Annotated in this window: 58 protein-coding genes (2 of these 58 only partly in view); 38 read left to right on the forward strand and 20 right to left on the reverse strand. The window is 63.7% G+C overall.

Annotated elements, in window-relative coordinates:
- Together secF and E8F20_RS23135 are read left to right on the forward strand one after the other, a co-directional pair.
- Positions 1-65 carry the final stretch of a protein translocase subunit SecF gene (gene secF / locus E8F20_RS23130; protein ID WP_137821274.1) on the forward strand. The gene continues 850 nt to the left of window position 1, outside the view, so 65 of the gene's 915 nt are visible here — the last part of the coding sequence; its start codon lies off the left edge, out of view; the stop codon is at positions 63-65.
- A gap of 179 nt (positions 66-244) precedes the next feature.
- Complete coding sequence (locus E8F20_RS23135; protein ID WP_280285831.1) at positions 245-829, forward strand: glycine zipper 2TM domain-containing protein; 585 nt, start codon at positions 245-247, stop codon at positions 827-829.
- Positions 830-891: 62 nt separating this feature from the next.
- Here E8F20_RS23135 and suhB read toward each other — a convergent pair whose 3' ends face one another.
- Complete coding sequence (suhB, locus tag E8F20_RS23140) at positions 892-1707, reverse strand: inositol-phosphate phosphatase (RefSeq protein ID WP_028628663.1); 816 nt, start codon at positions 1705-1707, stop codon at positions 892-894.
- A gap of 153 nt (positions 1708-1860) precedes the next feature.
- On the opposite strand from suhB, the gene trmJ reads away from it, so the two are divergent.
- The 22 genes from trmJ (at position 1861) to E8F20_RS23250 (ending at position 20991) form a co-directional block, all read left to right on the forward strand.
- Complete coding sequence (gene trmJ, locus E8F20_RS23145; RefSeq protein WP_028628662.1) at positions 1861-2634, forward strand: tRNA (cytosine(32)/uridine(32)-2'-O)-methyltransferase TrmJ; 774 nt, start codon at positions 1861-1863, stop codon at positions 2632-2634.
- Entirely contained in the window at positions 2634-3410 is a 777-nt protein-coding gene (gene cysE, locus E8F20_RS23150) for a serine O-acetyltransferase (RefSeq protein ID WP_280285832.1), read from the forward strand. The genes trmJ and cysE overlap by 1 nt, the downstream gene beginning before the upstream one ends.
- 186 nt (positions 3411-3596) lie before the next feature.
- Positions 3597-4094: a Fe-S cluster assembly transcriptional regulator IscR gene (gene iscR / locus E8F20_RS23155; protein ID WP_077522656.1), complete on the forward strand. Its 498-nt coding sequence runs from the start codon at positions 3597-3599 to the stop codon at positions 4092-4094.
- 49 nt (positions 4095-4143) lie between these two features.
- Positions 4144-5358 carry an IscS subfamily cysteine desulfurase gene (locus E8F20_RS23160; RefSeq protein ID WP_028628660.1) on the forward strand — a complete coding sequence of 405 codons (1215 nt, stop codon included), beginning with the start codon at positions 4144-4146 and terminating at the stop codon, positions 5356-5358.
- A 30-nt stretch (positions 5359-5388) separates the two neighbouring features.
- Positions 5389-5775 carry a Fe-S cluster assembly scaffold IscU gene (gene iscU, locus E8F20_RS23165; protein WP_028628659.1) on the forward strand — a complete coding sequence of 129 codons (387 nt, stop codon included), beginning with the start codon at positions 5389-5391 and terminating at the stop codon, positions 5773-5775.
- A gap of 25 nt (positions 5776-5800) precedes the next feature.
- Positions 5801-6124, forward strand: coding sequence for an iron-sulfur cluster assembly protein IscA (gene iscA / locus E8F20_RS23170; protein WP_028628658.1), 324 nt, complete (start codon positions 5801-5803; stop codon positions 6122-6124).
- A 7-nt stretch (positions 6125-6131) separates the two neighbouring features.
- Complete coding sequence (gene hscB / locus E8F20_RS23175; RefSeq protein ID WP_280285833.1) at positions 6132-6653, forward strand: co-chaperone HscB; 522 nt, start codon at positions 6132-6134, stop codon at positions 6651-6653.
- Positions 6654-6700: 47 nt separating this feature from the next.
- Positions 6701-8560 (forward strand): Fe-S protein assembly chaperone HscA, encoded by a 1860-nt coding sequence (gene hscA, locus E8F20_RS23180; protein WP_280285834.1) that lies wholly within the window; start codon positions 6701-6703, stop codon positions 8558-8560.
- A 7-nt stretch (positions 8561-8567) separates the two neighbouring features.
- A complete protein-coding gene (gene fdx, locus E8F20_RS23185; protein WP_028628655.1) occupies positions 8568-8906 on the forward strand; it encodes an ISC system 2Fe-2S type ferredoxin in 339 nt (112 codons plus the stop codon).
- A gap of 2 nt (positions 8907-8908) precedes the next feature.
- The gene (iscX, locus tag E8F20_RS23190; protein ID WP_028628654.1) at positions 8909-9109 is read left to right on the forward strand and encodes a Fe-S cluster assembly protein IscX; all 201 of its coding nucleotides are present in this window, start codon (positions 8909-8911) and stop codon (positions 9107-9109) included.
- Positions 9110-9212: 103 nt separating this feature from the next.
- Positions 9213-9644: a nucleoside-diphosphate kinase gene (ndk, locus tag E8F20_RS23195; RefSeq protein ID WP_280285835.1), complete on the forward strand. Its 432-nt coding sequence runs from the start codon at positions 9213-9215 to the stop codon at positions 9642-9644.
- A gap of 24 nt (positions 9645-9668) precedes the next feature.
- Positions 9669-10817 (forward strand): 23S rRNA (adenine(2503)-C(2))-methyltransferase RlmN, encoded by a 1149-nt coding sequence (gene rlmN, locus E8F20_RS23200; protein WP_280285836.1) that lies wholly within the window; start codon positions 9669-9671, stop codon positions 10815-10817.
- A 13-nt stretch (positions 10818-10830) separates the two neighbouring features.
- A complete protein-coding gene (pilW, locus tag E8F20_RS23205; protein WP_028628651.1) occupies positions 10831-11586 on the forward strand; it encodes a type IV pilus biogenesis/stability protein PilW in 756 nt (251 codons plus the stop codon).
- On the forward strand, positions 11583-12668 hold the full coding sequence (locus E8F20_RS23210) for a helix-turn-helix domain-containing protein (RefSeq protein WP_280285837.1): 1086 nt from the start codon (positions 11583-11585) through the stop codon (positions 12666-12668). Before pilW ends, E8F20_RS23210 begins: the two co-directional genes overlap by 4 nt.
- 3 nt (positions 12669-12671) lie before the next feature.
- The gene (gene ispG / locus E8F20_RS23215; protein ID WP_028628649.1) at positions 12672-13784 is read left to right on the forward strand and encodes a flavodoxin-dependent (E)-4-hydroxy-3-methylbut-2-enyl-diphosphate synthase; all 1113 of its coding nucleotides are present in this window, start codon (positions 12672-12674) and stop codon (positions 13782-13784) included.
- A gap of 14 nt (positions 13785-13798) precedes the next feature.
- Positions 13799-15088 (forward strand): histidine--tRNA ligase, encoded by a 1290-nt coding sequence (hisS, locus tag E8F20_RS23220; RefSeq protein WP_280285838.1) that lies wholly within the window; start codon positions 13799-13801, stop codon positions 15086-15088.
- A gap of 31 nt (positions 15089-15119) precedes the next feature.
- Positions 15120-15758 carry a YfgM family protein gene (locus tag E8F20_RS23225; protein ID WP_280285839.1) on the forward strand — a complete coding sequence of 213 codons (639 nt, stop codon included), beginning with the start codon at positions 15120-15122 and terminating at the stop codon, positions 15756-15758.
- A gap of 1 nt (position 15759) precedes the next feature.
- Positions 15760-16902 (forward strand): outer membrane protein assembly factor BamB, encoded by a 1143-nt coding sequence (gene bamB, locus E8F20_RS23230; RefSeq protein WP_280285840.1) that lies wholly within the window; start codon positions 15760-15762, stop codon positions 16900-16902.
- A 78-nt stretch (positions 16903-16980) separates the two neighbouring features.
- The gene (gene der / locus E8F20_RS23235) at positions 16981-18459 is read left to right on the forward strand and encodes a ribosome biogenesis GTPase Der (RefSeq protein WP_280285841.1); all 1479 of its coding nucleotides are present in this window, start codon (positions 16981-16983) and stop codon (positions 18457-18459) included.
- Between the two features lie 221 nt (positions 18460-18680).
- The gene (locus E8F20_RS23240) at positions 18681-19829 is read left to right on the forward strand and encodes a pyridoxal phosphate-dependent aminotransferase (RefSeq protein ID WP_280285842.1); all 1149 of its coding nucleotides are present in this window, start codon (positions 18681-18683) and stop codon (positions 19827-19829) included.
- Positions 19817-20611 carry an amidohydrolase gene (locus E8F20_RS23245; protein WP_280285843.1) on the forward strand — a complete coding sequence of 265 codons (795 nt, stop codon included), beginning with the start codon at positions 19817-19819 and terminating at the stop codon, positions 20609-20611. The genes E8F20_RS23240 and E8F20_RS23245 overlap by 13 nt, the downstream gene beginning before the upstream one ends.
- Positions 20612-20625: 14 nt before the next feature.
- The gene (locus tag E8F20_RS23250) at positions 20626-20991 is read left to right on the forward strand and encodes a helix-turn-helix domain-containing protein (protein WP_051246641.1); all 366 of its coding nucleotides are present in this window, start codon (positions 20626-20628) and stop codon (positions 20989-20991) included.
- Between the two features lie 81 nt (positions 20992-21072).
- Here the strand turns inward: E8F20_RS23250 and leuA are convergent, their stop codons facing one another.
- The 4 genes from leuA to xseA all read right to left on the reverse strand — a co-directional run bounded on the left by leuA (position 21073) and on the right by xseA (position 26632).
- Positions 21073-22743 carry a 2-isopropylmalate synthase gene (leuA, locus tag E8F20_RS23255; RefSeq protein WP_280285844.1) on the reverse strand — a complete coding sequence of 557 codons (1671 nt, stop codon included), beginning with the start codon at positions 22741-22743 and terminating at the stop codon, positions 21073-21075.
- A 354-nt stretch (positions 22744-23097) separates the two neighbouring features.
- Positions 23098-24321: a mechanosensitive ion channel family protein gene (locus E8F20_RS23260; protein ID WP_280285845.1), complete on the reverse strand. Its 1224-nt coding sequence runs from the start codon at positions 24319-24321 to the stop codon at positions 23098-23100.
- Positions 24322-24428: 107 nt separating this feature from the next.
- The gene (locus E8F20_RS23265) at positions 24429-25250 is read right to left on the reverse strand and encodes a peptidoglycan DD-metalloendopeptidase family protein (RefSeq protein ID WP_280285846.1); all 822 of its coding nucleotides are present in this window, start codon (positions 25248-25250) and stop codon (positions 24429-24431) included.
- 2 nt (positions 25251-25252) lie between these two features.
- Entirely contained in the window at positions 25253-26632 is a 1380-nt protein-coding gene (gene xseA, locus E8F20_RS23270; RefSeq protein WP_280285847.1) for an exodeoxyribonuclease VII large subunit, read from the reverse strand.
- 99 nt (positions 26633-26731) lie between these two features.
- On the opposite strand from xseA, the gene E8F20_RS23275 reads away from it, so the two are divergent.
- The 3 genes from E8F20_RS23275 to guaA all read left to right on the forward strand — a co-directional run bounded on the left by E8F20_RS23275 (position 26732) and on the right by guaA (position 30538).
- Positions 26732-27283 (forward strand): sugar ABC transporter ATPase, encoded by a 552-nt coding sequence (locus E8F20_RS23275; protein WP_280285848.1) that lies wholly within the window; start codon positions 26732-26734, stop codon positions 27281-27283.
- A gap of 127 nt (positions 27284-27410) precedes the next feature.
- On the forward strand, positions 27411-28880 hold the full coding sequence (gene guaB, locus E8F20_RS23280) for an IMP dehydrogenase (protein ID WP_280285849.1): 1470 nt from the start codon (positions 27411-27413) through the stop codon (positions 28878-28880).
- Between the two features lie 80 nt (positions 28881-28960).
- Positions 28961-30538 (forward strand): glutamine-hydrolyzing GMP synthase, encoded by a 1578-nt coding sequence (gene guaA / locus E8F20_RS23285; RefSeq protein ID WP_280285850.1) that lies wholly within the window; start codon positions 28961-28963, stop codon positions 30536-30538.
- A gap of 96 nt (positions 30539-30634) precedes the next feature.
- Here the strand turns inward: guaA and E8F20_RS23290 are convergent, their stop codons facing one another.
- Positions 30635-31288, reverse strand: a complete 654-nt coding sequence (locus tag E8F20_RS23290) for an intradiol ring-cleavage dioxygenase (RefSeq protein ID WP_280285851.1) — start codon at positions 31286-31288, stop codon at positions 30635-30637.
- A 215-nt stretch (positions 31289-31503) separates the two neighbouring features.
- On the opposite strand from E8F20_RS23290, the gene E8F20_RS23295 reads away from it, so the two are divergent.
- Together E8F20_RS23295 and tadA are read left to right on the forward strand one after the other, a co-directional pair.
- On the forward strand, positions 31504-32868 hold the full coding sequence (locus tag E8F20_RS23295) for a multicopper oxidase family protein (protein WP_280285852.1): 1365 nt from the start codon (positions 31504-31506) through the stop codon (positions 32866-32868).
- 7 nt (positions 32869-32875) lie between these two features.
- A complete protein-coding gene (tadA, locus tag E8F20_RS23300) occupies positions 32876-33379 on the forward strand; it encodes a tRNA adenosine(34) deaminase TadA (RefSeq protein ID WP_280285853.1) in 504 nt (167 codons plus the stop codon).
- 91 nt (positions 33380-33470) lie between these two features.
- Here the strand turns inward: tadA and mltF are convergent, their stop codons facing one another.
- Entirely contained in the window at positions 33471-34934 is a 1464-nt protein-coding gene (gene mltF, locus E8F20_RS23305; RefSeq protein WP_280285854.1) for a membrane-bound lytic murein transglycosylase MltF, read from the reverse strand.
- Between the two features lie 166 nt (positions 34935-35100).
- Between mltF and purL the strand changes: the two genes are divergently transcribed.
- The 3 genes from purL (at position 35101) to E8F20_RS23320 (ending at position 39878) form a co-directional block, all read left to right on the forward strand.
- Positions 35101-38997 carry a phosphoribosylformylglycinamidine synthase gene (gene purL, locus E8F20_RS23310; protein ID WP_280285855.1) on the forward strand — a complete coding sequence of 1299 codons (3897 nt, stop codon included), beginning with the start codon at positions 35101-35103 and terminating at the stop codon, positions 38995-38997.
- A 133-nt stretch (positions 38998-39130) separates the two neighbouring features.
- On the forward strand, positions 39131-39391 hold the full coding sequence (locus E8F20_RS23315) for a CDGSH iron-sulfur domain-containing protein (RefSeq protein ID WP_280285856.1): 261 nt from the start codon (positions 39131-39133) through the stop codon (positions 39389-39391).
- Positions 39392-39560: 169 nt separating this feature from the next.
- Positions 39561-39878, forward strand: a complete 318-nt coding sequence (locus E8F20_RS23320; protein ID WP_280285857.1) for a YqfO family protein — start codon at positions 39561-39563, stop codon at positions 39876-39878.
- Here the strand turns inward: E8F20_RS23320 and E8F20_RS23325 are convergent, their stop codons facing one another.
- On the reverse strand, positions 39879-40751 hold the full coding sequence (locus E8F20_RS23325; protein WP_280285858.1) for an AraC family transcriptional regulator: 873 nt from the start codon (positions 40749-40751) through the stop codon (positions 39879-39881). It abuts the gene before it with no gap.
- 147 nt (positions 40752-40898) lie between these two features.
- Between E8F20_RS23325 and E8F20_RS23330 the strand changes: the two genes are divergently transcribed.
- Both E8F20_RS23330 and E8F20_RS23335 read left to right on the forward strand, forming a co-directional pair.
- Entirely contained in the window at positions 40899-41804 is a 906-nt protein-coding gene (locus E8F20_RS23330; protein WP_280285859.1) for a DMT family transporter, read from the forward strand.
- Positions 41801-42118 (forward strand): cupin domain-containing protein, encoded by a 318-nt coding sequence (locus tag E8F20_RS23335; RefSeq protein WP_280285860.1) that lies wholly within the window; start codon positions 41801-41803, stop codon positions 42116-42118. Before E8F20_RS23330 ends, E8F20_RS23335 begins: the two co-directional genes overlap by 4 nt.
- Positions 42119-42125: 7 nt before the next feature.
- Here E8F20_RS23335 and E8F20_RS23340 read toward each other — a convergent pair whose 3' ends face one another.
- On the reverse strand, positions 42126-42464 hold the full coding sequence (locus tag E8F20_RS23340) for a helix-turn-helix domain-containing protein (protein ID WP_280285861.1): 339 nt from the start codon (positions 42462-42464) through the stop codon (positions 42126-42128).
- On the opposite strand from E8F20_RS23340, the gene E8F20_RS23345 reads away from it, so the two are divergent.
- Positions 42352-42588, forward strand: a complete 237-nt coding sequence (locus E8F20_RS23345) for an EamA family transporter (RefSeq protein WP_348529641.1) — start codon at positions 42352-42354, stop codon at positions 42586-42588. The two genes, E8F20_RS23340 and E8F20_RS23345, sit on opposite strands and share 113 nt — an antisense overlap.
- On the opposite strand, the gene E8F20_RS23350 is transcribed toward E8F20_RS23345, so the two are convergent.
- The 3 genes from E8F20_RS23350 to E8F20_RS23360 form a co-directional block, all read right to left on the reverse strand.
- Positions 42585-42824 (reverse strand): hypothetical protein, encoded by a 240-nt coding sequence (locus tag E8F20_RS23350; RefSeq protein WP_280285863.1) that lies wholly within the window; start codon positions 42822-42824, stop codon positions 42585-42587. The two genes, E8F20_RS23345 and E8F20_RS23350, sit on opposite strands and share 4 nt — an antisense overlap.
- Positions 42825-42883: 59 nt before the next feature.
- A complete protein-coding gene (locus tag E8F20_RS23355) occupies positions 42884-43420 on the reverse strand; it encodes a GNAT family N-acetyltransferase (RefSeq protein WP_280285864.1) in 537 nt (178 codons plus the stop codon).
- A gap of 389 nt (positions 43421-43809) precedes the next feature.
- Positions 43810-44178 carry a hypothetical protein gene (locus E8F20_RS23360; RefSeq protein ID WP_280285865.1) on the reverse strand — a complete coding sequence of 123 codons (369 nt, stop codon included), beginning with the start codon at positions 44176-44178 and terminating at the stop codon, positions 43810-43812.
- A gap of 197 nt (positions 44179-44375) precedes the next feature.
- Between E8F20_RS23360 and E8F20_RS23365 the strand changes: the two genes are divergently transcribed.
- From E8F20_RS23365 to E8F20_RS23375, 3 genes are read left to right on the forward strand one after another with little or no spacing between them, the layout of a single operon-like run.
- The gene (locus tag E8F20_RS23365) at positions 44376-44636 is read left to right on the forward strand and encodes a hypothetical protein (protein WP_280285866.1); all 261 of its coding nucleotides are present in this window, start codon (positions 44376-44378) and stop codon (positions 44634-44636) included.
- A 47-nt stretch (positions 44637-44683) separates the two neighbouring features.
- The gene (locus E8F20_RS23370; RefSeq protein ID WP_280285867.1) at positions 44684-45529 is read left to right on the forward strand and encodes a DUF692 domain-containing protein; all 846 of its coding nucleotides are present in this window, start codon (positions 44684-44686) and stop codon (positions 45527-45529) included.
- Positions 45520-46287 (forward strand): DNA-binding domain-containing protein, encoded by a 768-nt coding sequence (locus E8F20_RS23375; RefSeq protein ID WP_280285868.1) that lies wholly within the window; start codon positions 45520-45522, stop codon positions 46285-46287. The genes E8F20_RS23370 and E8F20_RS23375 overlap by 10 nt, the downstream gene beginning before the upstream one ends.
- Positions 46288-46313: 26 nt before the next feature.
- On the opposite strand, the gene E8F20_RS23380 is transcribed toward E8F20_RS23375, so the two are convergent.
- The 8 genes from E8F20_RS23380 to E8F20_RS23415 all read right to left on the reverse strand — a co-directional run.
- Positions 46314-47144, reverse strand: coding sequence for an SDR family oxidoreductase (locus E8F20_RS23380; RefSeq protein WP_280285869.1), 831 nt, complete (start codon positions 47142-47144; stop codon positions 46314-46316).
- 43 nt (positions 47145-47187) lie between these two features.
- Positions 47188-47649: a multidrug transporter gene (locus E8F20_RS23385; RefSeq protein WP_280285870.1), complete on the reverse strand. Its 462-nt coding sequence runs from the start codon at positions 47647-47649 to the stop codon at positions 47188-47190.
- Positions 47650-47768: 119 nt separating this feature from the next.
- Positions 47769-49211 carry a mannose-1-phosphate guanylyltransferase/mannose-6-phosphate isomerase gene (locus tag E8F20_RS23390; protein WP_280285871.1) on the reverse strand — a complete coding sequence of 481 codons (1443 nt, stop codon included), beginning with the start codon at positions 49209-49211 and terminating at the stop codon, positions 47769-47771.
- A gap of 239 nt (positions 49212-49450) precedes the next feature.
- A complete protein-coding gene (locus E8F20_RS23395) occupies positions 49451-50095 on the reverse strand; it encodes an alginate O-acetyltransferase AlgF (protein WP_280285872.1) in 645 nt (214 codons plus the stop codon).
- A gap of 69 nt (positions 50096-50164) precedes the next feature.
- Positions 50165-51313 (reverse strand): alginate O-acetyltransferase, encoded by a 1149-nt coding sequence (locus E8F20_RS23400; RefSeq protein WP_280285873.1) that lies wholly within the window; start codon positions 51311-51313, stop codon positions 50165-50167.
- Positions 51314-51325: 12 nt separating this feature from the next.
- Positions 51326-52819 (reverse strand): MBOAT family protein, encoded by a 1494-nt coding sequence (locus tag E8F20_RS23405; protein ID WP_280285874.1) that lies wholly within the window; start codon positions 52817-52819, stop codon positions 51326-51328.
- A 92-nt stretch (positions 52820-52911) separates the two neighbouring features.
- The gene (locus tag E8F20_RS23410) at positions 52912-54006 is read right to left on the reverse strand and encodes a mannuronate-specific alginate lyase (RefSeq protein WP_280285875.1); all 1095 of its coding nucleotides are present in this window, start codon (positions 54004-54006) and stop codon (positions 52912-52914) included.
- A gap of 14 nt (positions 54007-54020) precedes the next feature.
- A protein-coding gene (locus E8F20_RS23415) for an alginate biosynthesis protein AlgX (RefSeq protein WP_280285876.1) crosses the window boundary here: on the reverse strand, positions 54021-55328 show its 3' portion. The gene runs 117 nt beyond the window's last position; 1308 of the gene's 1425 nt are visible here — the last part of the coding sequence; the start codon falls outside the window, past its right edge — the gene reads right to left on this strand; the stop codon is at positions 54021-54023.

Raw genomic sequence — 55328 nt, forward strand, 5'->3', positions numbered from 1 at the left:
TGGGGCTGTCCTCGGAAGATTTGATTCCGCCGGCGAACACCGCCGAGGTGGATGATCGTCCCTGAGAAGCACAAGCGTTATGTATGAGGCCCGGCACTTGCCGGGCCTTGTCATTTCTGGTGCATGAGACTTTCGTTCCATTTGTCGGAATAGTCCTACCTGATCGGGAACTCGACTTGGTTTCCTCTATCCAAGGCAGGTAGCAGGGCATGCAAGCCCGTTATGGAAGAGTCAGGAGGTCCATGTGAACAAGTCGATGCTAATCGGTACTGTTTTGGGTGCGGTTGGCGTGACTGCCGGCGGCGCTGTGGCCACTTATAGTCTGGTGGGCAATAGCGGTCCGGAGTATGCCGAGGTGCTCGCTGTCCAGCCGATCAATGAAACCGTGAAGACGCCGCGTGAGGTCTGCAACGATGTGGCAGTGACTCGCCAGCGCCCGGTCAAGGATCAGCACCAGATCACCGGTACCGTCCTTGGTGCGGTGGCAGGTGGCCTGCTGGGTAACCAGGTTGGTAGTGGCTCGGGCAAGAAGATCGCGACTGTCGCTGGTGCGGTGGGTGGTGGCTATGCTGGCAACAAGGTGCAGGAGCATATGCAGGAAGGTGACACCTATACCACCACCGAAACCCGCTGCAAGACCGTCACCGACACCAGCGAAAAGCTGGTGGGCTATGACGTGAAGTATCAATTGGATGGTAAGGTCGGCCAGGTACGCATGGATCATGATCCGGGCCGGCAGATTCCGGTCACCAAGGAAGGTCAGTTGATCCTGGGGCAGATGGGTGGTGACATCCAGCCTCAGGGCGGTGGTGCGGGCGTGCAGCAGTAAGGTGCTTCCAGATAACAAAAAACCCGGCCGAGGCCGGGTTTTTTGTGTTGCGTGAAACGCGATCAGCGCTTCAGCGAAGGCGGCAGATGTGGCTGGATGGCGGTCAGCACTGCCTTGAAGCATTTGGTATTGCCTGCGACCACATGGCCCTTCTCGAGGAAGTCGTGGCCGCCGGTGAAGTCACTCACTAGCCCGCCGGCTTCCTGCACCAGCAGGGCGCCCGCTGCCATGTCCCACTCGGACAGGCCGAACTCCCAGAAGGCGTCGAAGCGACCGGCCGCAACATAGGCCAGGTCCAGGCTGGCGGAGCCGGCGCGGCGGATGCCGGCGGTCTGGCCTACCAGGCTGCGGAACATGCCCAAGTAGTTGTCGAGATTGTCGATCTGGCTATCGCGGAAGGGGAAGCCGGTGCCGAGCAGGGCGCCTTCCAGGCTCTTGCGCGGGCTGACGCGCAGGCGGCGGCCGTTGAGGGCGGCGCCACGACCGCGGCTCGCGGTGAACTCTTCCTGGCGGACCGGGTCCAGGACGACCGCGTGTTCCAGGCGGCCCTTGTACTTGCAGGCGATGCTGACGGCAAAATGCGGAACGCCGCGGATGAAGTTGGTGGTGCCATCCAGGGGATCGATGATCCACAGGTAGTCGGCACCCTCGCCCTTGCCTTCCAGCAGGCCGCCTTCCTCGCCGAGGATGCTGTGGTTAGGGTAGGCCTTGCGCAGGGCATGCACGATGGCCAGTTCTGCAGCGCGATCGACCTCGGTGACGTAGTCCTTGGCGTCCTTCTCGTTGACGGAGATAACGTCCAGGCGCTCAATCGAGCGGAAAATCAGTTCACCGGCGCTGCGAGCGGCGCGCAGGGCGATATTCAGCATAGGCTGCATGGGGAGTTCACCTGGGTCGTTAAAGAAGAAAGCCGCACATGGTAGCAGAAAAAGCTGCGGGCAGGCAGGGGAGGTAGCGTGATTCGTGGCGTTGCGTCGGGGTGTCCGGTAAGATTCTCTGCTCCTTTTAAGTTCGGCTGAGAGGCTAGAGCGTTGCTGCAGAACATTCGCGTGGTGCTGGTCAATACCAGCCATCCCGGCAATATCGGTGGTGCCGCCCGCGCCATGAAGAACATGGGCCTGACGAAGCTGGTGCTGGTCGATCCTGTGGACTTTCCGAGTCCGGAGGCTCGTGCTCGCGCATCCGGTGCTGATGACATTCTGGATGGTGCCCAGGTGGTTGGTACCCTCGAAGAGGCGCTGGTGGGCTGCAGCCTTGTGGTTGGAACCAGTGCCCGAGATCGCCGCATACCCTGGCCGCTGCTCGATCCGCGTGAGTGTGGCAAGACGTCCGTTGAGCAGGTGCAGGTCGGTGGTGAGGTCGCCCTTGTATTCGGTCGCGAGTATGCGGGTCTTACCAATGAGGAGCTGCAGCGCTGCCAGTACCATGTGCACATTCCCTCGAATCCGGAGTTCTCTTCGCTGAATCTGGCGGCCGCTGTGCAGGTGTTGGTCTATGAAGTGCGCATGGCCTGGCTTGAGCAGGAAGGGCTGCCGAGCAAGGTCGAGAAGGTGGAAACCACGGCCATGCTCAATGCTCAGCCGGTCACCGTTGATGAGCTTGAGCGTTACTACGAACACCTGGAAAGCACCTTGGTGGAGATCGGCTTCCTCGATCCCGAGAAGCCCCGGCACCTGATGTCCAGGCTGCGTCGGCTATATGGGCGCAGTGGCATCAGCAAGCTGGAAATGAACATCCTGCGCGGCATCCTGACGGAGACCCAGAAAGCCGCGCGGGGCGATGCAAGCAAGCGGAGTGACAAGTGATGTTCGGCAGCATTCGAGAAGACATTCAAAGCGTATTCCACCGTGATCCGGCTGCGCGCAATGCCTTCGAGGTGCTCACTTGTTATCCAGGGTTGCACGCCATCTGGTTGCATCGCGCAGCCCATGCTTTGTGGATTGCCGGCTGGAAGTGGCTGGCGCGCCTGGTGTCGAACTTCAGTCGCTGGCTGACCGGCATCGAGATTCATCCGGGGGCGAAGATTGGTCGTCGCTTCTTCATTGATCATGGCATGGGAATCGTCATTGGTGAGACTGCCGAGATCGGTAACGATGTCACCCTTTACCAGGGCGTGACGCTGGGTGGTACCAGTTGGAATCAGGGTAAGCGCCACCCGACGCTGGAAGACGGCGTGGTGGTGGGGGCGGGTGCGAAGGTGCTCGGTCCCTTTACGGTGGGTGCTGGCGCCAAGATCGGCTCCAATGCCGTGGTGACGAAGGCGGTGCCGGCCGGCGCCACTGCGGTGGGTATTCCCGGTCGGATCATCGTCAAAGCTGATCCAGAGCAGGAAGCCAAGCGGCAGGCCATTGCCGAGCGCTTCGGCTTCGATGCCTATGGTCTTGGCCAGGACATGCCCGACCCTGTAGCTCGCGCTATCGGCCAGTTGCTGGATCATGTGCAGGCGGTGGATGAGCGCCTGGATGGCATGTGCAAGGCGCTGACCGCGCTGGGTAGCGACTACTGCGCCAAGGCGCTGCCGGAACTGCGCGACGAGGACTTTGCCGGCGTCAAGGAAGAGGAGCGCAAGTCGGTCGGCTGAGCTGCATTCATTCGACCTTGCTCCGGCAGCCGAGGTCGGATTATTAGGGTGCTAACGGGGTGTGCCTCTGATATTATCCACGCCCCTGCAAGATTTAATCCCGACTGATTTGATCAGGCTTATAGTTGACTTAAATAGTCGGGAATTGCATACTCGCTGCATTCCAGCGATTCCGTGGTACTCACCATGCGACTGACCACCAAAGGCCGTTACGCCGTCACCGCCATGCTCGACTTGGCGCTGCATGCGCAGCACGGGCCGGTTTCCCTGGCGGATATTTCCGAGCGGCAGGGCATTTCCCTGTCCTATCTCGAGCAGCTTTTCGCCAAGCTCCGTCGCGGCAACCTGGTTAGCAGTGTGCGAGGCCCAGGTGGTGGCTACCAGCTTTCCCGTGATATGCACGGCATTCATGTCGCCCAGGTAATAGATGCAGTCAACGAGTCGGTGGATGCCACCCGTTGCCAGGGTCTGGGTGATTGCCACTCCGGTGATACCTGCCTCACCCACCACCTCTGGTGTGATCTGAGTCTTCAGATCCATGAGTTCCTCAGCGGCATCAGTCTGGCTGACCTGGTCAACCGTCGCGAGGTGCAAGAGGTCGCTCAGCGGCAGGATCAACGCCGCTGTGGAAGCAATGGCAGGATGCCGCACCTCGATAAGATTGAAGCGTCCGCCATCGAATGAGCAGGGCGCCGGCCCGTGATTGGCCCCGATACCTGATAGGAGAGCCCCGATGAAATTGCCGATTTACCTCGACTACTCCGCCACTACGCCAGTGGACCCGCGCGTCGCTCAAAAGATGAGCGATTGCCTGCTGGTGGACGGCAACTTCGGCAACCCGGCGTCGCGTTCCCACGTGTTCGGCTGGAAAGCAGAAGAGGCGGTCGAGAACGCTCGTCGTCAGGTGGCAGAGTTGGTCAATGCTGATCCGCGAGAAATCGTCTGGACGTCCGGTGCTACCGAGTCCGACAACCTTGCCATCAAGGGCGTGGCGCACTTCTATAGCGGCAAGGGCAAGCACATCATCACCTCGAAGATCGAGCACAAGGCGGTGCTGGACACCACCCGCCAGCTGGAGCGCGAAGGCTTTGAGGTGACTTATCTCGAGCCGGGCGAAGATGGCCTGATCACCCCAGCCATGGTCGAGGCAGCTCTGCGTGACGACACCATTCTCGTCTCCGTCATGCATGTGAACAATGAAATCGGCACCATCAACGACATCGCTGCCATCGGCGAGCTGACCCGTGCCCGCGGCATCCTTTTCCATGTCGACGCCGCCCAGTCCACCGGCAAGGTGGAGATCGACCTAGAGAAACTCAAGGTCGACCTGATGTCTTTCTCGGCGCACAAGACCTATGGCCCGAAAGGCATCGGCGCGCTCTACGTACGTCGTAAGCCACGTGTACGCCTGGAAGCCATGATGCACGGTGGTGGCCATGAGCGCGGCATGCGTTCCGGTACCCTGGCAACCCATCAGATCGTCGGCATGGGTGAAGCCTTCCACATCGCCAAGCAGGAGATGGCCGCCGAGCGCGTGCGTATCAAGGCTTTGGCAGATCGTTTCTGGGCTCAGATCGACGGCATGGAAGAGCTCTACCTGAACGGTAGTGCCACTGCTCGCGTGCCGCACAACATGAACGTCAGCTTCAACTACGTCGAAGGCGAGTCGTTGATCATGGCGCTCAAGGATCTTGCGGTCTCCTCCGGTTCCGCTTGCACCTCGGCTTCCCTGGAGCCGTCCTACGTGCTGCGCGCCCTGGGCCGCAATGACGAGCTGGCGCACAGCTCCATTCGCTTCACTTTCGGTCGTTTCACCACCGCAGAGGAAGTGGACTATGCCGCTGCCAAGGTGCGCGAAGCGGTCAGCAAGCTCCGTGAACTGTCCCCCCTGTGGGATATGTATAAAGAGGGCGTCGACCTGTCCCAGGTCGAATGGCAGGCGCACTGACGCCACCCTGATGAGTGAGGAATAGTTACCATGGCATACAGCGACAAGGTCATCGATCACTACGAAAATCCGCGTAACGTCGGCAAGCTCGACGCCCAGGACCCTGATGTGGGTACTGGCATGGTCGGCGCGCCGGCTTGCGGCGACGTGATGCGTCTGCAGATCAAGGTCAACGAGCAAGGCGTGATCGAAGACGCCAAATTCAAGACCTACGGCTGCGGTTCCGCCATCGCTTCCAGTTCCCTCGCCACCGAGTGGATGAAGGGTAAGACTCTGGACGAGGCAGCTGCCATCAAGAACACCACCATCGCCGAAGAGCTGGCTCTTCCTCCAGTGAAGATTCACTGCTCGGTGTTGGCTGAGGACGCTATCAAGGCGGCCGTCCACGACTACAAGCAGAAGAAGGGTCTGCTCTAAGCGCTCGAACGAGTAAGGAGTTGCAATGGCCATCAGCATGACTGAGTCTGCCGCCCGTCACGTGCAGCGTTCCATTGAGGGGCGCGGCAAGGGTGAAGGTATCCGTCTGGGGGTGCGTACGACTGGCTGCTCCGGTCTCGCCTATGTGCTGGAGTTCGTCGACGAGCTGACCGCGGATGACATGGTCTTCGAGAGTCACGGCGTCAAGGTGATCATCGATCCCAAGAGCCTGACCTACCTTGACGGGACTGAGCTGGACTTCGTTCGCGAAGGGCTCAACGAGGGCTTCAAGTTCAATAACCCGAACGTACGTGGCGAATGCGGCTGCGGCGAGAGCTTCAACGTCTGAGGCGTGTGTGGGAACTCCCTGTCATTTCGCTCTGTTCGACCTGAAGCCGGGTCATCGACTGGATCTCGACCAGCTTGCGGCGCGTTACCGCGAGTTGGCTCGTACCGTCCATCCTGATCGTTTCGCTGATGCCTCCGAGCGCGAACAGCGCTTGGCGCTGGAGCGTGCAGCCCAGCTCAACGATGCTTATCAGACGCTCAAGAGCGCGCCGCGGCGGGCGTTGTACCTGCTGGCGCTGAAGGGGCGAGAGCTTCCGCTTGAGGTGACGGTGCAGGATCCACAGTTCCTGCTACAGCAAATGCAGTGGCGCGAAGAGCTGGAGGACTTGCACGACAGTGCTGACCTGGGCGGCGTTGGCGCCTTCAAGCGCCGGCTCAAGGTTGCCCAGGCCGAGTTGGACGGTGATTTCGCTGAGTGCTGGGATGACCCTGCTCGCCGCGAAGAGGCCGAGCGCCTGGTGCGTCGTATGCAGTTCCTCGACAAGCTGACCCACGAAGTGCGCCAACTGGAAGAGCGCCTCGACGATTAACCCGCGATGCCGTCTTGGTTGCCGGTACGCCTGATAAATAGACAAGCATGGCCTTACTGCAGATCGCCGAACCCGGACTGAGCCCCCAACCGCACCAGCGCCGCCTGGCGGTGGGAATCGACCTGGGCACTACCAACTCGCTGGTCGCTGCTGTGCGCAGCGGTGTTGCCGAGCCCCTGCCGGATTCCGACGGGCAGGTCATCCTGCCATCCGCGGTCCGCTATCACGCAGACCGTGTTGAAGTCGGTCGCAGCGCCAAGCAGGCTGCGTCCAGCGATCCGCTGAATACCATCATTTCGGTCAAGCGCTTCATGGGGCGCGGCCTGGAGGACGTGAAGCAACTCGGCGAGCAATTGCCGTACCGCTTCGTTGGTGGCGAATCGCACATGCCTTTCATCGAGACTGTCCAGGGCGCTAAGAGCCCGGTGGAAGTTTCGGCTGACATTCTCAAAACCCTGCGGCAGCGCGCCGAGCAGACTCTCGGGGGCGAATTGGTGGGTGCGGTGATCACTGTACCCGCCTACTTTGACGAGGCTCAGCGCCAAGCCACAAAGGACGCCGCGCGCCTTGCGGGTCTCAATGTGCTGCGCCTGCTCAACGAGCCCACCGCTGCTGCAGTGGCCTATGGCTTGGACAAGCAGGCCGAAGGCGTGATCGCCATCTATGACCTGGGTGGCGGTACTTTCGATATTTCCATCCTGCGCCTGACCCGCGGCGTGTTTGAGGTCATGGCCACCGGTGGTGACAGCGCCCTGGGCGGCGATGATTTCGATCATGCCATTGCCGGTTGGATGGTCCAGCAGGCCGGCCTTTCCTCTGATCTTGATCCGGGTGCCCAGCGCAGCCTGCTGCGGGCCGCCTGCGATGCCAAGGAGGCCCTGACCGATTCGGACAGTGTCGAGCTCACCTATGGCGACTGGCGCGGTATCTTGACTCGCGAGCGCTTCGACGCCCTGATCGAACCCATGGTTGCTCGCAGCCTCAAGGCTTGCCGCCGTGCGGTGCGTGACGCCGGTATCGAGCAGGACGAAGTCGAGGCCGTGGTGATGGTGGGTGGTTCCACTCGTGTGCCGCGTGTGCGTGAGGCTGTCGCCGAGATGTTTGGTCGTCAGCCGTTGACTGACATCGATCCTGATCAGGTTGTGGCTATCGGAGCTGCCGTACAGGCCGATACCCTGGCGGGCAACAAGCGCGGCGAAGAGCTGCTGCTGCTGGATGTGATTCCTCTGTCGCTCGGCCTGGAAACCATGGGTGGGCTGATGGAGAAAGTGATCCCGCGCAACACTACCATTCCGGTGGCGCGTGCCCAGGACTTCACTACTTATAAAGATGGCCAGACGGCCATGATGATTCACGTGCTCCAGGGGGAGCGTGAGCTGATCAAAGACTGCCGTTCTCTGGCGCGCTTCGAACTGCGCGGCATTCCGCCCATGGTGGCGGGGGCGGCGAAGATTCGCGTGACGTTCCAGGTGGATGCCGATGGCCTGCTGGGCGTTACCGCTCGCGAGCTGGCTTCGGGCGTCGAGGCGAGCATTCAGGTCAAGCCGTCGTACGGCCTGACCGATGGCGAGATCTCGCGCATGTTGCAGGACTCCTTCCAGTACGCTGGCGAGGACAAGAATGCGCGAGCCCTGCGCGAGCAGCAGGTCGAGGCCGAGCGCCTGCTGGAGGCCGTTCAGGCTGCCCTGGATGCCGATGGCGAGCGCCTGCTGGATGATGCCGAGCGCGTCGCGATCCTGGATAGCATGCAAACCCTGCGCGAGCTGGCGATCGGCGCTGATGTCGTCGCCATCGAAGCACAGGTCAAGCGCCTGTCCCAGGTGACTGATGCCTTTGCTGCGCGTCGTATGGATGCCGCCGTCAAGACCGCGCTGGCCGGCCGCCGACTCAATGAAATCGAGGATTAACCCAGAAATGCCGCAGATCATCTTCCTGCCTCACGCCGAGCATTGCCCCGAGGGTGCCGTGATCGAGGCGCAGCCGGGTGAAAGTATCCTGGATGCCGCACTGCGCAGTGGCATCGATATCGAGCACGCCTGCGAGAAGTCCTGCGCTTGCACCACCTGCCACGTAGTGGTGCGCGAGGGCTTCAACTCCATGGAGGCATCCGACGAACTGGAAGACGACATGCTGGACAAGGCCTGGGGCCTGGAGCCAAATTCCCGTCTGTCCTGCCAGGCGCTCGTCGCCGAAGCGGATTTGGTGGTGGAGATTCCGAAATACACCATCAACCAGGTTTCCGAGGGGCATTGAGCATGAGCTTGAAATGGACCGACGTGCTGGAAATCGCCATCCAGCTCGCTGAAGCCAAGCCGGACGTCGACCCGCGCTATGTCAATTTCGTCGACTTGCATAACTGGGTCCTGGCCCTGCCGGAGTTTTCCGACGACCCGCACCGTGGCGGGGAAAAGGTGCTCGAGGCCATCCAGGCTGCCTGGATCGAGGAAGCCGACTGATCGGCTCTCCACCTCCGGGTTCCGGCCCTACGCATTTCCCCCTAACCCGCGTATAATTCGCGGGTTTAATTTTTCGCTTTAATCCTTGTTTCTGGAGTTTTCCATGGCTGTCGAACGTACTCTCTCCATCATCAAGCCGGACGCCGTTGCCAAGAACGTGGTCGGTGAGATCGTCACCCGCTTCGAAAAAGCCGGTCTGCGCGTCGTTGCCGCCAAGATGGTGCAACTGTCCGAGCGCGAAGCCGGTGGTTTCTACGCCGAGCACAAAGAGCGCGGTTTCTTCAAGGATCTGGTTGCTTTCATGACCTCCGGTCCGGTTGTCGTTCAGGTCCTGGAAGGCGAAAACGCCGTTGCCAAGAACCGTGAACTGATGGGCGCCACGGATCCTAAGAAAGCTGACGCCGGTACCATCCGTGCTGACTACGCCGTTTCCATCGACGAAAACGCGGTACATGGTTCGGATTCTGAGGCTTCTGCTGCTCGCGAAATCTCTTACTTCTTCGCCGCCACCGAGGTGTGCGCTCGCATTCGCTGATCGCGAATGGGAGAGGGTGAAGCCATGACTGAATCGACCGGTAAAGTGAACCTGCTGGGCCTGACCCAGCCGCAACTGGAAAGCTTCTTCGAGTCCATCGGGGAGAAACGCTTCCGTGCCGGCCAGGTGATGAAGTGGATTCACCACTTTGGCGTCGATGATTTCGACGCCATGAGCAATATCGGCAAGGCCTTGCGCGACAAACTCAAGGCCTCTGCCGAGATTCGCGGTCCGGAAGTGGTCAGCCAGGACATCTCCAGCGATGGCACCCGCAAGTGGGTGGTCCGCGTGGCCTCCGGTAGCTGCGTCGAAACCGTGTATATCCCGCAAGGTGGCCGCGGCACCCTGTGTGTCTCGTCCCAAGCCGGATGCGCGCTGGATTGCAGCTTCTGCTCCACGGGCAAACAAGGTTTCAACAGCGACCTCACCGCCGCTGAAGTGATTGGCCAGGTGTGGATCGCCAACAAGTCCTTCGGGACCATCCCCGCGAAGATCGACCGTGCCATCACCAATGTGGTGATGATGGGCATGGGCGAACCGCTGCTGAATTTCGACAACGTGGTCGCCGCCATGAACATCATGATGGACGACCTCGGCTATGGCATTTCCAAGCGCAAGGTGACCTTGTCCACCTCGGGCGTGGCGCCGATGATCGACAAGCTGGGCGAGGTAATCGACGTTTCCCTCGCGCTGTCGCTGCACGCGCCGAACGACCCGCTGCGCAACCAGTTGGTGCCGATCAACAAGAAGTATCCCCTGCCTGTGGTGCTCGATTCCTGCCGCCGCTACATCTCACGCCTCGGCGAGAAGCGCGTGCTGACCATCGAGTACACCCTGCTCAAGGACGTCAACGACCAGCCCGAACATGCCGTACAGATGATCGAGTTGCTCAAGGACTTCCCTTGCAAGATCAACCTGATTCCGTTCAACCCCTTCCCGCACTCAGGCTACGAGCGGCCCAGCAATAATGCGATTCGCCGCTTCCAGGACCTGTTGCACAAGGCTGGGCACAATGTCACCGTCCGCACCACTCGCGGCGACGACATCGATGCCGCCTGCGGCCAACTGGTCGGCCAGGTCATGGACCGTACCCGTCGTAGCGAACGCTACATTGCCGTGCGCCAGCTGAATGCCGAAGCGGAGGCGTCCAGCAACGCCGTGAACCGGAACTAGAGAAGGACACCCCATGACCCTGCGCGCTGCGCTGCTCCTCGTTTCCTCCGCATTGCTCGCGGCCTGCGTGTCGACCGGACAGGTCGATCCGATGAAGACCGACAAGGGCCGTGACGCAGCACGCGATGCCTATATCGACCTGGGTATCGGCTATCTCAAGCAAGGCGCCACCGAGCGCGCCAAGGTGCCGCTGAAGAAGGCCCTGGAGATGGACCCGTCAAACGCCGATGCCAATGCGGCCCTCGCCCTGGTGTTCCAGACCGAGATGGAGCCGGAGCTGGCTGACCAGCACTACCGAAAGGCCCTGTCATCGCGAAGCGATTCGCGCATTCTCAACAACTACGGGACCTTCCTGTTCGAGCAGGGGCGCTACAAAGACGCCTACGAGCGATTCCAGCAGGCCACCGAGGACAACCTCTACCCGGAGCGTTCTCGGGTGTTCGAGAACCTGGGCCTGACCGCCATGAAGATGAATAACCCGGCCCTGGCCAAACAGCATTTCGACAAGGCGCTGCGCCTAAACCGCCAGCAGCCCATGGCGCTGCTGGAGATGGCCCAATTGTCCTTCAGCGAGAAACAGTACGTGCCGGCCCGCGACTACTACCAGCGCTACTCCCAGATCGCCCCGCAGACCGCTAGCAGCCTGCTGCTCGGGTCGCGCCTGGCGACCATTTTCGAAGACCGCGACCAGGCTGCAAGCCTCGGTCTGCAACTCAAGCGCCTTTATCCCGGCACGCCGGAATATCAGCAATACCTGTCGGAGCAATGATGAAAGCGTCGCATCCCGAAGCAGTAGCGGCGACCCGCGCCAACCCCGGTGAGACCCTGCGTCAGGCCCGTGAAGGCAAGGATTGGAGCTTGGGCGAGGTCGCCCGTAACCTCAACCTGACCGAACAGTCCCTGCGCCAGCTCGAAGCGGGCGACTTCGAACAACTGCCGGGGCACACTTTTGCCCGTGGCTACGTGCGCGCCTACGCCAAACTGCTGGGTATCGACCAGGCCGCACTGGTTGCCGAGTTCGACCATTACACCGGCACCGATGCCAACGGCAGCAGCGTGCACAGTCTGGGCCGCATCGAAGAGCCGGTGCGCCTGTCCCAGAGTGTGTTGCGTATCGTCAGCTTCATTATCCTGGTCGCCCTCGGCGCGGTCGGCTTCTTCTGGTGGCAGGAGCATTCCAGCCGCAACAACGAGGAAGCGTCCAGCGTGAGCATGGAACATGTGGAAGTGGAAAGTGCCGACGGCACTACCCAGATCCACCCCCTCGACGAGCCGGAAGATCAGGCTGTAGCTGAAGCTCAGGATGGACAGGCACCGATCCCCGCCGAAGTCTCGCCGGAAATGGCCGCCCAGCCCGAACAACTGCCCGCCGAAGGCTCTGCCCCGACTACGCCGGTAGGCGAGACCGCGCCGGCTACCACTGCTTCGCCTCAGGCTCCTGTCGTTGCCGCAGCGCCGGCCGTTCCGGTTGCACAGCCCCCCGCGCCGACCGCCACCGAGCCTAGTGCTCCTGCTGCCGCGCCGTCGACTACCCCTGTCGCTCCGGTTGCACCCGCTGCAACCCCGGCTCCCTCTGCACAGCCCGCGGCACCGGTGATAGCCCAACAGGGGCAGGGAGTGGTGCGCATCCAGTTCACCGCCAACTGCTGGACCCAGGTCACTGACGCCGACGGCAAGGTGCTGGTCAGCGCCCTCAAGCGTACTGGCGACAGCCTGGAACTGGCCGGTAAGGCGCCGCTGGAAGTTCGCCTGGGCTTTGCCCGTGGCGCCCAGCTCAGCTACAACGGCCAGTCGGTCGATGTATCGCCTCACGTCCGCGGCGAGACCGCACGCCTGAAGTTGGGGCAATAAGCCATGCATTGCGAATCCCCGATCAAACGCCGCGTATCGCGGAAAATCTGGGTCGGCTCGGTACCGGTGGGTGGTGATGCGCCTATCGCCGTGCAGAGTATGACCAACACCGATACCTGCGACGTCGCAGCCACCGTGGGCCAGATCCAGCGCCTGGTGGATGCCGGTGTCGACATCGTTCGCGTCTCCGTGCCGGACATGGATGCCGCCGAAGCCTTCGGCCGCATCAAGCAGCAGGTTCAGGTGCCGCTCGTGGCGGACATCCACTTCGACTACAAGATCGCCCTTCGCGTGGCCGAACTGGGCGTTGATTGCCTGCGTATCAACCCCGGCAACATTGGCCGTGAAGACCGAGTCAGGGCCGTGGTCGACGCCGCTCGCGACAAGGGCATTCCGATCCGCATCGGCGTCAACGCCGGTTCGCTGGAGAAGGACCTGCAGAAAAAGTACGGCGAGCCCACCCCGCAGGCCCTTGTAGAGTCCGCTCTGCGTCACGTCGAGCATCTCGACAAGCTGGACTTCCAGGACTTCAAGGTCAGCGTGAAAGCCTCGGACGTTTTCATGGCCGTCGAAGCCTATCGCTTGCTGGCCAAACAGATCGTGCAGCCCCTGCACCTGGGCATTACCGAAGCTGGTGGCCTGCGTTCTGGCACCGTCAAATCCGCGGTTGGCCTGGGCATGCTGTTGGCTGACGGCATCGGCGACACCATCCGCATCTCCCTGGCGGCGGACCCGGTGGAAGAGGTGAAGGTCGGCTTCGACATCCTCAAGTCCCTGCACTTGCGCTCCCGCGGCATCAACTTCATCGCGTGCCCGAGTTGCTCGCGTCAGAACTTCGATGTGGTCAAGACCATGAACGAGCTGGAAGGCCGCCTCGAGGACCTGCTGGTTCCGTTGGATGTGGCTGTGATCGGTTGTGTGGTCAACGGCCCGGGTGAAGCCAAGGAGGCGCACATCGGCCTCACCGGCGGCACGCCAAACAACCTGATCTACATCGATGGCAAGCCCGCGCAGAAGCTGAATAACGACAACCTGGTGGATGAGCTGGAACGGCTCATTCGCGAAAAGGCGGCTGAAAAGGCCGAAGCTGACGCGGCGCTTATCGCCCGCAGCTGAGATAAGGAACCTTCGTGAGCAAGACCCTGCAAGCCATTCGTGGCATGAACGACATCCTGCCGGAGCAGACGCCTACCTGGCGCTATCTGGAAAACACCCTGGCAGAGCTGTTGGATGGTTACGGATACAAGGAAATCCGCCTGCCGATCCTCGAGTTCACCGAGCTGTTCGCCCGCGGTATCGGCGAAGGTACGGACGTGGTCGACAAGGAGATGTACACCTTCCTTGATCGCAACGAAGAGTCCCTGACCCTTCGCCCCGAAGGTACTGCGGGTTGCGTGCGCGCCATGCTCGAGCATGGCCTTACCGGCGGTGGCCAGGTACAGAAGCTCTGGTACGCCGGCCCGATGTTCCGCTACGAGAAGCCGCAGAAGGGTCGCTACCGTCAGTTCCACCAGATGGGTGTGGAAGTTTTCAACCTGCCGGGTCCAGACATCGACGCCGAGTTGATCGTGCTCACCTGGCGCCTGTGGAAGAAGCTGGGCCTCGCCGACGCGGTCACCCTGCAATTGAACAGTCTCGGCTCCAGCGAGGCCCGCGCCCGCTACCGCGACGCCTTGGTGGCCTACCTTCAGGAGCGCTATGACCTGCTGGACGAAGACAGTCAGCGCCGCCTGACCACCAACCCGCTGCGCATCCTCGACAGCAAGAATGGTGGTACCCAGGCCCTGCTGGTGGATGCGCCGACCCTGCACGATTACCTGGACGAAGAGTCCGTCGCCCACTTCGAGGGGCTCAAGGCGCGCCTCGATGCAGTGGGTATCCGCTACGAGATCAACCAGAAGCTGGTGCGTGGCCTGGACTACTACAGCCGCACCGTCTTCGAGTGGGTGACCGACAAGCTCGGTTCCCAGGGCACCGTTTGTGCTGGCGGCCGTTACGACGGTCTGGTGACCCAGTTCGGCGGCAAGCCCACTCCGGGCGTGGGATACGCCATGGGGGTCGAGCGACTGGTGCTGCTCCTGGAGACCCTTGGTCTGGTACCGGAGGAGCTGAACAGCCCGGCCGACGTCTATATCTGTGCCTTTGGCGAAGCAGCCGAATTGGCAGCTCTAGGCCTTTCCGAGCAGCTGCGTGACGCCCTGCCGGACCTTCGCTTGGTGGTCAATGCCGGGGCCGGCAGCTTCAAGAGCCAGTTCAAGAAGGCCGACAAGAGTGGGGCCAGTTATGCGCTGATCCTGGGGGACGACGAATTGGCCAAGCGCGTGGTAGGTTGCAAGCCGCTGCGCGACGACAGCGAACAACAAAGCATTGCCTGGGATGCTCTGGCCGAGCATCTCGCCGCCTGCCTGAAGCAGGCTTGAGCATCCAAAGATCAGGAGTACGGGGTTAAGCATGCAGACTGAAGAAGAACAGATTGCGCAGTTCAGGGACTGGTGGCAGCGCAACGGCAAACCCATGCTCACTGGCGGCGCACTTGCGCTGGCAGTGGTCTTCGGTTGGCAGGCCTGGCAGAAGTACGACGCCAATCAGGCGCAGGGCGCTTCGATCGTTTACCAGCAATTGCTGGAGACCGCTCTGACTCCCAGCGGCGCTCCGGACTCGGCCAAGGTCGCCGAGCTGGCTGGCAAGCTGAAGAGCGATTTCGGTGGGACCCATTACGCACAGTACGGCAGCCTGTTCGTGGCCAAGGTCGCGGTCGAGTCCGGCAAGTTGGATGATGCTGCGGCAGAGCTTAAGGCCGTGCTGGACAAACCTGCCGATGCGACCCTGGGTGAGCTGGCCCGCCAGCGCCTGGCCCGTGTCCTGGCTGCGCAGGGCAAGGCTGAAGATGCCCTCAAACTGCTGGATGGCGACGCCGATAAGGCCTTCCTCGCCAGCCGAGAAGAACTCAAAGGCGATCTGCTGGTTCAGCTGGGGCGTACCGACGACGCGCATGCTGCCTACCAGAAAGCCAAGGCTGCGCTGCCCGAAGATGCCGCCGTAGGCGGTCTGCAGATGAAGCTCGACGACCTGGCAAAAGGGGACGCGTGACGTGATGCGCTGGAAGAATGCCGCAGTGCTGGCCCTGGCCCTACTGGCCGTGGGCTGCAGCAGCAATAGCAAGAAGGAACTGCCGCCGGCCGAACTGCCCGATATCACTGAGGAAGTGAAACTGGACAAGGGCTGGAGCCGCTCCATTGGTGACGGCCAGGGCGAGACCTACAACCTCCTGGTGCCCGCCGTCGATGGAGACACCATCTATGCCTCGGACGTCAACGGCGAGGTCATGGCGCTCAATCGCTTCAATGGCGACGTGATCTGGAAACAAGACCTCGAACTGCCGGTCTCCGGCGCGGTTGGCGTCGGCTACGGCCTGGTGATGCTGGGTACCCTGAAAGGGGAAATCGTCGCCCTCGATGCCACCAATGGCGAAGAGAAGTGGCGCGCCCGCGTAAACGGCGAAGTACTGGCCCCGCCGGCCAACAACGGTGACGTGGTCGTTGTGCAGACCCAGAACGACAGCCTGTTCGGCTTCGACGCCGCCACCGGCAATCAGCTCTGGGTCTACGAGAACACTCCGGCCGTGCTGACCCTGCGGGGTACTGGCGCGCCCATCGTGACTAACAATCTGGCCGTCGTCGGTCTTTCCACTGGCAAGGTGCTTGCCCTGGATATCAAGCGTGGCATTCCGGTCTGGGAACAGCGCGTCGCTGTGCCTCAGGGGCGTTCCGAGCTGGATCGCGTGGTGGACATCGACGGCGGCCTGCTGCTGTCCGGCGGTACCGTTTACGTCGCCACCTACCAGGGTCGCGTCGCCGCCCTGGACCTGGAAAGCGGCCGCGTGCTCTGGCAGCGCGAGGCGTCCAGTTACGCCGGCGTTGCCCAGGGCTTCGGTAACGTTTACGTAAGCCTGGCCAGCGGAACCGTGGAAGGTGTGGACGAGCGCTCCGCCTCCGCCCTGTGGAGCAACGACGCCCTGGCGCGCCGCCAACTGTCCGCTCCTGAGGTTTTCTCCAGCTATGTGGCTGTCGGTGACTTCGAAGGTTACCTGCACCTGCTGAGCCAGGTGGACGGCCACTTCGTCGGCCGCGAGAAGATCGATGGCGATGGTCTGCGTGCCCGGCCGCTGGTGGTGGGTGAGTGGATGTATGCCTATGGCAACGGTGGCAAGCTGGTTGGCCTGACCATCCGCTAAGCTGAAGTCTGATATCCGGCCGCTGCCGTCAAACGGTAGCGGCCTTTGTGTTTTCTGAAATAACGAGTGGAGAGCCTCATGGTTCCCGTAATTGCCCTGGTGGGTAGGCCCAACGTCGGCAAGTCCACCCTGTTCAACCGCCTGACCAAAACCCGAGACGCGATCGTCGCGGAGTACGCGGGTCTGACCCGTGACCGCCAGTACGGCGAGGCGAAGTGGCAGGGCCGCACCTATATCGTCATCGACACCGGAGGTATCTCCGGCGATGAGGAAGGCATCGACGCAAAAATGGCCGAGCAATCCCTGCAGGCGATCGAAGAGGCTGATGCAGTGCTCTTCATGGTCGACTCCCGCGCTGGCATGACGGCCTCCGACCAGATGATCGCTGAGCACCTGCGCAAGCGGAACAAGCGCAGCTTCCTGGTGGCCAATAAGGTCGACACCGTTGACCCGGACATCGCTCGCGCCGAGTTCAGCCCCCTGGGACTGGGCGACGCCTTGCCGATCGCCGCCGCCCATGGCCGTGGCATCAGCCAGATGCTCCAGGCTGCCCTGGGCGAGTTCCCCCGTGATGATGGTGCCGACGAAGCTGAGGCCGCCGAGGCCGAAGTGGTTGCCGAAGGCACCGAGCCGACGCGCGTTCCCGGGCCGAGTGAAAAGGATGGCATCAAGATCGCCATCATCGGTCGCCCCAATGTTGGCAAGTCCACCCTGGTCAACCGCATGCTCGGTGAAGAGCGGGTGATCGTGTACGACCAGGCGGGCACTACCCGTGACAGCATCTACATCCCCTTCGAGCGTAACGAAGAGAAGTACACCCTGATCGACACCGCCGGCGTGCGTCGTCGCGGCAAGATCTTCGAGGCTGTGGAAAAGTTCTCGGTGGTGAAAACCCTCCAGGCCATCCAGGACGCCAACGTGGTGATCTTCGTGATGGACGCACGTGAAGGCGTGGTCGAACACGACCTCAACTTGCTGGGTTTCGTGCTCGAGACCGGCCGTGCGCTGGTCATTGCCCTGAACAAGTGGGATGGCATGGAGCCGGGTGAGCGCGATTATGTGAAGACTGAGTTGGAACGCCGGCTGTTCTTCGTCGACTTCGCTGACATCCACTTCATCTCCGCCCTGCATGGCACCGGCGTCGGCCACCTGTACAAGTCAGTGCAGGATTCCTTCCGTTCCGCCATCACCCGCTGGCCCACCAGCCGACTGACCCAGATCCTTGAGGACGCGGTGCAGGAGCACCAGCCGCCGCTGGTCAACGGCCGCCGCATCAAGCTGCGTTACGCCCACCTCGGTGGAGCCAACCCGCCGCTGATCGTGATCCACGGCAACCAGACCGAGTCGGTGCCCAAGTCCTACTCGCGTTACCTGGAAAACACCTACCGGCGCGTGCTCAAGCTGGTCGGCACGCCGATCCGCATCGAGTACAAGGGCGGTGAGAACCCCTTCGAGGGCAAGAAGAACACTTTGACCGAGCGTCAGGTGAACAAGAAACGCCGTCTCATGTCGCACCACAAGAAGGCCGACAAGAAGCGCCGCGACAAGAAGCGCTGATACCGGCTGGACTGGAAGAGGGCGCCTTGGGGCGCCCTTTTTCTTTCCAAGTTCGCATTTTGGGTGGAATTCGGCTTTCGTAGGAGCGAGCTCTGCTCGCGAAGTGGGCCTGCACAATGTTTCGCGAGCAGAGCTCGCGCCTACAGGGGCATTCCTGTGGTCGCGAAACCCCTCAGGCCTTAAGCTATGACCCACTTCCCAGTCGCCAGCAGCCTGATGAAATGATCGCCAGCAAGTTGCCCAACGTCGGCACCACCATCTTCACCCGCATGTCCCAACTCGCCGCTGAAGTCGGCGCCATCAATCTGTCCCAGGGCTTCCCGGATTTCTCCGCGCCGACTGCCCTGTGTGATGCGGTCGGCCAGCATATTGCGGCCGGGCACAACCAGTACGCGCCAATGACCGGTCTGCCGGCCCTGCGCGAGCAGGTGGCGGCCAAGGTTGCGGCCTTTTACGGGCGCCCGGTCAGCGCCGATACCGAGGTGACCATCACCCCGGGGGCCACTGAAGCCATCTTCTGTGCCATCCAGGCTGTGGTCCGTGCAGGTGATGAGGTGATCGTCCTCGACCCTTGCTACGACAGCTACGAACCCTCGGTTGAACTGGCTGGTGGCCGCTGCGTACACGTGCCCCTGGCGTTGCCGGGGTTTGCCATCGATTGGCAACGCATGCGCGACGCACTGAGCCCGCGCACCCGCATGATCATCCTCAACAGCCCGCACAACCCCAGCGGTGCGCTGATTTCCCGCGCCGAACTGGACCAGTTGGCCGAGTTGATTCGTGATCGCGACATCTACCTGGTGTCGGACGAAGTCTACGAGCACCTGGTGTTCGATGGCGTCAGCCATGTCAGCGTGCTGGCCCATGACGAGTTGTACGCGCGTGCCTTCGTGGTCAGTTCCTTCGGCAAGACCTACCACGTCACTGGCTGGAAGACCGGCTATGTGGTGGCGCCGCCCGTGCTGTCCGCCGAGTTGCGTAAGGTCCACCAGTACGTCAACTTCTGCGGCGTGACCCCGTTGCAATGGGCGCTTGCCGACTTCATGGCGGCGCACCCGGAGCACCTGGCCGAGCTGCCGTCTTTCTATCAGGCCAAGCGCGACCTGTTCTGCGATCTGCTGGCCGGCTCGCGCTTGCGTTTCAGCCGTGCCGCCGGTACCTACTTCCAGTTAGTGGACTACAGCGCCATCCGCGACGACCTGGACGATGTGGCCATGTCCGAATGGCTTACTCGTGAACACGGCGTGGCCGCCATTCCGGTTTCGGTGTTTTACCAGCAAGCGCCCAAGGACTTGCGACTGGTGCGGTTCTGCTTCGCCAAGCGTGAGGAGACGCTGCGTCAGGCGGCGGAAAAACTATGCGCGATCTGACCGCCTTGCCCGATCTCAAGCTGGCCCTGGTGCAGACCACCCTGGCCTGGCACGACTGCGCAGCCAACCACGCGCATTTCGAAACCTTGCTGGAACAGGCGAAGGGCGCTGACCTGATCGTCCTGCCAGAGATGTTCACCACCGGTTTCTCCATGGACTCCTCGGCGCTTGCCGAGCCCGAGCAAGGGCCTACCCACGCCTGGCTGCGGGAGCAGGCCAAGCGCTTGGATGCGGTGATCACCGGTAGCGTCATCATCCAGGTCGCTGACGGCAGCCACCGCAATCGCCTGCTCTGGGCGCGCCCGGACGGTGAGGTCCTGCATTACGACAAGCGTCATTTGTTTCGCATGGCCGGTGAGCACAAGCACTACACGCCGGGAGAGACCCAGGCTTTGTTCGAGCTCAAGGGCTGGCGCGTGCGTCCGCTGATCTGCTACGACCTGCGTTTCCCAGTGTGGAGCCGCGATCCGCACGATACCGACCTGCTGCTCTACACGGCCAACTGGCCGGCTGCGCGTCGCCATCATTGGAACCGACTGCTACCGGCACGTGCCATCGAAAACCTCTGTTACGTCGCCGCGGTGAATCGCGTCGGTAGCGATGGCAAGGGCCACGGCTACAGTGGCGACAGCCAGGTGTTGGATTTTCAGGGTGAGAGCCTGCTGGATGCCGGCGATGCCGATGGCGTGTTTTTCGCCAGCTTGTCCGCCGCGCAACTGGCAGCGTACCGCGAGCGCTTCCCGGCCATGCGCGACGCAGACGTATTCGACCTGCACCTCTGAGTACCGAGGCAATCATGAGCGAACACAAGCCACTACCTGCCGGGGGAAACCTGCTTGTGGCGGGAGAAAAGGTCTACAACACGCCGGTGGAAGTCACCCTGGCGGTGATCGGTGGCAAGTGGAAGTCGCTGCTGGTCTATCACCTGATGCCGGAGGCGCGGCGCTTTTCCGAGCTCAAGCGACTGGTGCCGGGTATCACCGAGAAGATGCTGGCCCAGCAGCTGCGTGAGCTGGAGCGCGACGGTATCGTCTCGCGCACTGTCTACGCCGAAGTACCGCCTCGGGTTGAGTACCGCTTGACCGAGCATGGCAGCAGCCTGAAGCCGGTGCTGGATTCCATGTGCGCATGGGGCAAATGCCACTGGCAGCAACAGGGCTGAATGCCTGGCGCAGACTCCCTGTAGGTTGCCTACAAAACAAAACCCCGCCTGCCGGCGGGGTTTTGTTTTGCGGTATCAGCCTCAGGCCGCTTCGGCCTCGGCCTGGCTCAGGGCGCGGTTGAGGGCGCTGAACAGGGCACGGAAGCTGGCTGTGGTGAGGTTTTCGTCAATGCCGATACCGTGCAGGGCTCGACCGCCGTTGACGCGCAGTTCGATGTACGCCGCAGCCTTGGCGTTTGTGCCGGCACCGATGGCGTGCTCCGAGTAGTCCATGATCTCGACCTTCACCGGTAGGCTGGCCACCAGGGCTTCCAGCGGGCCCTTGCCCATGCCGCGCAGGTGCTGGGTTTCACCCTTGACCTGGACTTCGATATCCACGGCACTGGTACCGTTCTCTTCCTGCAGGCGATGGCCTTTCAGGGTGAAGGGCGTGCTGGCCTGCAGGTACTCGCTGTCCAGCAGTTGGTAGATCTGCTGGGCAGTCATTTCCAGTCCCAGGCGATCGGTTTCCTTCTGCACAACCTGGCTGAACTCGATCTGCATGCGGCGCGGCAGGCTGATGCCGTACTCCTGTTCCAGCAGGAAGGTGATGCCGCCCTTGCCGGATTGGCTGTTCACGCGAATCACCGCTTCGTAGCTGCGGCCAATGTCGGCCGGGTCGATTGGCAGGTAGGGCACTTCCCAGAGGGCGTCTTCCTGCTGTTGGGTGAAGCCCTTGCGGATGGCGTCCTGGTGGGAGCCGGAGAAGGCCGTGTGGACCAGGTCGCCCACGTAGGGGTGACGCGGGTGAACCGGCAACTGGTTGCACTCTTCGACCACTTTGCGCACGGCATCGATGTCGGAGAAGTCCAGCTGCGGGTGCAGGCCCTGGGTGTACATGTTCAGTGCAAGGGTCACCAGGTCGACGTTGCCGGTGCGCTCGCCGTTGCCGAACAGGCAGCCTTCCACGCGGTCGGCGCCGGCCATCAGGCCCAGTTCGGTGGCGGCCACACCGGTACCACGGTCGTTGTGGGTGTGCAGGCTGATGATCACCGAGTCGCGGCGGCTGACGTGGCGACCGAACCATTCGATCTGATCCGCGTACACGTTCGGCGTTGCGCACTCAACGGTGGCCGGCAGGTTGAGGATGATCTTCTTCTCGGGAGTCGGCTGCCAGACATCGATCACCGCATCGCATACCTCGACGGCGAATTCCAGCTCGGTGGAGCTGAAGATTTCCGGCGAGTACTGGAAGGTCCAGTCGGTTCCCGGCTGCTCGGCGGCCAGCTTCTTGATCAGCCTGGCTGCGCTGGTGGCGATTTCAATCACGCCGGCCTTGTCCTGGTTGAAGACGATGCGGCGGAACGAGGGAGCGGTGGCGTTGTAGACGTGGACGATGGCTTTTTTCGCCCCACGCAGGGACTCGAAGGTGCGGGTGATCAGGTCCTCGCGCGCCTGGGTCAGTACCTGGATGGTGACATCGTCAGGGATGTGGCCGCCTTCGATCAGCTCGCGAACGAAGTTGAAGTCGGTATCCGAGGCGGAGGGAAAGGCCACCTCGATTTCCTTCAGGCCCACCTGCACCAGGGTCTTGAAGAAGCGCATCTTCTTCTGCGCATCCATCGGCTCGATCAGCGACTGGTTACCGTCGCGCAGATCGGAGCTGCACCAGATCGGTACTTCAGTGATGGTCTTGGATGGCCAGGTACGGTCCGGCAGGTTGATTGCCGGGAAGGCGCGGTATTTGCGGGATGGGTCTTTCAGCATGCTCATGGGGCAAATCCTTTTTACTGCGGGCCGTGTGGTGGTCGGCCAGGCATTGAGTTCAGCGGGTGCGGCGAAGGTGAGATTCAGCCACGCAGTCGGGGGCTGACCAGTCGCAGGCAGGCGTGTTGACGCAGAAGGATGAGGGTGTGTGCGGTTTTCATAAGGGCTAACCCTATTCATCGTGAGTGAATATGGCAAGCATTGCGGAAAAAATGGTGAAAAAGAGCGCAATATTTTGCAATGAGGAGATTTATTGCGTGATTGCTGCGATTTTCTAGAGGTGATTGCGCCGCTCTTTTGGGGCGAGACAGCCAGCCCGCGAATCGCCCTTTGCCGGGCAATCCGTGGGCAGCGCCAGGGTCACTCCGCCTTTGGCAGGCATAGCGCGCGCATGTCCGCTCCGCTGGGGTGTTGGAACACTCGCAGGCCGAACTCCGGAAGTATCGCCAGCAGGTGGTCGAAGATGTCGGACTGGATAGCCTCGTAGCGGGCCCAGGCCGTGGTGTTGGTAAAACAGTAGAGCTCCAGCGGCAGGCCATCGGCGGTGGGGGCCATCTGACGCACCAGCAGGGTCATGTCCTTGCGGATGTCCAGGTTCTCCCGCAAGTAGTGCTCCACGTAGGCGCGGAAGGTGCCGAGGTTGGTCAACTGACGGCTGTTGATCGGCAGGCGGGCAGCCTCATCCAGTTGGCTGTTCCAGCTGAGCAGCTCGCTTTCCTTGGCTTTCAGGTAGCTGTCCAGCAATCGGAAACGGTGCAATCGGGCGATGTCGTCCTCGCGGAGGAAGTGCACGCTGTTCTGATCCAGATAGAGGCAGCGCTTGATCCGACGGCCACCGGATTCCTGCATGCCGCGCCAGTTCTTGAACGAATCGGTGATGAAGCGCTTGGTGGGAATGGTGGTGATGGTCTTGTCCCAGTTCTGCACCTTCACCGTATGCAGGGCGATGTCGATCACGTCGCCGTCGGCGTTGAGCTGGGGCATCTCCACCCAGTCACCGACGCGAATGATGTCGCTGGAGGTGATTTGTACACTGGCCACCAGCGACAGCAGGGTGTCCTGGAAAATCAGCAGCAGGACTGCGGCCATGGCGCCGAGACCCGACAGCAGGATCAGCGGCGAGCGGTCGATCAGGCTGGCGATCATCAGGATGGTGGCGATGGCGAAGATGGCGATCTTCAGCACTTGCACATAGCCCTTGATGGGCCGCAGGTGGGCATCCTTGCGACGCTGATAGAGGCTGCTGACGATGTTCAGCGCGGCGCTCAGGGCCAGAGCGACGGTGAGGATGATGAAGGCGGCGCAGACATTGGTGATCACCTCCACCAGCGCACCTGGCAAGTTCGGTACCACCCGGACGCCGCCGGCCAGCACCAGGGCGGGCACCACATTGGCCAGGCGCTTGATCAAGCCGTGATCCTGAATCTGCGCGCCGGTGACGTGGAACAGGCCGCGCAGCAGGATGCGGCGGACTATCCAGTTCGACAACCAGGCCAGGAGGATGAGGACGGAAGTGGCTACGACGGTGTGCAATTCCTGATGCTGCCGCAACCATTCCAGCCAGTGGGTGACTTCGCTGCTCATGGGCTGTTCCCTTCAGATATCCGTTTGGCGGGGTGGGTCCCGAGGCCGCCGGACCTTAGCAAATCAGCGCCGCGCAGCCCAATTCCCGGGTGTAAGCGCAAATGTCCTCAGGGCTTGTAGGCGCCGATGAAGATGGCCGGGTCAACTCGCACATCGTTGAGGCTGACGTTCCAGTGCATGTGCGGTCCGGTGGCGCGGCCGGTGGCGCCGACGCGGCCGATCACGCCGCCGCGGGGCAGTTGCTGGCCCAGTTTCACCTCTACCTTCGACATGTGACAGAACATGCTGATCAGGCCTTGTCCATGGTCGACGAACACTGTCTTGCCGTTGAAAAAGTAGTTGCCGATAAGAACCACCTTGCCGGCCGCGGGTGCCTTGATTGGCGTGCCTGCTCCCACGGCGAAGTCCAGGCCGGAGTGCGGGTTGCGTTCTTCGCCATTAAAGAAGCGGCGCAGTCCGAAGGGGCTGGAGAGCGGGCCGTTGACCGGCTTGTCGAACAGTAGGTTGCTCGGCGTCCCGGGGCTGAAGCGGCGGTAGGCAGTGGTCTGCTCGGCCAGTTCGCGGTCGATGCGTTTCAGGTCTTCCGGCAGCGGGTTCACCTGGCGGGTATTGGCCAGCTTGATGTGCTGCTCGCGATAGGTGCGGCTGCCGACGCTGAAGCCCAGCCGGCGCCCATCGCTGACCTCGATCAGTTGCTGCCCGACCTTGGTGCCCAGCGGGATGCCGACGATGGCGATCCAGTTGCGGCCGTCTTCCTTGACCACCAGCACCGGTTTGCCCTGGTAGCGCGCGGTGGGTGCATGGGGACCGTTGCCGAGCTGGACGACGGCTACGCCGCCTGGAACCGGTTTGTTCAGCAGCCGGCTGATGAATCCTTCGGCATGGACGGGAAGGGCGAGGCAGAGGAGCAGGGCGGCAAGCAGGCGCATGGTCAGTCCAGCAGGGAGAGGTTCACGGGCGTGAGATGGTTGTCTTCGACGCGTACGTCCAGTTCGCCTTCTCCGAGACGGGCCTTCAGACGCTGGCCGGGGTGGGTCTGGCTGGCGGTGCGGACGGCTTGTCCACGTTCGTCGAGCAGAATGCTGTAGCCACGCCCGAGGGTGGCCAGGGGGCTGACGATGTGAAGTGTCTGGGCCAGGGTGTCAAGGCGCTGACGACGATCCTTGAGGGTCTCGCGAGCGGCGCGGGGCAGGCGTTCGGCCAGGCTGTCGAGCTTCTGCCGCAGCAGGGCCAGGGTGCGTCCGGGATGCTGTGCGGCGAGGCGGGTGTCCAGGCGCACCAGGCGTTCGTGACGTACCTGCTGCTGGCGCTCGAACGCGCGCCGCAGGCGCATGTCCAGGTCATCCAGCCGCTGCGCTTGTTGGCGCAGGCGCTCGCCGGGGTGGCGCAGGCGTCGGAACAGCCCGTCCAGGCGCAGGCGCTCGCGGGTCAGGTGGTCCCGCAGGCGCAGGATCAGGCGGCGATGCAGGCTGTCGAGGCGCTGCTGCAGGTCTTTGGCATCGGGGGCCAGGAGTTCGGCGGCGGCGGAGGGCGTCGGGGCGCGCACATCGGCGACGAAATCGCTGATGGAAACATCCGTCTCATGGCCGACGGCACTGACGATGGGGGTCTGGCACGCGGCCACGGCGCGGGCCACCGCCTCTTCGTTGAAGCACCAGAGGTCCTCCAGGGAGCCGCCACCACGGGCGAGGATCAACGCATCGAAGCCTTGCGCATCCGCCAATCCGAGGGCGCGGACGATCTGCGCGGTGGCTTCGCGGCCCTGCACGGCAGTGGGAATGAGGGTCAGCTGTACCTGGGGTGCGCGACGTCGAAAGACGCTGATGATGTCGCGGATCACCGCGCCGGTGGGTGAGCTGACGATGCCGATACGCTGCGGGTGGGCCGGTAGCGGGCGCTTGCGTTCCGCAGCGAACAGCCCTTCAGCGGCGAGTTTTTCCTTGAGGGCCTCGAATGCCAGGCGCAGGGCACCATCGCCGGCCGGCTCGACGGCATCGGCGATCAGTTGGTAATCGCCACGGCCCTCGAACAGCGAGACTTTTCCACGCACCCGCACCGCCAGGCCATCGCGCAGCGCCTGGCGTACGCGCAGGGCGTTCTGCCGGAACAGGGCGCAGCGAACCTGCGCCTGGCTGTCCTTGAGGGTGAAGTACAGGTGGCCGGAGGCAGGCTTGGCCAGGTTGGAGATTTCACCCTCCACCCAGACCTGCGGAAACACGTCCTCCAATAGATGGCGGGCACGTTGGTTGAGCTGGCTGACGGTCAGTACCTCGCGATCGAGGCCAAGCCGTTGGAAGGGATCGTTGATCATGGGCCGGAATGATAATGGCTTTGGCATCTTGCGCCATAGTTGACGGTTGAAGGGCGCTGATTAAGCTGCGTGCCCTTTCCTCTGCCATAGGAGCCTGAAATGGAGACGAGCCAACTGATCATCGTGCCGCAGATTTCCAGCGTGCCCGGGCACCAGTCCCTGGCCGGACGCATGCAGCGCTGGCTCGCCCAGCGCGGCGTGGTCGAGGCGTTGCCAAGCACCTGTGGCGTGCGCGGCAATCGCATGGCCTATGCCATCGCCCCCAGCGCGCGGCAGGTCGTTGAGCATCCTGATCGCTTGCCGTTCGGCCAACCCGTGAATGGCCTGGAGGTGGTGGATAAACGCTGCATCTATACGCCCACCCGCAACTTCCTCAAAGAAGCAGGCTGCCCCGAATGCCGCCGGGAAGTTGGCGAGCCGCTGTTCGAGAGCCTGGAGGATTGGTGGCCGGGGACTACGGACAACTTCAGCTGCCCGGAGTGCGGTCACGAGGACGACATCAACGGCTTTCTCTTCCTGCAGCCGTGCGGCTTTTCCAACCTGGGGTTTATCTTCAACGGTTGGGGCGAAACCGCTTTTACCCAGGCGTTTCTCGATGCGTTCGGCGAGCGCCTGGGGTTCAAAGTGCGCCAGGTGCGGACGGACGGCTGATGACCGCTGATCGGCTTGGCATGTTTTTTCGCGGGAATGGCGCTGCAGGCCATCGGCCGCGTTGAGCAGAGGCCGTGGCCTCGTTATAATGGCGCGCTTCCAATTTTCCCGCCTGGGAGCCCCCGCCATGCTGCGCATCAGCCAAGAAGCCCTGACCTTCGACGACGTTCTCCTGATCCCGGGATATTCCGAGATTCTGCCCAAGGATGTCAGCCTCAAGACCCGCCTGACCCGCGGCATCGAACTGAACATCCCGCTGGTTTCCGCGGCGATGGATACCGTGACCGAAGCCCGCCTGGCCATTGCCATGGCCCAGGAAGGTGGCATCGGCATCATTCACAAGAACATGACCATCGAGCAGCAGGCTGCCGAGGTGCGCAAGGTCAAGCGCCACGAGACGGCCATCGTCCGTGACCCGGTTACCGTCACGCCGTCCACCAAGATCATCGAGCTGCTGCAGATCGCCCGTGAATATGGCTTCTCCGGCTTCCCGGTAGTGGAAGAGGGCGAGCTGGTCGGCATCGTGACCGGCCGCGACCTGCGCTTCAAGCCGAACGTCGGCGATACCGTGGCGGCGATCATGACGCCGAAGGATAAGCTGGTCACCGCCCGCGAAGGCACCCCGCTTGAAGAGATGAAGGTCAAGCTCTACGAAAACCGCATCGAGAAGATGCTGGTGGTCGACGAGAACTTCTACCTGCGCGGCCTGGTGACCTTCCGTGATATCGAGAAGGCCAAGACCTACCCGCTGGCGTCCAAGGATGCGCAAGGCAGCCTGCGCGTAGGCGCTGCAGTAGGGACCGGCGCCGACACCGGCGAACGCGTTGCCGCACTGGTTGCAGCTGGCGTCGACGTGGTGGTGGTGGACACCGCCCACGGCCACTCCAAAGGCGTGATCGAGCGCGTACGTTGGGTCAAGGACACCTACCCGAACGTACAGGTGATCGGTGGCAACATCGCCACTGGCGAAGCAGCCAAGGCCCTGGCCGAGGCTGGTGCGGACGCGGTCAAGGTCGGCATCGGCCCGGGCTCCATCTGCACCACCCGCATCGTCGCTGGCGTCGGCGTACCGCAGATCTCTGCCATCGCCAACGTGGCTGCCGCCCTGGCTGGCTCCGGCATCCCGCTGATCGCCGACGGTGGCATCCGCTTCTCCGGCGACCTGTCCAAGGCCATCGTGGCTGGCGCGTCCTGCGTGATGATGGGCTCTATGTTCGCCGGTACCGAAGAGGCTCCGGGCGAGGTCGAGTTGTTCCAGGGCCGTTCCTACAAGGCCTACCGCGGCATGGGCTCGCTGGGCGCCATGGCGCAGTCGCAGGGCTCTTCCGACCGTTACTTCCAGGACTCCTCGGCCGGTGCCGAGAAGCTGGTTCCGGAAGGTATCGAAGGCCGTGTCCCCTACAAGGGCACCCTGACCGCCATCGTTCACCAGCTGATGGGCGGCCTGCGTGCCTCCATGGGCTATACCGGTTGCTCCACTGTCGAGGAAATGCGCACCCGGCCGCAGTTTGTGCGCATCACCGGCGCCGGCATGGCCGAGTCCCACGTCCATGACGTGCAGATCACCAAGGAAGCCCCGAACTACCGCGTCGGTTGAGGCTGACTGAAATCTAACGCGTCACGGGGCTGTCTGATTCAGCCCCGTGTCGTTTGTGAATTCCGTAACGAGAGATGGCCATGTCCCAAGACATTCACGCCCACCGGATCCTGATCCTCGACTTCGGCTCCCAGTACACCCAGCTGATCGCCCGCCGCGTGCGCGAGATCGGCGTGTACTGCGAGATCCACCCCTTCGATATGAGCAATGAGGCGATCCGCGCCTTCGCCCCGCGCGGCATCATCCTCGCCGGTGGCCCCGAGTCGGTGCATGAAGCCGATAGCCCGCGTGCGCCGCAGGCCGTGTTCGACCTCAATGTGCCGCTGTTCGGCATCTGCTATGGCATGCAGACCATGGCCGAGCAACTGGGCGGCAAGGTGCAGGGGTCCGACCTGCGCGAGTTCGGTTATGCCCGCGTCGACGTGGTGGGCAAGGCCCGCCTGCTAGACGGCATCGAAGACCATATCGACGACGACGGCGTCCTCGGCCTCGACGTGTGGATGAGCCACGGCGACAAGGTCACTGACATGCCGGCCGGCTTCCACATCCTGGCCAGCACCCCGAGCTGCCCGATCGCCGCCATGGCTGACGATCATCGTGCCTACTACGGCGTGCAGTTCCACCCGGAAGTGACCCACACCAAGCAGGGCGGTCGCATCCTCTCCCGTTTCGTGCTGGATATCTGCGGCTGCGCCGCTCTCTGGACCCCGTCCAACATCGTCGAAGACGCCATCGCCACCGTGCGCGCCCAAGTGGGCTCGTCCAAGGTGCTGCTGGGCCTGTCCGGCGGCGTGGACTCCTCGGTAGTGGCGGCTCTCCTGCACCGCGCCATCGGCGACCAGCTGACCTGCGTCTTCGTTGACAACGGCCTGCTGCGCCTGCACGAAGGCGACCACGTGATGGCCATGTTCGCCGAGAACATGGGCGTACGCGTGATCCGCGCCAACGCCGAAGAGAAGTTCCTCTCCCGCCTGGCCGGCGTTGCCGACCCGGAAGAGAAGCGCAAGATCATTGGTCGCACCTTCATCGAAGTGTTCGACGAGGAAGCCACCCGGCTGCAGGGCATCAAGTTCCTCGCCCAGGGCACCATCTACCCCGACGTGATCGAGTCGGCCGGCGCCAAGACCGGCAAGGCCCACGTGATCAAGTCCCACCACAACGTCGGTGGCCTGCCGGAAGACATGCAGTTCGAACTGGTCGAGCCGCTGCGCGAACTGTTCAAGGACGAAGTGCGCAAGATCGGCCTGGAGCTGGGCCTGCCCTACAGCATGGTCTACCGCCACCCGTTCCCCGGCCCGGGCCTGGGCGTACGTATCCTCGGCGAAGTGAAGAAGGAGTACGCCGACCTGCTGCGTCGCGCGGACCATATCTTCATCGAAGAGCTGCACAAGGCGGACTGGTACCACAAGACCAGCCAGGCCTTTGTCGTATTCCAGCCGGTGAAATCCGTGGGCGTGGTCGGTGACGGCCGCCGTTACGCCTGGGTCGTGGCCCTGCGCGCGGTGGAAACCATCGACTTCATGACCGCTCGCTGGGCGCACCTGCCTTACGAGCTGCTGGAGACCGTCTCCAATCGCATCATCAACGAGATCGAAGGCATCTCCCGCGTCACCTACGACGTGTCGAGCAAGCCGCCAGCGACTATCGAGTGGGAATGATGCGAGTGCGAAAGCGCTAGCAACAACCGACCGGCCAGGCCCTCAAAGCCTGGCCGGTTTCGTTTTGTAGGGGGCGCTTGTGCTTTTCCTACAGGATCACGCGTTGGCGTGGGTATCGACCACCAGTGTCAGTCGCGCGATGAATCCGTCGTCGTCCGCGACCAGTTCGGCAATTGACTGTTCGCCTTGCTGGCGGCGGAAGACGTAGTCCTGCTCCAGCGGCGTCCAGTCCTGGCCGGGGTGGGAGTAGGGCGGTTTCACCATCGCCGGGCGGATCACCGATTCGGGGAAGTACAGCTGGCCGGTGTGGATATCCCGCTCACTCAGATGCACCTTCAGGTGCACATGGTTGGTCCGGCCGGGGTAATAACCCGGGAGGATGCTGCGAAATTCCGCACGACCGTCGTCGTCGGTGATCTGTACGCCACGCAAGTAGCGGTTTCTCGAGTCGCTCCCGACGCCCGAGTAGGCGCCTTGCGCATCGCAGTGCCAGATCTCCAGGGCGGCGTCGCCCAAGGGGCGGCACCCGTCCAGTTGCAGCACCTCGAACTGAAGCCGCAAGGCGGTGCCTGGTTTACCGTCCGTGATGTCCTGGCGCAACAGCGCATCTTCCAGATAGAAGGGCCCGGCGGTCTGCACCGGGCTGAGACGGCAGGTCCTGGTGCTGTCGGACTGGCTGAATCCTGGCCAGTTCAGCAACACCAGGCCGCCGAGACCGAATTGCATCAGTTGGCGGCGGGTGGGATGCACGGAGACACTCCTCTGCAGAGAGTCGGGACACCTCTTTCAGCCTAGACCTGGCACGAAACGACTGCCGCGCCCATCGGTCGCGGTCAATGCGGATGCTTTCCCTTATCTTTCTCGATTGCTGGGTGTATCTTTGGCGCCCCGTAGTCCGGCCCGACAGAGGCCGGTTCGATTAGCCGATGGGACAGCCCCGTTCTTCCCCTGAGGAGCCTGACCCCATGTCGTTCACCCGCAGACAGATTCTCGGTGGCCTGGTTGGCCTCGGTGTGGTCAGCCTTGGTGCCGGCGGCGCCCGCTATTGGCTCGGTCGCACCCTGGATGCCAAGACCCATGACTATGAGCTGATCGCCGCACCGCTCGATCTAGAGCTGGTCGCCGGTCATTCCACCCCGGCCTGGGCCTACGGTGGCCAGGCGCCGGGCGTCGAACTGCGCTCGCGCCAGGGCGACTGGCTGCGAGTTCGCTTCATCAACAAACTCGATGAGCCCACCACTATCCACTGGCACGGCATTCGCCTACCGCTGGAGATGGACGGTGTGCCCTATGTGTCGCAGTTGCCGGTCCTGCCCGGCGAGTACTTCGACTACCGCTTCAAGACCGATGACGCCGGCAGCTTCTGGTATCACCCGCACCTGTCCAGCGCGCACCAATTGGGGCGCGGCCTGGTTGGTCCGCTGATCGTCGAGGAGCGTGAGCCCAGTGGCTTCAAGCATGAGAAGGTGCTCAGCCTGAAGACCTGGCATGTCGACCAGGAAGGCGCCTTCACCGCCTTCAGCGTCCCCCGCGAGGCCGCCCGTGAAGGCACCCGTGGCCGTCTGACCACCATCAACGGCAAGCCGCTTCCGACTGTGGAGCTGCCAGCTGGCCAGGTGGTGCGTCTTCGCCTGCTGAACCTGGACAACACCGTTACCTACCGGCTCAACCTGCCGGGGGCCGAGGTGCGTATCTATTCACTGGATGGCCACCCTGTGGAGCCCCGCGACCTGGGCAAGGAGTACTGGCTGGGGCCTGGCATGCGTATCGAACTGGCCATCAAGGTGCCGGCAGAAGGCACCGAACTGCCGCTGCGCAATGGCCCGCTGCGCCTGGCAACGCTAAAGAGCGTGGCCAGCAACGAGTCGCCCGGTGATTGGCCGGCACCGCTACCGGCCAACCCGGTACCCGAGCCCGACCTGGAAAAGGCCCAAGTGCTGCGTTTCAACTTCGAGTGGGCTGCCACCCTGGCCAGCGCTGCCGGAAGGCCGAGCAACTACTGGCAGATCAACGGCAAGGCCTGGGACATCGACGACAAGACCTGCGCTGACCGCCCGATCGCCAAGCTGAAGAAAGACGGCCACTACATCTTCGAGCTGCGCAACATGGCTCAGTACCTGCACCCCATCCATCTCCATGGCATGGCCTTCAAGGTGCTGGACTCGGACCGCAAGACCATCATTCCCTACTTCACCGACACCTACCTGCTGGGCAAGAACGAGACCGCGCGCATCGCGCTGGTCGCGGAAAATCCGGGGGTGTGGATGTTCCACTGCCACGTCATCGACCATATGGAAACCGGCCTGATGGCCGCCATCGAGGTTGTCTGAACTGACCATGCGCCAGCCCCAGATCATCGACCGCAGCCGCGACGAACACTTCATGCGAGAGGCCCTTGCCCTGGCCCAGCAGGGTGCGGCGCTGGGCGAGGTGCCGGTGGGGGCGGTGCTGGTCAAGGATGGCGAGATCGTCGGGCGCGGCTTCAACTGCCCCATTTCCGGCCATGACCCCAGTGCCCATGCCGAGATGGTGGCAGTACGTGACGCCGCCAGCCGCCTGGAGAATTATCGCCTGGTCGGCAGTACCCTCTACGTCACCCTGGAGCCGTGCAGCATGTGCGCGGGGCTCATCGTCCACTCGCGAATCACCCGCGTCGTCTTCGGCGCCACCGAGCCCAAGGCCGGGGTAGTGGCCAGTCGCGGTCAGTTCTTCAGTCAGGAGTTCCTCAACCACCGGGTTCTGGTGGAGGGTGGGGTGCTGGCGCAGGAATGCAGCGAGATGCTCTCGGAGTTCTTCCAGGCGCGCCGGGCGGCACGCAAGGACGCCGGCTCCCAGGCGTAGCTGAAGCCAGTCATGCCGAGTCGTCGCGGGGTGTCGTTGGAGTTCGCTCCGCTCTAGCGGAAAGCCGCCCGCACCAACCTACGGGGGCGGCTCAGAGTTTCTCGTCCTGCTGGTTTTCCGGCGGGCGGGACTTGTTGATGCCTGGCAGGTGGGTGGCGTTATCAGCCAGTTGGCTGCCTTCCATCTGCGGCTGGGTCACCCAGGTGAGGATGTCGTAGTAGCGGCGGATGTTCTGGACGAAGTGCACCGTCTCGCCACCGCGGGCATAGCCGTAGCGAGTCTTGCGGTACCACTGCTTCTGCGACAGGCGCGGCAGCATCTTCTTTACGTCGAGCCACTTGTTCGGGTTCAGGCCCTCGGCCTCGGCCAGCTTGCGCGCGTCACCCAGGTGGGCGATGCCGATGTTGTAGGCGGCCAGGGCGAACCAGGTACGGTCCGGTTCCTTGAGGTCCTCGGAGAGACCGTTCTTGATCAAGGTGAAGTACTTGCCGCCGCCGTGGATGCTCTGCTGGGCACTCAGGCGGTTGGACACGCCCATGGCCTTGGCAGTGTTCTCGGTCAGCATCATCAGGCCGCGTACGCCGGTCTTGGAGGTGGCGGTGGGCTGCCAGAGGGATTCCTGGTAGCCGATGGCCGCCAGCAGGCGCCAGTCCACGTCATTCTTCTGCGAGGCCAGGCGGAAGTGCTGCTCGTACTTGGGCAGGCGCTGCTGCAGATGCTTGGCGAAGGTGTAGGCGCCCACATAGCCGAGTACGTCGACATGGCCATAGTAGCGATCCTTCAACCGTTGCAGGGTGCCGTCCTTGCGGGCCTTGTCGAGGAAAGCGTTGACCTCGTTGTAGAGGCTGTCGTCCTCGCCCGGCGCCATGGCCCAGGCCAGGCTGGTGGCGTCGCCCAGGTCGAAGGCGACGCGCACATTGGGAAAATAGACCTGGTTCATCGCCAGTTCGTTGGAGTCCACCAGGGTCAGGTCGATCTGACCTTCGTCGACCATGCGCAGCAGGTCGACCATTTCCACCTCGTCCGACTCCTCGTATTTCAGTCCGGGCAGGGTGGCTTTCAGCTTGGCAAGCTGCTCGGCGTGGCTGCTGCCCTTGAGCACCAGGATGCGCCGGCCGACCAGGTCCTCGGGGCGGGTAGGGCGTCGTTCGCCGTTGCGGTAGATGACCTGGGGGGTGACGTCCAGGTAGGAATGGGAGAAGCGCACTTCGTTCTTGCGCGCTTCGCTGGCCACCAGACCCGCGGCTGCCAGTACGGGACCATTGGCCTGGCCCAGCCGGGAGAAGACGTCGTCCAGCTTGTCGGCGGTCTCGATCTTGAGTTCGACACCCAGGTCGTCGGCGAAGCGCTTGACCAGTTCGTACTCGAAGCCGGTTTCGCCGTTGCGATCCTCGAAGTAGGTGGCCGGGCTGTTGCGGGTGATCACGCGTAGAACACCCTCCTCCTGAACGCGCTCGAGGGTGGTGGGCTGTTTGCAGCCGACGAGCATCAGGAGGAATCCGGTAGCCAGGGCCCAGAAAGCCCGACGTGTGCCGAACACGTGTTGATTTAGCATCCACGGAGTATACGCAAAGGCTGGCGGACGCCATATCTCGACAGAGGGCATCTTCTCTGCTAGCTCTCGGGCGACGCGAGGCACCTTCAGAGGTGCCGGAAAGCGGCGCTTTGCGCTAGAATGCACGGCCTCCAAGCACACCCCTTCCCCAGAGGCTGTCCCGAAGATGTTGATCCTGCGCGGTGCTCCCGCCCTTTCCGCTTTTCGCCACGGCAAACTGCTCGAGCAACTGACCCAGAAGGTCCCCGCCGTCAGCGGACTCTACGCCGAGTTCACCCACTTCGCCGAAGTGATTGGCGTACTCAGCGGGGAGGAAGAGCAAGTCCTGGCTCGCCTGCTCAAGTACGGCCCCAGCGTTCCGGTGCAGGAGCCGCGCGGCCGCCTGTTCCTGGTCGTGCCGCGCTTCGGCACCATTTCGCCCTGGTCGAGCAAGGCCACCGACATTGCCCGCAACTGCGGCCTGGCCAAGATCGAGCGCCTGGAGCGCGGTATCGCCTACTACGTGGCCGGTGAGTTCAGCGACGCCGACGCGCAGCTGATCGCCAGCAGCCTGCATGACCGCATGACCCAACTGGTGCTGGCCGGCCAGGAAGAGGCCGCCAGCCTGTTCAGCCATGCCCAGCCCAAGCCGCTGACCGTGGTCGACATCCTTGGCGGCGGCCGCGCCGCGCTGGAGAAGGCCAACGTCGAACTGGGCCTAGCGCTCGCCGAAGACGAAATCGACTACCTGGTGAAGAGCTTCAACGATCTGGGTCGCAACCCCCACGACGTCGAGCTGATGATGTTCGCCCAGGCGAACTCCGAGCATTGCCGCCACAAGATCTTCAATGCCAGCTGGGACATCGACGGCCAGGCGCAAGAGAAGAGCCTGTTCGGCATGATCAAGAATACCTACGAGATGCACCGTGAAGGCGTGCTGTCCGCGTACAGGGACAACGCCTCGGTGATCGTGGGCTCCACGGCCGGCCGCTTCTTCCCGGACCCGGCGACCCGCCAGTACGGTGCGACCCAGGAGCCCGTGCACATCCTGATGAAGGTGGAAACCCACAACCACCCGACGGCCATCGCGCCCTTCCCCGGCGCCTCCACCGGCTCCGGCGGCGAGATCCGTGACGAAGGCGCTACCGGCCGTGGCGCCAAGCCCAAGGCCGGCCTGACCGGTTTCACCGTTTCCAACCTGCAGATTCCCGGTTTCGAGCAGCCTTGGGAGAAGCCCTACGGCAAACCCGAGCGCATCGTCACCCCGCTGGACATCATGATCGAAGGCCCGCTGGGCGGTGCCGCGTTCAACAACGAGTTCGGCCGTCCGGCCCTGACCGGCTATTTCCGTACCTTCGAGCAGGCCATCGACACCCCTCACGGTGAAGAAGTCCGCGGCTACCACAAGCCGATCATGCTCGCCGGCGGTATGGGCAACATCCGCGCCGAGCACGTGCAGAAAGGCGAAATCTCCGTCGGTGCCAAGCTGATCGTCCTCGGCGGCCCGGCCATGCTCATCGGCCTGGGCGGTGGTGCTGCTTCCTCCATGGCTACCGGTTCCAGCTCTGCCGACCTGGACTTTGCCTCGGTACAGCGTGACAACCCGGAAATGGAGCGTCGTTGCCAGGAAGTGATCGACCGCTGCTGGCAGCTGGGTTCGGAAAACCCCATCAAGTTCATCCACGACGTGGGTGCCGGCGGCATCTCCAACGCCCTGCCGGAGTTGATCAACGACGGTGGCCGCGGCGGCCGCTTCGAACTGCGCGCCGTGCCCAACGACGAGCCGGGCATGAGCCCGCTGGAAATCTGGTGCAACGAGTCCCAGGAGCGTTACGTGCTCTCCGTGGACGCCGCTGATTTCGAGCGTTTCAAGGCCATCTGCGAACGCGAGCGTTGCCCCTTCGCCGTGGTCGGCGAGGCCATCGAGGAACCTCACCTGACCGTGGCCGACAGCCACTTCGGCAACAAGCCGGTGGACATGCCGTTGGAAGTCCTGCTCGGCAAGCCGCCGCGCATGCACCGCTCCGTCAGCCGCGAGGCCGAGCTGGGCGATGACTTCGCCGCTGCCGAACTGGACATCGACGAAGCGGTCAGCCGCGTGCTGCACCACCCGGCCGTGGCCAGCAAGAACTTCCTGATCACCATCGGCGACCGCACCATCACCGGCCTGGTTGCCCGCGACCAGATGGTCGGCCCGTGGCAGGTCCCGGTGGCCGATTGCGCCGTCACCGCCACCAGCTTCGACGTCTACACCGGCGAAGCCATGGCCATGGGCGAGCGCACTCCGCTGGCCCTGCTGAATGCGCCGGCCTCCGGCCGCATGGCCGTGGGTGAAACCATCACCAACCTGGCTGCCTCGAAGATCGAGAAGCTGGGCGACATCAAGCTCTCCGCCAACTGGATGGCCGCTGCCGGTCACCCGGGCGAAGACGCTCGCCTATACGACACCGTCAAGGCCGTGGGCATGGAACTGTGCCCGGCGCTTGGCATCACCATCCCGGTGGGCAAGGACTCCATGTCCATGAAGACCCGCTGGCAGGATGAAGGCGCGGACAAGTCCGTCACCTCGCCGCTGTCGCTGATCGTCACCGGTTTCGCGCCGGTCACCGATGTGCGCAAGACCCTGACCCCGCAGCTGCGCCTGGACAAGGGCGAAACCGACCTGATCCTGGTCGACCTCGGCCGCGGCCAGAACCGTATGGGCGGCTCCATCCTCGCCCAGGTCTACAGCAAGATCGGCCAGCAGGTACCGGACGTCGACGACGCCGAAGACCTGAAAGCCTTCTTCGCCGTGATCCAGGGCCTGAACGCCGATGGCCACCTGCTGGCCTATCACGACCGTTCCGACGGCGGCCTGCTGGCCACCGTGCTGGAAATGGCCTTCGCCGGCCACTGCGGCCTGGACCTCTACCTGGACGCCCTGGCCGACAACCGTGAAGGCCTGACCTCTGTCCTGTTCAACGAAGAACTGGGCGCGGTCATCCAGGTTCGCCAGGACGCCACCCCGGAAGTGCTGGCCCAGTTCAGCGCCGCCGGCCTCGGCGATTGCGTTGCCGTCATCGGCCAGCCGTTCAACGGTGCCAACGTCGCCATCAGCTTCAATGGCGAAGCCGTGTTCGGTGGCGAGCGCCGCATGCTGCAGCGCCAGTGGTCCGAGACCAGCTACAAGATCCAGCGTCTGCGTGACAACGCCGACTGCGCCGACCAGGAGTTCGACGCCCTGCTGGAAGAAGACACCCCCGGCCTGTCCGTCAAGCTCAGCTTCGACGTCAACCAGGATATCGCTGCGCCCTACATCAAGAAGGGTGCGCGTCCACAGGTGGCGATCCTCCGCGAGCAGGGCGTGAACGGCCAGGTGGAAATGGCTGCCGCGTTCGATCGCGCCGGCTTCTCTGCCATCGACGTGCACATGAGCGACATCCTGGCCGGCCGCGTCAGCCTGGACGAGTTCAAGGGGCTGGTGGCCTGCGGTGGCTTCTCCTACGGTGACGTGCTCGGCGCTGGCGAGGGCTGGGCCAAGTCGATCCTCTTCAACAGCCGCGCGCGTGATGGCTTCCAGGCCTTCTTCGAGCGCAAGGACAGCTTCGCCCTCGGTGTGTGCAACGGTTGCCAGATGATGTCCAACCTGCATGAGCTGATCCCCGGCACCGAGTTCTGGCCGCACTTCGTGCGCAACCGCTCGGAGCAGTTCGAAGCCCGTGTCGCGATGGTTCAGGTGCAGGAGTCGTCCTCGATCTTCCTGCGTGGCATGGCCGGTTCGCGCCTGCCCATCGCCATCGCCCACGGCGAAGGCCATGCCGAGTTCGAGAGCGAAGAAGCCTTGTTGGAAGCCGACCTGTCCGGTTGCGTATCCCTGCGCTTCGTCGACACCCACGGCAAGGTCACCGAGACCTACCCGGCTAACCCCAACGGCTCGCCTCGTGGCATCACCGGCCTAACCAGTCGTGACGGTCGCGTGACCATCATGATGCCGCACCCGGAGCGCGTGTTCCGCGCCGTGCAGAACTCCTGGCGCCCGGACGAGTGGCAGGAAGACGGCGGCTGGATGCGCATGTTCCGCAACGCCCGCGTCTGGGTGGATTAAGGGCAGGCCGAAGGCCATCTGACGACCTTCTCCCGCCTGCGGGAGAGGGATCAAATTGGCCCACTCGGACATCGACAGCGAAAGGCGGGAGAAGGCACTCTTCTCCCGCCTTTTTCGTTTCCGAGCCGCGCCCATGCCGGACCCGATCCTGCCTGAAGTCCGCCTGCTGCAACCCGGCGATCAATGCCGCCTGTGCCGTTGCGGCCGTTCGGAACGAATGTCCGATTGCCCATCCGACTGCCCCGACGGCCTCAGCCTGACCGCCCGCCGTGAACAGCGCCTGTTGCTCTGCCGTTGCGGCCAGTCCGCGCGGCTGCCCTTTTGCGACGGCAGTCACAGCCCGCCCACCCCCAGCCTCGGTCAACGCTGGCGGCGCTTCTGGAAAGGTGAGTAGGGCTTCACCTTTATCGCCAGATGCACTTTCCCGTGGAGAACGCTTTTGCGCACCATGGGTCCAACTCGCCGTATGTGAACAGCGCCTCGGCAAAATGAAGTCAAAGCGCCATCATTGGTGGCATCATTGCCAGGTATAAGCCCGTCGTTGGATCCACGCGGAGAACCTGATGTACAAGCTGTGTTTCTACGTTCCGGAGAGCCACCTGGAACCTGTGAAAAAGGCCATTTTCGCGGCAGGCGGGGGGCGCATCGGCGCTTATGACAGCTGCTGCTGGCAGGCGCTCGGACAGGGTCAGTTCCGTCCGCTCGAGGGGAGCAACCCCTATCTGGGCCAGACCGGCGCCGTTGAGCATGTGGCCGAATGGAAGGTGGAGATGGTGGTTGCCGACGAGCAGATCCACGATGCGGTCAAGGCGTTGAAGAAGGCACACCCCTACGAGACGCCGGCCTTCGAAGTCTGGCGCCTCTCCGACCTGGTGTTCTGATCAGCGAAACGCCGCCCTGAACGCCCCTGGCGTGCCGCCAATCGCGGCGCGGAAGCGATTGCTGAAGTGGCTGGCGCTGGCGAAGCCGCAGGCCAGGGCGATTTCCCCCAGCGGCAGTTCGGTATCCCGCAACAGCTTGCGCGCCCGTTCCAGGCGGCGCGCCAGCACATACTGGTGCGGCGGCATGCCGAAGCTCTCGCGGAACATCCGCGCGAAGTGATACTCCGACAGCGCCGAGAAGGTCGACAGCTCGCCCAGGCTGATGGGCTCAGCCAGGCGGTTCTCGATGTAGTCCACCAGGCGCCTGCGCAGCGCCGGAGCTAGTCCGCCCTTCAGGCGCAAACCCTCACGCATCCCGGCCTGGGTCAGCAGGCTGTGGTGGATCATTTCGTGAGCCAGGCTGGTGGCCCGCAGACGTTCGCCGGGCTCGCTCCAGTCCAGGTTGATCAATTGATGGAAGTTTCGCGCCTGCTGCGGGTCGTCTAGGAAGGTCCGCTCGCGCAACTGCAGCTCTCGGGGTTCGCGATCCAGCAGGGTCACCGCCGTCTCGGCGAAATGCTCGGCGCTGAAGTAGAGGTGCGCCAGGCGGATTTCTCCATTGATCACCCAGGAGGATTCATGGCCGGCCGGCAGGATGCACAGCTTGTCTGGCGCGCCCTTGGTGTCCGGGCGCTCGCGGCGGAAGGTGCCGGTACCGCCGGCCAGGTAACAGGACAGGGTGTGGACCTTCGGCCCCTGGTAGTCCCTCGCATCGTGATGGTTGCTCCACAGGGCTGCGCCCAGGCCATCGCCCAGCTCCGCACTGTGCTCGAGGCGAGCATGGGGCGAACTGCTGAGGGACTGGAAGACCTGGTTCTGTTCGAGTAGCGACATGGGAAGAGCGGCCGGTGTGCGAATGGGGTTCATCCTAGCGCGCAGGCGTGAGGGCGGGCAGTTCTCCGACGAGATAAGCGCAAGTTTGTGCAAGCGAGTCGAAGGGGGCGGGCGGAGACTGGCCACATCGAAACCGGAGTCGCCGTGATGAACCTGTCCCTTTACCTGCTCACTGTCCTGATCTGGGGCACCACCTGGATCGCCATCAAACTGCAGATGGGCAGCGTCGCCATTCCCGCCTCCATCGCCTATCGCTTCGCCCTGGCCGCCGCCGTGCTGTTCGCCTTCCTGTTGCTCAGTCGCAGGCTGCAGAAGCTCGACGGCCGCGCCCAGATGATCTGCCTGGCCCAGGGCCTGTGCCTGTTCTGCATCAACTTCATGTGTTTCTACACCGCCAGCCAGTGGATACCCAGCGGGCTGATCGCGGTGGTGTTCTCCACGGCCACCTTGTGGAATGCACTCAACGCGCGAATCTTCTTCGGCCAACGCATCGCCCCCAACGTGCTGGCCGGCGGCGCCCTCGGCCTGGCCGGGCTGGCGCTGCTGTTCTGGCCGGAGCTGTCCGGCCACCAGGCCAGCCGCGAGACGCTGCTGGGCCTCGGCCTGGCGCTGCTGGGCACGCTGTGCTTCTCCGCCGGCAACATGCTCTCCAGCCTGCAGCAGAAGGCCGGCTACAGGCCGCTGACCACCAACGCCTGGGGCATGTTCTACGGCGCCTTGCTGCTGGTGCTGGGCTGCCTGGCCAGCGGTACGCCGTTCACCCTCGACCTGAGCCCGCTCTACCTCGGCTCGCTGCTGTACCTGGCGATCCCCGGTTCGGTGATCGGCTTCACCGCCTACCTGACCCTGGTGGGGCGCATGGGGCCGGAGCGCGCAGCCTACTGCACCGTGTTGTTCCCCGTGGTGGCGCTGAACATCTCGGCCTTCGCCGAAGGCTATGCCTGGACGGCCCCGGCGCTGCTCGGCCTGGTGCTGGTGATGGCCGGCAACCTGCTGGTGTTCCGCAAGCCCAAGGCTTCGGTGGCCGCTGCGCCCCTGGGGAGCCGCGCATGAGCCAGCGCGTGGTACGCAGCCGCGAGTTCACCGCCAAGCGTGCCTGGGGTGCGCTGGACATCACCAACCTTGACGGCACCACGGTGCGCCTGCACTGGACCGACCAGCCGTACATCTGGCACGTCAACGACGGCAGCGAAGTCTTCGTGGTGCTCGATGGCGAGGTGGAGATGCGCTACCGCGAAGGCGGCGAGGAGCATGTGGTGCTGCTGGGCGTCGGTGACCTGTTCCATGCCGACCCTGGCTGCGAGCACGTGGCCCGCCCGCGTGGGGCGGCGCGCATCCTGGTGGTGGAGCGCGAGGGCAGCATCTGACGCGGGCTCAGCCGTGCACTGCCCGCGCCAGGCGGCCGGGCGTGTAGCCGTAGGCGCGGTTGAAATGGCGGTTGAGGTGGCTCTGGTCGGCGCAGCCACAGGCCAGGGCGGCCTGTACCGCGGCCTCGCCCGCCAGCAACTGGCGGTGGGCCTTCTGCAACTGGCGTTGCAGGCGGTAGGCGTGGGGCGGCAGGGGGCCGCTGGCCTGGCCTTCGCCCGCGTCGCTGGCCGCGCTGGCGTGGTACGCCTGGGTGCCGACGGCGGTGGGCTTCCTGCTTTGGTACGCCGGCTCGTCGCGTGGCAGCGGCGGCGAGGCGGCCACCTTCACGGCAGTGGCCCCGCTCACGGCGGTGGCGCTGGCTGCCGCGCTGCTGGACGAGCCGCTGGGGCTGTCCCAGGGGCTGGGCGTGGCGGCGGTGATCCTGGCGATCCTGGTGCTGGCGCTGCCGGTTGGGTGGCGCCGGGGTTAGCCGCTGGCCTCGTCGGCCTTCTTCGCCCCGCGCAGGTTCATGGCCGCCAGGCACAGCTGCAGGATGATCAGCGCCCAGGCATGGGCGTGCAGGCCCCAGGCGATCCACAGGGCGTTGCTGGCCAGGAACACCCAGAAGCCGATGTGCCGCCGGGCCGGTGTTTTCGAGCCGATCAGCCAGGCGGCAGCCACGGTGACCAGCATGGCCGGCCATTGCAGCAGGTCGAGGTCGTCCATCGAATCCCCCTAGTTCTCCCTTTTTAGTGAGGCGGGGAGGGCGACGGTTCCAACATTTTTCAGGGCTCCAGGGGCCGGCTGAAGAACAGCGCGACTTCCTCGGGCGCGGTGTCGCGCGGGTCGTAGAGTACGGTGTTCAGCCCGCTGAAGGCGAAGCCGGACTTCTGGTAGAAGCCGATGGCCGGGTGGTTGCTGCTCTGGGTCTCCAGCCACAGGCAGCGCGCGCCGCTGGCACGGGCGAAGTCCACGGCCTGCTCCAGCAGCCGCCGACCCAGCCCCTGGCCCTTGTGGGTCGGTGCGACGAACAGCGCGCTGAGTTCGGCGCTGCGGTTCCAGCCTTCCAGCCGCACGCAGGCGAACCCTGCCAGGCTGCCGTCATCGGTCACGGCGGCCAGGGCGAAGTCGGCGTCCTCCACATCCTCGGCGAACCCTTCAGCGTCGTAGCGCTTGTGGAAGGGTTCCGCGCGGCGCTCCTCCACCATTACAAAGCCGAGTCCTTGCCGCTCCACGCGGTAGAGCAGGTGGGTGTCATAGCCGGCATCGAAGGCGCTCAGGGCGTCGGCGTCGCGGGGCAGTTCGAGGGGGCGCAGGTGCATGGTGGCCGATCCGTTGGGGGAGGTGTTATCGGGGCTGGGGGGCCTATCTGTGGTTTCGCTGATCAGGCCCAGGTAGCGCGCCATCTGGGTCCTTGCAGTCGACACGTACGGTGTACATGTCCTCGTCAGCTGGCGTGAACATACCGTCCTCGAATACGGGTTGCGTGATCTGCGACGAGGACTTCAACCCTGTCGAGTTCCGCCTGAGGAACTCGCAATGAGCCCCGTTCGAACAACTGGGGCTCGATGGTGCCTTCTACGGTCATGTAGGCAGGGCACCCGGTGAGCATCGCAGTAGCCAATATCGTTAGGGCCCTGGTAATGGCCGGTAACGTACGGGTGTTCCGCAAGCCCAAGCCGGTCGTACCGGTGGCTGCAACGGCGGGGCGCTAGCGTAACCGGGCGAATGTCCGCTCCGAAAGCAGCAATGCGGCTAACACCGGATAGCACAGGTAATGGACCAGGAACAGCAGGACGCCCATCGGGCTGGGCGTATCCTGCAATGCCATCATGGCCAGCAGACCGAGGTAGAGCACGCCCAGGATGCCGCCGTAGCCGAGCACGATGCGCCAGCGTTCGCCAGGCGCCGGTGCGCGTTGCTGGATGAAGCGGAAGGCCAGGGCTAGCAGCGTGGCCGTTGCAGTGGCGATCAGCAGGGTGGCGAAGATCCCGCCGATTTTCACGAAACTGCGCAGCAACAGGTTCAGGACGATGGCCAGGACCACGCCGCCGACGGCGTAGCGCATGGGGAGTGACATGATCGTTTCTCGTTGCAGAGGTGGGGAAACTGTAGCCGGATGCGAGCCGGAAGTGGCGACCTGCGCAGTTTCGCGGATTTCATCCGGGCTACAAGAAAAAATCCGCGTCGACCTGTAACGCCAGCGGACGAGCGTTCTCTACTTCTTTGTCCGGCGCAGCAAGCCGGCCAAAGATAACCATCCCGAGGATGCACAAAATGACAACCAAGACTTCCACCACCACCGCTGCCGGCGTCGCCCTGGCCCTCGCCGCTGCTGGTCTGTTCGCCAGCCTGCCGACCCAGGTCATGGCCGAAGAAGCCATGGTGCACTGCTACGGCATCAACGCCTGCAAAGGTCAGAACGACTGCAAGACTGCCAACAACGCGTGCAAGGGACAGGGTGCCTGTAAAGGCCAGGGTTTCAAAAGCACCACGCTGGCCGAGTGCAATTCCGCCGGCGGCAAGGTCGGTCCCTGATGAGGCTGGGGTGGCCTGCGGGCCACCCCGATCCAGGGAGACCTGCCATGCATGAACACCCATCCAGCCTGGGTTTTGGCCTGGGCTTGCGAAGCCAGTATCACCAGGAGGTTCTCGAACGACAGCCCACGGTGGACTGGTTCGAGGTGATCTCCGAGAACTACCTGGTAGGCGGTGGCAAGCCGCTCTACTACCTGGATGCCATTGCCGAGCGCTATCCGCTGGTGATGCACGGGGTGTCGCTGTCCATTGGCGGCCCGCACCCGCTGGACCGCGATCATCTGCTGCAGTTGAAGGCACTTGCCCAGCGCATCCGGCCCCGCTGGGTCTCTGATCATCTTTGCTGGAGCCGTGGCAACGCCCACCAGCTCCATGACTTGCTGCCGCTGCCCTTCACCGAAGAGAGCCTGGCCCATGTGGCCGAACGGGTCCGGCAGGTGCAGGACGTGCTGGGCCGGCCGCTGGTGCTGGAGAACGTTTCCAGTTACCTGCGCTGTGCCGACAGCGAGATGAGCGAATGGGAATTCCTCGCCGCCCTGGTGGACCTCAGCGGCTGCGAACTGCTGTTGGATGTGAACAACGTGTACGTCAGCGCGCGTAACCAGGGATTCGAACCCTGGGACTTCATCCGCGCTCTGCCGAAAACCGCCATCCGCCAGTTGCACCTGGCCGGTCATAGCGACTACGGCCATTATCTGATCGATACCCACGATGCACCGATCAGTGATCCGGTCTGGCAGCTCTACCAGCGCACCCTTGAGCACCTGGGTCCGGTGGCCACCCTGCTGGAGCGTGACGACCACCTGCCGCCTTTGGATGAGCTGCTGGCCGAGTTGGGCAAGGCGCGTGACCTGGCGGACGTCACCCTGGGAAAGGAGGTGGTATGCGCCTGAGCGAATTTCAGCAGCGCTTCGAGGCCTACCTGCTAGAAGAATGCGACCTAGCCGACGCCGAACTGCTCGCAGCCATTCGTGGTGGCCCGGAGCTGGGCGCGCTGGAGGGCTTGCAGATTTACCATCATGCCTACCGCGCGCGGCTGGTCGAGGCGCTGCGTGGCGACTACCCGACACTGCATCACTGGCTCGGCGACGATGAGTTCGAGGCCTTGGCCCACGCCTACCTGCGTGCCCATCCATCCCGGCATTTCAGCCTGCGCTGGCTCGGGGCGAGTCTCGCCGATTTCATCGAGACCTGGCTGGTGCCGGATCAGTCTGCGCCCCTGGCCGAGCTTGCGCGGCTGGAATGGGCCTTCACCCTGGCCTTCGATGCCCCGGCGGATGAGCCGCTGACCCTGGAGCAGATGGCGCATTTGCCTGCTGAAGACTGGCCCGAGTTGCAGCTGGTGCTGGTGCCCAGTGTGCAGCGGGTGCCTTGTCGGCATAACAGCCTGGCCCTGTGGCGGGCGGTGAAGGATGGCCGCGAGTTCCCTGGCAGCGAGCTGCTGGAGCAAGCCGAACTGTGCCTGGTCTGGCGCCAGGGGCTGGTGGGGCAATACCGCAGCCTTGCCGAGCAAGAAGGCCATGCATTGCTGGGCATGGTGGTGCAGGGCTGGAGCTTTGCCGGTCTGTGCGCGGAGCTCGGCGATCCGATGCTGGCGGCTGGCTGGCTGAAACTGTGGATAAGTGAGGGTGTGGTCAGGCGCGCAGGCTGAGTCTGGCGCCGTCCGACCGGCTTTTCCTAGAGTTCGACGCCCAGTCCGAAGCGCTTCTTCAGCACTCGCTCCAGCACGCCTCTTGGCACCCAGCGCGCCAGCAGCGGCAGGGCGCGGCTGCCGTTGCCGATGCGCACCAGCGTCGGGCGTGGTGTGCGTTGCACGGCAGTCAGTAGCGTGCGGGCGAAATCCTCGGCGGACGTGGGGTGGTCCTGGGAGGCGCGAGCGCGGGCGCGAATGCCTTCGCGCACCGGCCACCAAGGGGAATCTTCGGCGATCAGGGCTTCCGCCTCGCGGGTGGCGCTGGCGCCGAAACTGGACGCGATGGCGCCGGGCTGCACTTCCATCAGCTCGATGCCGAAGGGCGACAGCTCCAGGCGCAGGGCATCGGATAGGGCGTGCACTGCAGCCTTGGACGCGCAATAGGCACCGGCGAAGGGCGTAACCAGAACGCCCGATACGCTGCCGATGTTTACCACCAGGCCGCGGCGTTTACGCAGCAGCGGGAAGCAGGCGCGGGTTACATCCACCAGGGCGAAGACGTTGGTGTCGAACTGCTTGCGCAGGGCTTCGACGCCACCATCGAGCAAGGGACCCATGGCGCCGTAGCCGGCATTGTTCACCAGCACATCCAGGCCGCTTTTCTCCCGTTGCAGTCGTTCGGCCAGGGCCCTCACGGCGGCCTGGTCATTCACGTCCAGTTCAATGGCGACGAAGCCGGCGGCTTCCAGTTCGGCAAGGTCCCGTGGTTTGCGGGCGGTGGCCCAGACGTTGTAGCCAGCCGCCTTGAAAGCGTCGGCCAGGGCTCGGCCGATGCCGCTGGAGCAGCCGGTGATCAGGGCGGTGGGAGCGGGCATGGCGAGTCCTTGTGCGCGGAATGTTGGGAGAGGCGAGCATTACTCAGTCGACAAATGTGCCACGCAGATTGGTGGCGCGAAACTCCAGCGATTGGGCTCGATAACCCTGGCGAATGGGCGGCAGGGCGAGGCAGTCCTGCCATTGGGCGCCGGGTTGCAGTTCGGTGGGGCCGAGGTAGCGTGGATGGTCGTAGCTGGGCTGGACCAGGTTGATGGCGTCACCGGGGCGGAAGGCCTGCAACTGCCAGGCGAAGTCACGCAGTACGGCATCGGCTCCGTTGCGCACTGAGATGGCCAGGGGCCGATCGGCCGGGCAACGGTCGTCGAGGCGGAGCTGGATTTCCAGGCGGGCGAAGCGTTGCTCGACCACACGCTCCTGCCACAGTACCCAGGCGGCCACTAGGCCCAGGCCGGCCACAGCGGCCATTGAGAGCGGCAGTGCCTTGGCCGGGTAACGCAGCAGCAGGATGAGCCAGGTCAATATCAGAACGATGCCAATCAGCATGGGAAAACCTCCTTGAGGCCTTCCATGCTAACAAGAGTGCCCATGTCCGCCGAGGGCGATGTAGGAGCCAGCTTGCTGGCGAAAGGTTGCCCCTTCGCCAGCAAGCTGGCTCCTACAGGTCAGCGGGCGATGCTGTGCACGGTGGCCGCCTGCGGGGCGCGACCGTAGACGTCATCCAGACGCTCGATATCGTCCTCGCCGAGGTAGCTGCCCGACTGCACTTCGATGATCTCCAGCGGGATCTTGCCCGGATTGGCCAGGCGGTGCACCGAGGCGATCGGGATATAGGTCGACTGGTTTTCGGTGAGCAGGAACACCTTGTCGTCGCAAGTCACCTGGGCGGTGCCGGATACCACGATCCAGTGCTCGGCGCGGTGGTGGTGCATCTGCAGCGAAAGCTGCGCGCCGGGCTTGACGGTGATGTGCTTGACCTGGAAGCGACCACCCATGTCCACCGAATCGTACGAGCCCCAGGGGCGGTATACGGCGCAGTGATTCTGGGTTTCGCTGCGGCCGTCGGCGTCCAGCTTGTTGACCAGCTTCTTCACGTCCTGCACGCGGTCCTTGTGGGCGATCATCATGGCGTCCTTGGTCTCGACCACGACCACATCGTCCAGGCCGATCACCGACACCAGCTTGCCGTTGCCATGCACCAGGCAGTTGTGGCTGTCCTGGACCACCACATCGCCCTTGGTGACGTTGCCATCGGCATCCTTCTCATGCACGTCCCAGATCGAGCTCCAGCTGCCCACGTCGTTCCAGCCGGCATCGAGCGGAACCACGCAGGCGCGGGCGGTCTTCTCCATCACCGCGTAGTCGATGGAGTTGTCCGGGCAGCAGGCGAAGGTGGCCGAGTCGATGCTCACCGCGATGCCGTCGCGCTTGCTGCGTTCCAGGGCCAGCAGGCAGGTGTCGTAGATATCCACCTCGTGGTGCTTGAGCTCTTCCAGGAAGCGGCTGGCGCGGAACAGGAACATGCCGCTGTTCCAGAAGTAGTCGCCGGACGCGACGTATTGGCGCGCCAGTTCTTCGTTGGGTTTCTCGACGAATTCGGCGACGCGGCTGATGCCTTCCGGCAGCACGCCGTCGGATTTGCTGCGGATGTAGCCGTAGCCAGTTTCCGGGCGCTCGGCGGGTACGCCGAAGAGCACCATCTCGCCCTTGTCGGCGGCACTGGCGGCCAGTGCCAGGGCCTTCTGGAAGGCAAGTGGGTCGCGCAGCACATGGTCAGCCGGGAGTACCAGCATCAGCTCGTCGCGGCCCTCGGCAACCAGTTGCATGGCGGCGATGGCCACGGCTGGCGCGGTGTTACGGCCGAAGGGCTCCAGCAGCATGGCTTGGGGCTGCAGGCCGATGGCATCGAGCTGCTCCTGCACGATAAAACGGTGATCCTGGTTGGCCACCAGCACGGCCGGTTGCATGCCTTCGAAGTCCAGGCGCTGAAGGGTTTGCTGGAACAGGGTCTGTTCGCCGGTGAGGGCGAGAAACTGCTTGGGGTACTGCTTGCGCGAGAGAGGCCAGAGGCGAGAGCCGCTACCGCCAGAGAGGATCACGGGAATCATGGTGTTTCTCCTAGAACTGTCATGGGTTGAGGCGCTGCTTCCATCGATCACATTTCGTTGACCTTGCCGCGTGAGCCGTAGGGTGGGCTTCAGCCCACGTCCCCGGCCGCCGGTGGGCTTAAGCCCACCCTACGCGGAGCGATCCCTTCGGATCGTCTCGGCCATTTCTTTCCCGCCCTCTGCGGGGCAGGTAGGTACCGGCGTGGTTCAACCCGCGCCGGTTGTCACTTCGTTGCGGCTCAGGACTCCACCGGGCGCTTGACCCAGACCGGGGAGAGCTTGCTGCCGCTGCCGGTGATGTAGAGGCAGACCACCTCGCCGCGCTGTAGCGAGACGGGTTTGAGGTCACTGACTTTCTTGTCACCGTCGAACAGGGCGAGGCCGACTTTCACCGGGTTGATCTCGCGCTCGCCGCGGCCTTGCGGGGCGACGTCCTCGACTACCGGGGTCTTGCCGTCGGCGGTCTTGAGGGTGAGCTTGGCGTCGGACAGGTTCTGCACGCGCAGCAGGGCTTTCTGCTTGTTTCTGAAGGGGGGCTCTTCGACCAGTTGCGGGTTCTGGCCAGTCTGGTTGACCAGGGTGTAGTAGCGGTCGGCCTCCAGCTTCACCGAGAGGCTGCTGCCGCCCACCTGGGCGCTGTAGTTGCCGGCCGGGAGGAACTTGAAGTCGCTGGAGCCCAGCGGCGGGACGTCGGTCAGCGCGGTATTGCCGACGTTGACGCTGAGCTCGCTGCTGCCGGCGTTGTAAGCGCGGACGAAGGCGGACCCCTTGGGCGCCTGCGGGCCGTACAGGCCGCCTTCATCGGCCTGGGCCTGCAGCGCGCCGAGACCCAGCACCAGGGCGCAGGCATAAGACGTCCAGCTGCGGTTGTTCTGTCGGTTCATGAGGTGTACCTCCATCTTCTCTCTTGATCGGGCCGCTGACGGCCCTGCGTTCCCCTTGCGGGGGATTTCTCAGTTGCCCGAGCGCGAGGCCAGGCGTTCATCGGTGCCTGTGCCTTTGCGCAGGCCGGCGACCCATTCGGGGTCGAATTCGGACAGGTCGCTCAGCATCGGCAGGTAGCGTTCCGGGAACTCCCAGATCACCAACTGCGGCGGGGCATCCTTCAGCTCGTCACTCTTGAGGTACTTGAGCATCGGCAGGATCGGCCCATGGCCGTCCTCGGCGTGGTTGACCAGGTCGCGCTGCAGGGCTTGGCGCAGGGCGCCGGCGAAGTTCCACTTGTCGTTGGCGCTGTAGCTGGTACCCACCAGCACCACGGGCACTTCGCTTTCGGCAAACAGGGCATCAGCGCCGGCGTCTCCCGCGTCATCGTTGCGGGTGGCGCGCTTCTGCAACTGGTCCGGCGCCGGCATCAGGTTTTCGAACAGCGGGTCCAGCGGCAGGAAGCGCGTCAGGTCACCCTTGTAGGTATCCACGCCCTCGGCTTCGGTCACGTATTGCTGCGGCGTACCGCGCAGGGTCATGGCCTGGCCAATGGCTTGTCCCAGGCGGCCGGCGACCACTTCGGCGCCCAGCGGCGTCCAGTGGGTGTCGGTGCGCAGGAAGACCTGGCCCTGATTCTTGGCGTCTTCGAGGGTGGCAAGCAGGTCGGGGGCGATGATTCCGGCCTTGCGCGCTGCGCCGCGGAAGCGCTCGTAGAGGTCCTGACGCAGGGCGGAGGGGGTGGCTTCGCCGACATACTCGGGATAGAGGCGCGACTTCGCCGGGACGATGGCCAGCATCAGCTCGACGTTGTGTCGCGCCAGCTCGTCGCGAACGCCCTGGATCAGTGCCAGGTTCTCGCGCATGTGGCGGCTGCCATCGGCGACCGGGTCGAACTCTTCATCCGAGAAGAGCCAGCCGTCCTGGCCAATGACCACACCCTGGCGGCCTTCGCCGAACAGCTTGTAGTCCACCAGGGCCCAGAGGTTGGTGCCCAGCTGCTTGACCGGGAATTCCTCGTCGTAGCGTTTCTCGAAGGCCAGGGCCAGCTTGCCGTCCAGCACGCTGGTTTCCTTGGCTACGGAAAAGCCGAAAACCACGCGCATGGACCACAGGCAGAGGGCCAGCAGCAGGCCGCAGAACAACAGGATGTAGAGCAGGTTCAGGGTTCTGTTCATGGTCGGCTCCACTCAGAACTGGAAGTACAGGAAGGGCGAGAAGCTCTGCGCCGAGAGCTTCAGCACCGAGGCGGCGAACAGCAGGAGCACGGCAGCGTGGAAGGCCAGGGCGCCAACCTGCAGGCGAGCGCGGGGCAGGGCGGCGCTGCCGTCGGCATTGATGGCGATGCCGTCGTCGTCTTCGCGGGCACGGGCCTTGGGCGCGCCGGCCAGCGGCTGGGCGTAGAACTGGCGGATACCGCAGATGGCCAGCACCAGATAGGCCAGCACCAGGGTGGCGATCTGCAGGCTGGTGAGCTGGGCGCGGTTGAGCTCGGAAAGCTGCCAGTCACCGAAGCTGAACATGGCGGCGTACATGCGCCAGGCGACGTCCAGGTTTTCGGCGCGGAAGATCACCCAGCCGATCACCACCAGCAGGAAGGTGAAGGCCCACTTCAGCGGGTTGATCGCCCGTGGCGCGGCGTTCACGCCCAGGGCGCGCTCGATGGCCAGCCAGGCACCGTGCCAGGCGCCCCAGATGATGTAGGTGAAGTTGGCGCCGTGCCACAGACCGCCCAGCAGCATGGTGAGGAACAGGTTGCGGTAGGTCTGGAAGGTGCTGCCACGGTTGCCGCCCAGGCTGATGTACAGGTAGTCGCGCAGCCAGGTGGAGAGGCTGATGTGCCAGCGCCGCCAGAACTCGGTGATGGACTGGCTGATGTAGGGCTGGTTGAAATTCTCCATGAAGCGGAAGCCCATCATCAGGCCGAGGCCGATGGCCATGTCGCTGTAGCCGGAAAAATCGAAGTACAGCTGTGCGGTATAGGCCAGCGCGCCGAGCCAGGCGTCCCCCGTGGTCGGGTCGGACAGGGCGAAACAGTGGTCGGCGATGGGCGCGATGCTGTCGGCGATGAACACCTTCTTGATGAAGCCCTGCATGAAGCGCGTGCAACCCTCGGCGAACTTGTCCACCGTGTGGGAACGGTGGTTGAACTGGTCCACCAGGTCCTTGAAGCGCAGCACCGGGCCGGCGATCAGGTGCGGGAAGATCGCCACGAAGGCCGCGAAGTCCACCAGGTTGCGGGTGGCGGGCGTGTCGCCGCGGTACACGTCGATGATGTAGCTGATCGACTCGAAGACGTAGAAGGAGATCCCGATCGGCAGCAGGATGTGCGTGAGCACGAAAGGCTCCATGCCGAAGGAGGCGATGATGGCATTAAGGCTGTCGACGCCGAAGTTGGCGTACTTGAAGTAGCCGAGGACGCAGAGGTCCACCGCCACGCCGAGGAGCAGCCATTTCTGCGCCGTTTTCGTGCGCACCCCGGCTGCGCCGATGCGCAGGCCGATCCAGTAGTTGAACACCGTCACCGCAGCGAACAGTGCCAGGAAGTCGATGCGCCACCAGGCGTAGAAGATGTAGCTGGCGACCAGCAACAGCAGGTTTCGATAGCGTGTCCCGACCAGGTAGTACAAGCCGAGGAAGATCGGCAGGAACAGGAACAGGAACACGTTGGAAGAAAAGACCATCCGAGTCTCTCCAGTGAACGTTTGATTTCAATCCCGCCACGTTGGGCGGGGGCGTCATTTCTCCCCTCTCCCTTTGGGAGAGGGGGGTGTCGCTAACTCCCACCCTCCTTCTCCGGATGGAATACCTGGGTCACATTCCCGCCGAGGCGGAAGGTCTTGTAGGGGCCCATCTGGTCCTTCCACGCGAGGGTTTTGGCCGAGCAGGCGTAGAGCGAGCACCAGGGTTCGAGCCAGGAGAACTTGGCGTGCTTTTTCAGCTCGCTCATGTCCTGGTCGTCACCGGTTTTATCAATGAAGGCTTCCTGGTCATTCACGCCGGCGATGACGTTCTCGCCAAGGCGGCGCAGGGCACCGTCGTTCTCTTCGCGCAGGTCCACGCCGTTGGCCTGGGCGAAGCTGGCAACCATGGCGAGCGGAGGCAGGCTGTAGTTGTGATAGGCCAGCGCGCGTTGCTTGCGCTTGAGTTCGTTGGGCAGGAAACCGTCATGGTCCACCTGGCCTGCGGCCACGCGGAACTGCGCCACCGACCAGTCGAAGAGGTCCTGGCGATTGGTCGCCACGGCGGAGGCCATCACCGACCAGGCGGCCCAGTAGGAGTGGTTGTTGATCTTCTTCAGTGGCAGGCCGCTCCAGTCATGCACCACCTGATCGGCCAGGCGCGAGAACCAGGACTCGATCACCTGGGTCTGGACGCGGTAGGGCGCCAGCGGCTGCGATTCGGAGAACTTCAGGCGCAGGTAAGCCGAGGCCATGCTGCCCAGCGCCCATTTGCGCATCGACTTGCCGGTGTGGTTGTACTCCGTGCTCAGCAGGGCGTTGGCCTGGGCCCAGTTGCCCAGCCACTGCAGGGTGCATTCGAGCTGGGTGCGCTGACCCTTGCGCATGTATTCCATGACCATCTTGCTGACGCCGCGCTCCATCTCGGTGATGGCGGCGGTCTTCTCGCGGAAGGCTTTCTCCGCCGTCGGATTGAGCGTGGCGCGTGCCTTGTCGGAGCCCTCGTACTTGCTGCGGAATTCCAGTTTGGCGGTGTAGGGCGCTGGCGGCGCCTTACAGGTGCCTGCAGACTTGGCGTCGATATCCACAGGGGCGTAGTAGCCCCTGGGCGGAACCAGGTCGGCGGCGTGGCTTTGCCCTGCGAGCAGGATGCCGGCGAAGAGGGGAGCGATCAGCCAGGGTCGTTTCATGGATTCCTCCTTCCTCATTCGGCCTTGGCCGTGAGGTTGTCCCCGCCCTTGCCGGGACGTGCGCAGACGCTCACCTCGACGCTGAGGTCCGGGGGCATCTGTTCGGGGCTGTGGATTTCCAGGGCGAGCAGGTTCAGGTCGGCCCAGTCCGGGTCGTTGCGCAGCTCGAAGACGTAGCGGCCGCCGGTGTCGACGCGGTCGCTCTGTTCCAGCTTGAAGTTCTCGCGGCGGCCATTGAGGTACCAGATGGTGGCCTTGGACTCGTGCACCGACGGGTCGCTGAAGGTCAGGTCCACCTGGTAGTCGCGCCCGCGCAGGTCTCGCAGGGCCGAGCCCTTGCCGTTGACCAGCACTTCGTTGGCACCGGGGTGCAGTTTCATCTTGTTCTTCAGCGCAACCGGACGGCCCTCGCAGCCGTTGTTCACCAGTGGGACCGCCTGGCGGTAGAAGCTCTTCTGCGCCATGTCGTAGTGGGTGGCGAATTCCCAGATCAGCACCTTGGGCGGGTTCTCGTGGAACTCCTTGCTGCTCATGTACTGCAGCAGGGCACTGTCGAAGCCGCCGCCGCTGACCGCCATGTTGAGTACTTCGGCGCCGCTGTGCTGCTGCAGGAAGCCGGCAAAGTTGTAGGCCGGGCCGCTGTTACTGGTGCCTACCAGGGTGACCTGCGGATTGGACTCATCGCCGAACAGGCTGTCGCCGCCGTCGCCTGCCGCTTCGGTCTCGAAGCGGTCGACGTACTGGGTGGCGTAGGTGGTGCCGCAGAGCTGGCCGGCGGTCTTGTGCAGGGTGCCGGCCTTGGGCAGCAGGCCAACCACCTTGCTCTGGAAGTCCTTCTTCGGGATGTCGTTGAAGCCGGGGATCTGCTTCAGGGTTTCGGCCACCAGCCTGGCGGTTCGCTCGGCGCCGGCCGGCGTCCAGTGGTGGTCCGCCTTGAAGTAGTAGTCGGTGCCCACGCCCTGCTCATCGAACAGTGGCGAGAGGTCGGTGGCCCAGATACCGGCCTTGCGGAACTGCTCCACGGCGGCGAGATAGTTCTTCTTCGCCAGGTCGTAGTTGAAGTGGCGCTTCTCTTCCGGTGTGAGTTTCTCGCGATTGATCAGGCCACGGGTGGGCTGGTAGACCACCATCAGCTCGACGCCCTTGGCTTTCAGCGCATCGCGCAGGCGACGGAATTGGCTCCAGCCATAAGGCGTGGTGCCGAAGTCGGTACGCAGGTCGTACTGGGTGCGGAACAGCCAGTCGTCCTGACCCTGCACGAGGGTGGTGAAGAAGCTCAGGTACTTGGTGTTGTAGGTGGCCGGGTTCTGCGCCACAGCGCA

Source organism: Pseudomonas sp. BN415 (assembly GCF_029871195.1).
GTDB classification, from domain to species: domain Bacteria; phylum Pseudomonadota; class Gammaproteobacteria; order Pseudomonadales; family Pseudomonadaceae; genus Metapseudomonas; species Metapseudomonas resinovorans.

Coding starts and splice junctions, on each gene's coding strand:
- guaB (WP_280285849.1), top strand. CDS start 27,411: ATGCTGCGCATCAGCCAAGAAGCCCTGACCTTCGACGACGTTCTCCTG.
- E8F20_RS23330 (WP_280285859.1), top strand. CDS start 40,899: ATGAACCTGTCCCTTTACCTGCTCACTGTCCTGATCTGGGGCACCACC.
- E8F20_RS23265 (WP_280285846.1), bottom strand. CDS start 25,250: ATGCGCCTGCTTGCCGCCCTGCTCCTCTGCCTCGCCCTTCCCGTCCAT.
- E8F20_RS23275 (WP_280285848.1), top strand. CDS start 26,732: ATGGAGACGAGCCAACTGATCATCGTGCCGCAGATTTCCAGCGTGCCC.
- leuA (WP_280285844.1), bottom strand. CDS start 22,743: ATGAGCATGCTGAAAGACCCATCCCGCAAATACCGCGCCTTCCCGGCA.
- der (WP_280285841.1), top strand. CDS start 16,981: ATGGTTCCCGTAATTGCCCTGGTGGGTAGGCCCAACGTCGGCAAGTCC.
- E8F20_RS23380 (WP_280285869.1), bottom strand. CDS start 47,144: ATGCCCGCTCCCACCGCCCTGATCACCGGCTGCTCCAGCGGCATCGGC.
- E8F20_RS23395 (WP_280285872.1), bottom strand. CDS start 50,095: ATGAACCGACAGAACAACCGCAGCTGGACGTCTTATGCCTGCGCCCTG.
- E8F20_RS23295 (WP_280285852.1), top strand. CDS start 31,504: ATGTCGTTCACCCGCAGACAGATTCTCGGTGGCCTGGTTGGCCTCGGT.
- E8F20_RS23350 (WP_280285863.1), bottom strand. CDS start 42,824: ATGGACGACCTCGACCTGCTGCAATGGCCGGCCATGCTGGTCACCGTG.
- E8F20_RS23250 (WP_051246641.1), top strand. CDS start 20,626: ATGAGCGAACACAAGCCACTACCTGCCGGGGGAAACCTGCTTGTGGCG.
- guaA (WP_280285850.1), top strand. CDS start 28,961: ATGTCCCAAGACATTCACGCCCACCGGATCCTGATCCTCGACTTCGGC.
- E8F20_RS23370 (WP_280285867.1), top strand. CDS start 44,684: ATGCATGAACACCCATCCAGCCTGGGTTTTGGCCTGGGCTTGCGAAGC.
- suhB (WP_028628663.1), bottom strand. CDS start 1,707: ATGCAGCCTATGCTGAATATCGCCCTGCGCGCCGCTCGCAGCGCCGGT.
- E8F20_RS23245 (WP_280285843.1), top strand. CDS start 19,817: ATGCGCGATCTGACCGCCTTGCCCGATCTCAAGCTGGCCCTGGTGCAG.
- hscA (WP_280285834.1), top strand. CDS start 6,701: ATGGCCTTACTGCAGATCGCCGAACCCGGACTGAGCCCCCAACCGCAC.
- E8F20_RS23385 (WP_280285870.1), bottom strand. CDS start 47,649: ATGCTGATTGGCATCGTTCTGATATTGACCTGGCTCATCCTGCTGCTG.
- E8F20_RS23320 (WP_280285857.1), top strand. CDS start 39,561: ATGTACAAGCTGTGTTTCTACGTTCCGGAGAGCCACCTGGAACCTGTG.
- E8F20_RS23355 (WP_280285864.1), bottom strand. CDS start 43,420: ATGCACCTGCGCCCCCTCGAACTGCCCCGCGACGCCGACGCCCTGAGC.
- cysE (WP_280285832.1), top strand. CDS start 2,634: ATGTTCGGCAGCATTCGAGAAGACATTCAAAGCGTATTCCACCGTGAT.
- E8F20_RS23210 (WP_280285837.1), top strand. CDS start 11,583: ATGATGAAAGCGTCGCATCCCGAAGCAGTAGCGGCGACCCGCGCCAAC.
- tadA (WP_280285853.1), top strand. CDS start 32,876: ATGCGCCAGCCCCAGATCATCGACCGCAGCCGCGACGAACACTTCATG.
- E8F20_RS23325 (WP_280285858.1), bottom strand. CDS start 40,751: ATGTCGCTACTCGAACAGAACCAGGTCTTCCAGTCCCTCAGCAGTTCG.
- E8F20_RS23160 (WP_028628660.1), top strand. CDS start 4,144: ATGAAATTGCCGATTTACCTCGACTACTCCGCCACTACGCCAGTGGAC.
- E8F20_RS23240 (WP_280285842.1), top strand. CDS start 18,681: ATGATCGCCAGCAAGTTGCCCAACGTCGGCACCACCATCTTCACCCGC.
- fdx (WP_028628655.1), top strand. CDS start 8,568: ATGCCGCAGATCATCTTCCTGCCTCACGCCGAGCATTGCCCCGAGGGT.
- E8F20_RS23225 (WP_280285839.1), top strand. CDS start 15,120: ATGCAGACTGAAGAAGAACAGATTGCGCAGTTCAGGGACTGGTGGCAG.
- ispG (WP_028628649.1), top strand. CDS start 12,672: ATGCATTGCGAATCCCCGATCAAACGCCGCGTATCGCGGAAAATCTGG.
- E8F20_RS23365 (WP_280285866.1), top strand. CDS start 44,376: ATGACAACCAAGACTTCCACCACCACCGCTGCCGGCGTCGCCCTGGCC.
- E8F20_RS23405 (WP_280285874.1), bottom strand. CDS start 52,819: ATGGTCTTTTCTTCCAACGTGTTCCTGTTCCTGTTCCTGCCGATCTTC.
- E8F20_RS23375 (WP_280285868.1), top strand. CDS start 45,520: ATGCGCCTGAGCGAATTTCAGCAGCGCTTCGAGGCCTACCTGCTAGAA.
- E8F20_RS23335 (WP_280285860.1), top strand. CDS start 41,801: ATGAGCCAGCGCGTGGTACGCAGCCGCGAGTTCACCGCCAAGCGTGCC.
- E8F20_RS23400 (WP_280285873.1), bottom strand. CDS start 51,313: ATGAACAGAACCCTGAACCTGCTCTACATCCTGTTGTTCTGCGGCCTG.
- iscU (WP_028628659.1), top strand. CDS start 5,389: ATGGCATACAGCGACAAGGTCATCGATCACTACGAAAATCCGCGTAAC.
- ndk (WP_280285835.1), top strand. CDS start 9,213: ATGGCTGTCGAACGTACTCTCTCCATCATCAAGCCGGACGCCGTTGCC.
- purL (WP_280285855.1), top strand. CDS start 35,101: ATGTTGATCCTGCGCGGTGCTCCCGCCCTTTCCGCTTTTCGCCACGGC.
- E8F20_RS23260 (WP_280285845.1), bottom strand. CDS start 24,321: ATGAGCAGCGAAGTCACCCACTGGCTGGAATGGTTGCGGCAGCATCAG.
- iscR (WP_077522656.1), top strand. CDS start 3,597: ATGCGACTGACCACCAAAGGCCGTTACGCCGTCACCGCCATGCTCGAC.
- iscA (WP_028628658.1), top strand. CDS start 5,801: ATGGCCATCAGCATGACTGAGTCTGCCGCCCGTCACGTGCAGCGTTCC.
- iscX (WP_028628654.1), top strand. CDS start 8,909: ATGAGCTTGAAATGGACCGACGTGCTGGAAATCGCCATCCAGCTCGCT.
- E8F20_RS23315 (WP_280285856.1), top strand. CDS start 39,131: ATGCCGGACCCGATCCTGCCTGAAGTCCGCCTGCTGCAACCCGGCGAT.
- rlmN (WP_280285836.1), top strand. CDS start 9,669: ATGACTGAATCGACCGGTAAAGTGAACCTGCTGGGCCTGACCCAGCCG.
- E8F20_RS23410 (WP_280285875.1), bottom strand. CDS start 54,006: ATGAAACGACCCTGGCTGATCGCTCCCCTCTTCGCCGGCATCCTGCTC.
- E8F20_RS23360 (WP_280285865.1), bottom strand. CDS start 44,178: ATGTCACTCCCCATGCGCTACGCCGTCGGCGGCGTGGTCCTGGCCATC.
- xseA (WP_280285847.1), bottom strand. CDS start 26,632: ATGATCAACGATCCCTTCCAACGGCTTGGCCTCGATCGCGAGGTACTG.
- E8F20_RS23390 (WP_280285871.1), bottom strand. CDS start 49,211: ATGATTCCCGTGATCCTCTCTGGCGGTAGCGGCTCTCGCCTCTGGCCT.
- mltF (WP_280285854.1), bottom strand. CDS start 34,934: ATGCTAAATCAACACGTGTTCGGCACACGTCGGGCTTTCTGGGCCCTG.
- pilW (WP_028628651.1), top strand. CDS start 10,831: ATGACCCTGCGCGCTGCGCTGCTCCTCGTTTCCTCCGCATTGCTCGCG.